Genomic DNA, 57,671 nt, shown 5'->3' with positions numbered 1-57,671 from the left:
GTACCTGAGCAGATGCTTTTGATGGATGTACCAGAAGCGGAATACCTGGTCTTTGAACACGGCCCGTTTGATTACGAACAGGAAAATCGCAGTGTGGAGGAAAAAGTGGAAGAAGCGATGGCGCACTTTGACTTCTCTGAGACAGACTATAGCTACGATACTACGCCGGGCAGGGTGATCTACTTTTACCATGATCCAGAACGCTTTTGGAAATATGTGCGACCAGTCAAAAAAATATAAGGAAAAACAGCGGCATTGATCAAACATCGATGCCGCTGTTTTTAGTTGTAAGAAATGAAAATAAATGTATCTATCGATCAAAAAACGCATCAACAATTTTTAGTGAAGTTCTGGCCATAGACCTTTATTGGCTTCATACAATTCGTCTAAAACTTTTTTCCCAACAGTATAATTAGGGATGGTTTTATTTAATAGGACTGCTTCTAATGCTGTTTGATATGAGCCAGACAAGGCAGCGTCTACCGTCAGTTTTTCATAAGCTTTTTGCATCTCCATCAACCCTTTTTGCATAGTAGGTATCTCACCGATGTTGATGGTTTCTGCCCCCATTGATCCTACGTACGCAGGTGTTTCTACAACTGCTTCTGGATCAAAGTTAGAGATGGCCCCATGATTCTTTTTGTTTACAGTAAAACGTTCTCTTGTATTATGGATGATTGCATAAGCAATATCCACGATATAATTTCCATGTACGCCTGCATGCAGAGAAGAATCTTTTGCCGAACCTGCTGCGATTACTCGGCGGCACTCATCATAGATACGTTTTTCTCTTCCTTGCATAACGAAATCTCCACGAGTGAAGGATGGGTCATCATGAGCCACCATTTCATCAGGTGTCAAATAATACTGCAGGTAGCAATTAGGGAAATATTCTGGGAAACGTTTGAATAGACTGACCATTTGTTTGTACGTATCAATCCAATATTGATCTCCCTCAGTTTCGTCATTCGACATTAACAAGGTATCTATTTTTCCACTAAGGACATCTTCTCGAAGCTGAGGCAATAGATCCTTTCCTGTTTCATCAATGACATTGGTCCACCAGCCGAAATGATTTAAACCGAAATACTTGAAAGTAAGATCCTGCAGATCTTTATTGAAATATTTTGCGATTGCACCTTCAATTGAGATAGGCATATCACAAATACACAAAACGTTTGCGTCAGGGAATTCCCGATAGATCGCTTCTGATAAGATCGCTTCCGGGTTGGTATAATTGAGTATCCAAGCATTTGGACAGATTTGCTTCACCTTACGAATAATTTCCAGTATTGCTGGAATGACTCTCATGGCAAAAGAAAATCCTCCAAGACCGCAAGTTTCTTGACCGACCACACCATTGTTTAAACAAATTTTTTCATCGATTGCTCGCTGTTTGTTCAAACCCGGACGAATCTGCATGAATAAGAAATCTGCTCCCTGTAATGCTTCATCAAGATCTGTGGTATAGGAAACAGTTACTTTAGATCCTGTTTCTGCATAATACATTTTCGTATATTGTCCTAATAAGGAAACACGTTCAGCATCGTTATCATACAAAACTAATTCCTTAAGATGAAGTTCTTCGGCACGCTTTCTCAAAACTTCTAAAATTCCAGGTGATTGAGTGGAGCCTCCGCCGATCATTACAAACTTGTTGCTCATTGATTCATTCCTCCAATAATTCTACTAATTCTTTATTATGCTTTTGTTGCTTTTAGTTGAGACATGTAAGCTTCAACTTTTTCTCGTTCTTCTTCTACCCCTACACCGATAATGATTTGGATATGTTTACCTTTATCAACGATTCCAGAGGCTTTGACCTTTTCTTTCAAAATGGACATGTTCACTTTTGTCTCATCTTTGACGTCAACACGAAGTCGGGTGTAGCAATTGATGATGTTTTCAATATTGTCAGCACCACCTAAACCTGCTACGATATTTTGTATTTGTGGCTCAAATTCCGAATTTTCATCAATAACATCTACAGTAGAATCGATAGAAGCGGCATCCATTGTTTGATCCTCTGCCGATTTCTTTTCTCTTCCTAAAGTTGGGATGTTTAAACGAATAATCAACGTTTTGAAGACGAAATATTCAAGTAATGCTGTAGCTGCGATTACAATAGGCAACAGATATTGATGCCCTAACGAGCTAGGGAATGCAAAACTATTTATAATCATATTGATCCCAGTATCAAATTGAATATTGATTCCGACAATGTTTGTGATAAATAGCGTCAAACCGTATACAACAGAATGAGCTAACCAAAGTACAGGAGATAAGAATAAGAATAGAAATTCTAACGGTTCAGTAACTCCCGCTAAAAATGCAGTAGTGACAGTAGGAATCAAAATTGCTGCGACTTTTTTACGGTTCTCTGGTCGAGACGTTTTCCAGATGGCAAACGCAATACCAATTGGTAATGAAATGGACCCTAGATTAGATAGGTAACCAATAGAAGGATGCATAGTAGTAATTTGACTAGCATTGCCTAATTCAGCTAACCAGATGTTAAATGCTCCATTGTACATTTGGCCAGCGATCTCTGCAGACCCTCCCAGTGGAGTATAAAAAATTGGCATCCATAAGAAATGATGCAAACCTAATGGCAATAACATCCGATTCAAGAATCCATAGAAGAAGAACCCAGCCGCCCCAGCGGTTGTAGTTGTTTTAACTACAGATTCTACTCCAGCATTGATGATCGGCCATACATAAGTGATCCCAATAGCGAATAAAATAGTAGCGAATACGATCAAGATGTAAACGGATTTCGTACCTGAATAAGGAGAAAGATATTTGTGCAGTTTAATTTCTCCAAATTTATTCACCATAAAACCAACAAACACACCTAAAAGAATACCTAAAAACACACCCATATCGGTTACTTGAATACCGAAAACCATTCCTTGACCAGTACCGTAAAGCCCTTGTTCTCCAGCCTTTGCTAGTCGATCAGTCAGAGTCAACCAAGCATTGTTTGCATACAAAAAGATGAGATAGGTAACAATACCAAGTATGGCAGCATCTGTTTTATATTTTGGTTTTGCTAATGCTGCAGCAATTCCGACACAAAAAATGGCGCTTAATTGACCAATCATCCCTCCAGAAAGAATATTGAAGACAAAATTTCCGACCTCTTTTGAAAAGGAAGGCATAACTTCCAGTTTTAAGATTGCACATACAGAGAGGATGATCCCGGTTACCGCCATGAACATAACTGGTTGAATAATGGCTTTAGAAAAGGTACTTGCTGATTTCATAAACTTTTCTTTCATTTGTTGTTCACCTCTATTTTTTTCTTTTTCATTTTTTAACTGACAGGAATTCGTATGTCACCGTAATGACAAGTTTCTATTTTGTTCTGAATGAAGAGCTCTTTCATTTGAGGATCACATAATAGTGCTACTTCTCTTGTTCGTTGAATATTAAAAGAGGAGTGGAAATACAAGTGCTCATCAACGAAAGCTGGATGGACCATCAATTCGGTTATTTGTTCGTCCGCCACTTGGTTCAAGACCGATTGAATCTCTTCAAAACATTGTTTACGGTTGGATTCTAATGGAGTTGTGAGATCACGAATATGCTTATGGTTCATAAGATCTAAAAAGCCAGTAATACATTTTTGATGAGGCAAAGCGACTTGTTCTTCTAACCCATAAGCATTTCTAAAACACAGTTGATACTTTTCCGCAATTTTTTTAGTAATTTCTTGATTTTCCGGAAATGTATGAACATGATGATGACTGTCAAGGTGTGTTAGTTCCAGACCCTGTTCTAATAGGTAATCAATTTGACTAGACCATTCTTCAAAAATCTCTTGTTCATCCATGTTTGATCGATTTGTTTTATATTCCTTCAATCCGAAGAAATTTCCATCTTCCTTCACTAAAGTAGAACGTTCGTACAAAGGCGCGCCGCATGTCAAAACTAAATGTCCACCAACACCGAATGAAGGATTTTCTTTGGCCAATTCAATCGCTTCATCACAGCCGGGCATATTTGCCATCAATGTTGCTGATGTTAAAACTCCTTTTTTAAAAGAGTTGATGATCCCTAGGTTCACAGCTGTTGAATACCCAAAATCATCGGCATTGATAATAACTTTTTTCATATTTAAACCTCGCTTATTAAAGAAATTACTTTCATACAATTGTATTTGCTTTCTTTATGCTCGTAGTATAGTATAAATAGAGAGCGCATACAACGCTTGTAAATAAGGTTGGTTTCGCTTTCTATAAATGAAATTACTTTCACGGAGGACCAGGAATGGTGAAGATTTATTACTTCAATCGTCTTTTTCCAAATAATCATCTTCGACAAGATGACGAAAAAATAATAGAAAGTATCATTGAAGAAATTGAAAATGGACTCACTGTAAGCATCAAAGCAGTTGCCGAAAAAAATTATACTTCGCAGTCTTCCATCAGTCGATTAGCTAAGCGAGCAGGATTTAATAATTTTAAAGAATTGATTTTCTTTTTAACCAATACATTTTCTGTGAGTTCATCGAATCAATTAGATTCGCTGCCTTTTGTTTCCGCAAATCAGGAATGGGATAGAATAGACGAATGTTTTACAAATGCTTTTTCTACAAAGAAAATCTATTTATTTGGCGAAGGATTTTGTCAATTTCTAGTAGAGTATACGTATAGAAAGTTACTTTTGAAAAAAATCTATGCGATAGATTTAGAAGGTGTAGAGATAAAATTAGTATCTGACGAAACCCCGCATACGTTGATTACCTTCTCGCAATCGGGTGAAAATAAACGTGGCCTGATTAAAATGAAAGAATGCAAAGAGTATGGGGGTACAGTGATTGCATTGACTGCAACAGAAGGCAGTAGTTATGTGAGAGAGAGTGATCTTTCTTTCATTGTCGAACGAGGCGCAACTGGAGTCGATCAGGAAAATCAGAATTTGAATTATTTTTACGGAAATTCCCTCAATTTAATTGAATACTTGATTGATCGATGTACACAAAAAAAGTAAGCTCTCATTGTAGAGCTTACTTTTTTTATAGGAGTTATTCTAACGACCATTGACTGCTCCAAGCACCTTGGTGTATTGGTCCGTATTCTAGGTAACCAAGATTATTTTCAATGTGGATCACTTGATCGGGTTTCCAACGATTGATAAAGCGGGAGTACCCATTTATGGTTTCTTTCTTCCATTGGCCACTATAAGCAGTTTCTTGCAAATGACTATGTTCGACAAAGCCTTTTTGATTTTCTACATGTAGAATCTCTCCGGTTTCAACGTTTTTGATCAAGAAGTACTCTCCTTTGGGAACAAGTTGCCATTGAGCGTTCTCTCCAGCGGAATCAGATAAGCTGACTTTTTCAGAAGTAGTATCTAAGTGAATAAACTTTCCTGTTTCATGGTTTTTTAGAGATTGCTTAGGAAGCTCATAGCCCTCATTTTTTTTGTACACTCGAACATAATCAATCGCCCATTCTTTAGGAAAAACGTCATTGTGTTTTCCTGATCCTGAGTCCGTATAGATATTTAGTATCATGCCCATGGGATAATCGGGTGCTTGATTAATGGTTCTGAATAATTTTCCATCAAAATAGAATTTTAAAGAACCAGGTTGCCAATCCAACGCATAAGTATGGTAGTCATTAGTAAGACTATCTAAACCAACTTCACCAGGAACAACAGCTTCTGATCCTCCTAAAGTAGACGTGGTACTATCTGTCCACGAAGTAGAAAAGAAGGGGTCGTTCCAGCCAAAGGTACAAGCCTGCCATAACCCTTTGAGTCTATTTTCTTCCGTTACTCCCTTGGTGCCTACAGGTCTTTCCACATTCTCACTATAGTCGAAGAATGTTTCAATGATGTCTATTTCTCCAGTTTCTTTTGAGTTTGCCCAATCATTTGTATCATTTTGCATACCCACAAGCCACCATGCTTGGTGACCGCCTCCCAGTGATTTACTTAATTTTGCTCGAATTTCAAAATAGCCGTAAGTAGTCGCGTATCCGCCAGTTTCAGCATCTCCGAGCATTTCTTCTTCTTTTGGAATAGGGGACATCAGCTTGTCCGTGTTCGCAAAATTATGAATCCAATTCTTATTGAAGGATTGAATAGCACTTGATTTCACACCATTGGTCCCGTACCCATAATTGTCTTTATCAAGAGTGGGTGCCCACGGTTTTTGATCTTCTTCAATAGATTCAATCAAGGCACCGTTCTCGAAACGATAATTTGCCTTCGCATCTGCTGGATTATCTGCCCAATGTTCTAAGTAACGATCTGTCCATTTACTTTGGTCTAGCTCAGGACCATTGAATTCGTCATAAAAATCTAAACGATACCCCTCTTTTTCAGGAATAACTTCTGCGGCATCGGCTGTCATCCCGACTCCAAGTAAAGCAGTAGAAACAACTAAACTATAAAACAACTTGTTCATTTTAGTAACCCCTTTCATAATTAGCTGTTTTCAAAGTACCATGTTCTAATAATTTAGAGGTTAAATAACGAATGTTTTGGTTCTGTTTTCAAAATAAGGAACTACTTTCAGTCAAAATAACAGCTATCACGTCGGATTCGAAAATAGGTTTCATTTTGACAAAGTACACCTAAACACCAAAATGGTTTTAGTTCCTGATCATGCAGGTTTTAACGAGTACATCAATCCAATACAGAGGATGAATCACTATTTGATCGTGTATTGGATTGTTAATAAGAAAGAAGTTGCTTTGATTTTTTATCAGGGCTGTTTCTCTATTCGCTTTTTACTTACAAGCCAAGCATTCTTCCTCCAGCTTTCCTTCGTTCCGTTGGTTATAGTCGGCCCCCCATTGATGCAGCACCTTAAGAACGGATTTCAGTGAATAGCCATAATCTGTGATTCGATAGCTGACCATCAACGGCTTTTCTTGAAGGACCTGACGCTTGATCAATTGGTCATTTTCTAAATCCTTTAATTGCAGAGAAAGCATTCTTCGGGTGATCCCCGGAATTTTCCGTTGCAGCTCACTATAGCGATGCTCGCCTTCAAAAATTAGATGATACAATATGACGCTTTTCCATCTACCGGAGATTAATTGCAGCGTGGATTCAACGGGACAGCCCGTTTCACAATTATAAATTTTTCTTTCCATAATTAATATCCTCCTACTTATAAGAGAGACTGACGTCCAATTTTACTAGTCTCTTTTTATCACAGACGGATACTGGCGTCTATCATTTCATCTTTCCTTGTTATTGAGAAGGAGGTATAAAAAAATTCCCTAATTTACATATGTAGACGATAGGCTTATGCTAGATCTGCAAATCAATTACTAATTTTGATTTCCTAAAAAAACAGATAAGGGAGAATGACCAATGGATAAAAGAAATGAAATTTTGAATGCGCACAAACGCCGCTTTGCAACAAAAGCCTTCGATCCAACGAAGAAAATCGCTGATGAGGATTGGGCAACGATTCTTGAAGCAGGCCGCCTATCACCAAGCTCTTTTGGGTACGAGCCTTGGAAGTTTTTGTTAGTGGAAAATCAGCAGGTTAAAGAGGATTTGCAGGACATCGCTTGGGGAGCACGCAATAGCTTGAATGGCGCGAGTCACTTCTTGATCGTGTTGGCTAGAAAGAATTTGACAGGCGATAGTGCCCATGTAAAGCACATGGTGGAAGACGTTTTCGGTGTGCCTTATTCCGAATCTTCTCCTCAGACAATTTTCTTTGACAACTTCCAGAAAAAAGATTTTAATTTAAGCACGGAACGTGAGCTGTTTGATTGGGCATCGAAGCAGACGTATATCGCTTTAGCGAATATGATGACGACTGCTGCCTATCTGGATATTGATAGCTGTCCGATTGAAGGGTTCAATAAAGATGCCGTTGAACACTATTTGTCTGAAAAGGGCTATGTTGATCTAGCGGAATTTGGTGTTTCTTATATGGTTGGTTTTGGCTATAAAGACCAAGTGCAGCCAGAGAAAAAACGTCAAAGCTTATCAGATATCTATCAAGTGATTCAATAGTGTCGAATCTTAGGAGGTCAATGAGTATGTCTGAAGAAAAAAAGATCCATGCAATTGGTTTTTTTGAAGGATTGCCAATCGACGATCCCAATAGTTTTATCGATACGCTGGAAGAAATGCCCAAAGCAGTTGGAAGAGATCTGCTGATTAAGGTGGAAGCTGTATCTGTTAATCCAGTAGACACGAAATTACGTCAAACGGCCCGTAAGAGCAATGCCCTTAGAGTCTTAGGCTTTGATGCAGTCGGCGAGGTTGCAGCGGTAGGAAATGAGGTCGAAAACTTCAAAGTCGGAGACCAAGTCTTTTATGCAGGAACTACGTCGCGCCGCGGAAGCAATCAAGAATATCAAATAGTCGACGAACGAATTGTTGCCCTTGCGCCTGAAAAGCTTTCTACAGAAGAAGCGGCCGCACTGCCACTAACGTCGTTGACTGCCTATGAATTGCTATTCGACAAATTCAATATTGTACCAGAAAAGGATTCCGCCAAAGGAAAGTCCATCTTAGTCATAAACGGTGCTGGCGGCGTAGGCTCTGTTCTCAATCAATTAGCGAAATGGGCTGGCTTAGAGGTGTTCGCCACCTCCAATCCGAAAAACTTTGACTGGTTGGCGAAGGTCGGTGTCGATCATCCGTTAGACTATCATCAAGATCTTAAAGCACAGCTTAGAGAAATCGGGACAGAAACCTTTGATTACATTGCTGTTTTATTCGATATTACAAAATATCTCGACACGATCAAAACAATGATCAATCCATTTGGTCATGTAGGAACGATCGTAGGGATTAAGGAACCCTTAGAGCTTGCGGAATGGAAGAACAAATCCGTTTCGTTTGATTGGGAGTATATGTTCGCCAAGACGGACTATGGCTATGACCTTGAATCCCAAGGACAAGCTTTGAAGACGATCGCAAAATTAGCCGATGACGGAATATTGATTCCCACCGTCAGCAAAATCTATGACACAGGAATCAATGCCGATAACTTAAAACGTGCCACGAAGGATGTCGAATCAGGACATATGCTAGGGAAAGTGGTTATCAGCGGAGGCTTTTAAAAAGGAAGAGTGGAGTTGTGGCAGAAGTCTTGTCGCAACTCCATTTTCATATTACGTGAGATTATTCTTTATTTTTTAGCTGGTAAGTCGCATAGTTGTTACCCCTATAATTATCGTAATTACTGTGATTACATGGTATAATAAACGAGAGAAAAGCAGGCAGGTGATTACTATGGATACAGTAAAAACACGCAAACAAGGAAATGCTGTGATGGTAACCTTAGCAAGTAAATTTGAGGTACCAGCAGGGAAGACCTACTATATTTTTCAAGAAGCTGACGGTACTATTTTATTGATCCCTAAAGTGGAGGATTATTTTGCACAAGCGAAAGCCAATGAATTTATTGATCCCGAAGATGAATTAGCTAGTAACTTTAAAGTGGAAAGCAGGCAACTCGATGAATAGTATCAAGCAAGGAACGATCATTTATATTGATTTTGATCCATCGAAGGGCAGCGAGATAAAGAAGCGAAGACCGGCTGTAGTAATCAGCAGAGATGAATACAGTCTATCGTCAAACTTAATTATCGTATGTCCGATTACTAGCACGGATAAAAAACGCCCTTACTTTGTTGAAATCGACAATGATGCTTTGAAAAAAGGGAGTATGGTCAATGCAAAACAAGTGTATACGCTTGTTTTTACTGAACGTGGAGGCAGGAATATTGAGATACTAGGTGAAGTATCCACAAGAGAATTTATCAATATTGCCCAACACGTGCAGATGAATTTTAATTTTCCAGTCTAATGCTTAGTTACGAATCATTAAAAAAGTTGTCAGCCACTCACTTAGAGTTAAAAAATCACTGAACATATTCCCACTTTAAAAGAGCCTTGAATGCTCTTTTTTTTTGCGTATTTATATCAAAAAACGCAGCCTAAAGGTAGGCTGCGTTTGAAGGATCAAAAGTTTATTTTCTACTTAATGTCCCCTTTAAAAACTCTTCATCATTGGGGTCGCCTGAACCTCGTTGGTTTTTATCCAAAGAAGCGATGAGAGTCATTTCTTCATCTGTTAAGGTGAAATCAAAGACATCGATATTTTGTGCGATCCGTTCTGCATGGACTGATTTTGGAATCACGATGATTTCTCGTTGCAAGTGCCAGCGTAGGATCACTTGCGCGACTGACTTGTTGTGGGCTTCAGCGATTTTCACTAATGCAGGATCGTCCAGAACATTGCTCTTGCCTTGTCCAAGAGGGCCCCAAGCTTCATGTGCGATATCCAAGCTCTTCAAGTAATCATTCATTTCTTTTTGCTGGAAATAAGGATGTGTTTCAATTTGGTCAACGGTTGGCTTAACTTTAGCACTTGCCAATAATTTTTCCATATGAGGTTTTTCAAAGTTTGATACCCCGATGGATTTGATTAAGCCGTCGTTGTACAAGCTTTCCATTGCCCGCCATTTTTCAGTATAGCCTTCACTTGGCCAGTGAATCAAATATAGATCCAAATACTCTGTTTGAAGCTTTTTCAAGGACTCGTGGAAGGCGGCGATCGTTTCATCATAGGTCGTATTGCTGTTCCATACTTTTGACGTAATAAATAGGTCTTCACGTTTTACATCACTTTCAGCCAATGCTTCACCAAGCCATGCTTCGTTGTGGTAAATAGTTGCCGTGTCAAAGTGACGGTAGCCGTCCTTCAAGGCCACAACTACTGAACGCTTCAAGTCATCGGCATTTTGAACCTTGAAAACACCTAGACCTAGCTGAGGAATCAGCTGACCGTTGTTTAGTTTCAATTGTTCCATTAAGAAAACCTCCTAAATAGTCTATATCTAAGTATAACGCTGTCAGAACAATACTGTAACTATTATGCTTTATTGTCTAGAAGTAATTATGTCTGATACAAGCTTTTTTGCATTAATTCAAAAAGTGAATTTTTTAATTTTTTTTAGAAATATTTATTTTTTACTATAGGTAGAATTGAAAAAGTGACGAAAGTTATAATAAATGTGTTCAGATTCTCAAAAAAGAGTGGGGTAGTGCGATGAAAAAAACTAGTAAAAATCGTATACGTGACCATGTAGAGGAAAAGTATCGCGCGAAGATGTACAGGGTGTGGAAACAGACATTTGCCAAAGGCCTGCCGTTACTTGTTTTATTGCTAGGCTGCACATTGTTTTTTTGTCCGGATAATGCACGAGGAACTGTCTGGCAAGCCAACTCGATTGAAACCATTAGGACCAAATTAAAAGCAGGACAGAATTCGTATACCTTTGAGGAAGGAGATACCTTTTATAATATCGGTCTCGCAGTGAATGTAAAATGGCAAACGTTGATGGCGTTGAACGGCTTTGAAGAAGGTAGTCAGTATACGGTCCCTGTTGGAACGACGATCACCTTTGATGGCTCTAAGATTACGGTGACAGATCAAAATGGAAGCGTTATCTCAGAAAAGGAACTCGGTGAAGAAGATAAGCTCGATCCGTCTAAGCCTTTTGCAAATCAACCATCAGATACAGATAAGCAAGCCGCTCAAGTAAGTGGGACCGAAAATAAAACGACCACAGCTAAAAGAGCTGTACAAACGACGGGGGTTAACGAGCAAGCAAAGCAAACAGAAGCACCGATCGATAAAAAACAAGCCGAAAAAGAAAAGCAAGCGGCAGAAGCAGCGAAGGAACAAGCTGAAAAAGAACGGCAGGAAGCGGAGCGATTAAAACAAGCAGCAGAACAGAAATTAACAGAGGCGTTAAACAAAGAAAATAGTCTATCCTATGCAGAATTGCAGACAAAACAAGCCGCGGCAACGGCCAAAGTGACCGAAGCACAGGCGAAATATGATGGACTTACAGCTCAACTCACGGGTGTAGAACAAAAGGTCCTTGCGGCAACGACCGCTCAACAAGCCGCTCAGGTCGCTTTAACAACCGCTCAAGGAACCATCAGTCAAGCAACGACAAATTATGGGAACGCACAGCAACGAGTGATAGAGGTTAGCGGACAAATCTCTGTTTTACAGAGCCAAGCTGGAGAAGATGCGAATATTCAGGCGCAACTCGCGCAATTGCAGCAGCAGCTTTCAACGGCACAAGGAGAGTTAGACACCTATGGTTCGCAGTTAGCGGCGGCGCAGCAGGCAGTGGCTGAAGCACAGGCAGCCTATGATGCAGCCGCAACCGCTCTAAATGCAGCAATTGCTGAAAAGGCAGCGATCGAAGCGGCTATTGGACAAGCGCAAACGACATTAGTGGCAGCCCAACAAGAATTAGCCAATTTGCCTAGTCTATCAACGGCGGCAACCAGTGACGAGGCAAAGAAAATCCAAGCAGAATTGGCACAATATTCGAAGCGTATTTCCACCCTAGATAAAAAAATTATTGAGCTGGCCAGTAAGATACAGACGCTCAACGAACGCATTGTAGAATTGGATCAGCTTATCGAAGGTATCACTACAGTGGCAAACAAAGTCGAAGCAGATGGAAAAGAAGCAAATAATTCTGCGTCAGAGGCCAATCAGAATGCAGACAAAGCAAACGACACGGCAGACGAAGTTGAAAACAATTTACCTCATATTCCAACTAACGAGGACAAATTTGTAACAGTCATGATCGATGAAGCAGGAAACGTACTTACAGATACGGAAGGCTATGTGAAAGTTTTTGAATCTGAACCCGTAAAAACAGTGGAGACTCTTGCCAATGGCGATACAATCACGACCTACACAACCACAGTGACCTATCACAAAATAGTCAATACCGATGAAGAAGTAACCATCAATATCGATGAAGCGGGGAATGTTCTGACCAGCTTAGAGGGCTACTTCAAAATCCACGAATCTGAACCAGTAAAAACAATTGAAATACTTGTCAATGGGGATACGATTACGACCTATACGACGACCGTAACGTACCACAAAATTCAGAACGAGAATAAATTTGTAATAAAAAATGTGGATGAAGCGGGGATAGAATTAACCGATCTGACAGGTTACGAAAAAGTAAGCGAATCTGAACCAGTGAAAAGCGTAGAAGAGTTAGCGAATGGAGATACGATCACCACTTATACAACGACCGTAACTTATAAGAAAGTCTCAACCAAGGACCCGATCATCGAAGCCATCAAACCAGCAAATGATCCCGTGATCAAAGCAATTAGAGAACAAGTAGAGACAGATGATACCAGAGTCACGCTTGAACAGGCAGATCAATTAGTCAATGTTGCCTTCTCTAAAGAAGTAGCGAAGCATTTTGAGAAGCTGGTTCAGGAAGAGCAAGAAAAGTATGGCGAGACCAAAATCAACAATACAAAAGATGAGGCCGCGTACCGTGAAATCGCGGAGCGCGCGGTAGAAGTCATGTATAAATTTAATCATGCGCGTCCGACCAATCTGGCGAGCGAAGAAACCTATGTAGTCGATCGCGAAGTCGGATCAGAAAAAATGGGCTTCTGGAGCGAAAACATTTCCCAGACCTCCGTCAGAAAATCTGAGGTGAATGATGATTCGGTACTCATGGCGCAATTGATTGCTCAACGAATGTTCAATCAATACATTGAAAGTGAGCGAGAAGCCGGAAGGGCCGGGGACTATGTCAACGGTGGACACTACATGAATATCATCCAATCAGGTCATTCAGACATGGTACTCGCTGTGTTTATTGTTGAGGATGAGGAGGATCCAGGCTACTATAGAATTTCGACGACTGTCAGCACAGGATTCGTTTCGATTGTAAAATAGAAAAAGTGAAGTGCCCATAAATTCGTTAGGGCACTTCACTTTTTTATTCGAAAATAAATAGGTCTGTAACGGGGGTATCGACGACCTTCGCAATATCTAACGCAAGCTTTAGGGAAGGATTGTATTGTGCTTTTTCCAGCCGCATAATTGTCTCCCTGCGAACACCCACCAAGTCCGCCAGCTGCTCCTGCGTCAACCCTTTTAACGTCCGATATTTTTTTAAGTGTGATTCGAATTTTACATTCATTTAACCAGCCTCAGTTTCAAATCGGTATAAGAAATATTTACTAAGAAATAAAACAATACCATAGATTAACGACATTGAGCTTAACATAAAAATCGCACACCATTCAAGATTCCAGGCTAACATTCCGCCGCCGATCAGCCAGATAGTCAAGAACAACAAAATGAAGCCGATTTTGTAAGCCTTCAGTTCCGCCCGCTTTTCATTTTCCTCGTAAAGCTCATCCTTCAAGGTGTCCGATAATTTGCCCTCGAAATAGAAGCCAAAAAAGCCAAAGAAAACAAACGCGAAGCAAGGATAAATGATGCCAAACCGCCAATACGTCCAAAAACCAAGAAACCCTAGAAAACCAGCAAAGCCGCAAAGTCCCAGCATCGGGTGAATATTTCTTGTTCGATTCTTTTCCACGGTCTTATTGCGCCATACGACTTTGAAAAGGACAGCTACTAAATACAACACATAAAAAATGACTAGGAACAAAGCAATCCACATAGGTAAATCCTTCATACGAAAGACATATTCAGATACGTCCGTCGGTTCTACTAAACGACTTTCATTATATACGACTGAATGAAACACAGCCAATGCTAAAACAACCATACATCCAATTCCCAACAGTATTAAATTTTTAATCTTTTTCTTTGTCATCTAAAAGCTCCTCCTATGATACATATTTATCACTTTGTGAGATAAATATATCACATAGAAAAAGAAAATCAATAGAAAAGTGATAAATAAATCACTTTTTTATCGAAACCAGTGCAAACGAAAATAGAGGATAGAAGCAGCCAGCGCTGTTTCTATCCTCTATGTATGTTGATTATCTCCAACCTAATTCAGGAGCAACATCTTTTACGATAGTATCTAATAAATGAATATTGTAGTCGACGCCTAATGTATTAGGGATCGTAACAAGTACCGTATCCGCTTCTTTGATTGCTTCATCCTCTGCCAATTCTTTAGCAATCTTATCAGGTTCGCCGGCAAAGGTCTTCCCGAAGATCGTTGGGTTTTGATGGTAAGCAAGGAAACCAACTTGATCGTAGTTTGCATCGTCGCCTTGATGCCCGAATAATTGGCGGTCAAGATCAGTCGTGATCGGTTGAATCGAACGTGTTACCAATGTACGCGGTTCAAAGTCATGACCCGCTTCTTTCCACGCTTCCTTGTATGCACGCAATTGTTTCGCCTGTTGAATATGGAAAGGCTCATTCGTTTCATAGTTTACCAAGGTAGAAGATTGCAGGTTCATTCCGTGTTGTGCTGCCCAGATCGCGGTTTGGGTTGAACCAGCACCCCACCAGATACGTTGACGTAAGCCTTCTGAGTAAGGTTCCAAGCGCAATTTTCCTGGTGCTTGTGGAAACATTGGTTGTGGATTCTGTTCAGCGAAACGTTCGCCTTCAAGCAGCTTCAAAAATTCCAACGTCCGTTCACGAGTGATGTCTTTGATTTCTTCTTCGCTATAGTCGTAGCCGAAATATTTCCAGCCATCCAGCACTTGTTCAGGTGAGCCACGGCCCACGCCTAATTCCACTCTTCCTTGGGTAATAATATCTGTTAATCCGGCATTTTCCGCCATCATATAAGGATTTTCGTAACGCATATCGATCAAGCCAGTACCGATTTCGATCTTACTTGTCTTTGCGCCAATCGCTGAAAGTAATGGAAATGGTGAGCCAATTTGATCGGCAAAATGATGCACCCGATAATAGGCACCATCAATTCCAATTTTTTCCGCTTCGACTGCTAAATCAATCGATTGTAAATAAGAATCTTGAGCCGTTTTAACTAGGGACCCTTGATCCATCCAATGACCAAAACTTAAAAATCCGATTTTTTTCATAGTAGAGAACCTCCTTCAAGCTATGTAAGTTTACTTACTTTTAATAAGTTAAATAGATTCTACTACGTTCATTGTGAAAAAGCGAGGAATTGTTCTCGGTGGAAGGAGGCATGAAAGGTATAGAAAGCATTGGTCGAAAGAGATAATAAGAAGAAATAAAAAAACACGGGTAGAATAATTCTCTTATTTTTAAATAAAATTCTCTAAAAATTCTGTCGCTACCCGTTCGAAGGATTCGTCATAATCAACGATCAATTGCTTCAAAGGCTCGATCTGACTGATTTTCTTGCCTTGACTTTGGACCTCTAGTAATAGTTCCTCGCCGTTCAAACGAAAATCGACAAACACTTCATCCTCGATGTTTGTTTCTAAATAATCGATTAATGTTTCAAAGTAACCTTCCGCTAGCGGTTCCGCGACTTCCATTAATACATGCTCCAGCAAGTTGTCCACATCTGTATTCTTATATAGAAGGAAATGCTTGCTGACAAAAGAGGAGTTATACACATTCACAAGGTGAAAATCTAGAAATTGCAGATATTCTTCGACCTCGCCGATTTTTTCTAAGCTATTAAACACCTTGCGTAAGATGCGCAGCAAGGCATCGTCCAGCACCGCATCAAAGATTTCCTTTGGATAGTAGGCTTCGATTTGTTCCTCTTCTTCAAAAAAGCTCGCTTGTACTTTTTCAAAGTAGCAGCCTTCGGGTTGATCTTTGACAAAGAAGCTTACTTGCATGTTCATTTTGTTCACCTCGTTAAAATTATCGAATACGCAACGATCTAATTATTGTTCACGATCTTCTGAATTTCTTCCGCAAGCTGGCGAATCACATTCGGCGCGCTATTGCGGAAATCTTCCACAAATGAACCAGAGAGGCTTTCGACAGTGCCGACTTCCTTGTTCATAATGTCAAAAAAAGCGAGGGTCTTGTCTGCTGGCTGCCATTTTACTTTCCAGTAAGGGCCTTCCAGGTCGCCATCGAGAATTTGCTGGCTATTATCCAAGACAGCTTGTCGAATCACGTCTTCTTCAGTGATGTTGTTGCCCTTTTCTTTCAGATAGTTCAGTTTTTGTTCGATTTCATACATATTTTCGGGTACTAATGAATACATTTTTTTGACTCCCTTTCTCGCAGATTACGAGAGCTTATTTCCTATAGTTATACTTAAATTTGCGTAAATCTGCAAAGAAAACCCCTTATATCGCGTGGATATAAGGGGTTTGAACCTATTCTCGCCAATATTCTGGCCGCATAAATTCATCGGAGCATTGAACCGTACCAGAGTAATCCTCGAATGGGAAGTCAGCAAGCAACGACTGAACCATCCAAGCCTCTTCTTTCCCTTTTTCAACAGGATAGGGCGGCTGAAAATGAAGCGGCAAAGCCGGCTTGAATCCATGTCGCGGATAATAGTCGATATGACCTAAGACAAAGACTAGGTCAACGTGCTTTTCTTTCAAAAGACGCAGCCCTTCTTTGATTAGCTGTCCGCCGATCCCTTGCTTCTGGTAATCCGGTACAACAGCTAAGGGGGCAAGAATCATGGCTGAAAGCGAATCTTCCGTAGTAACCGTTGCTTTCGTGAAAAGAATATGACCAACCGCTTCCTCTTCAACAAAGGCCAAAAGAGACAGGAGCGGTTCGGCAGTCGGATCTGCCATCAGCTTCTTGGTTAACTCTGCCTCGTCTACTTCACCAAAAGCTCGCTGTTCTACTTGATAGATCGTTTCGTTGTCTTTCTTCGTTGTTTCTCGAATCGTAATGTTCATTGTTTTGCTCTCCTTATTTGAATGATAGTTTTCATTGAGTTAAGAGCAAATCACCGATAATAAACACAAGTTAGTCAAACAAGAACCTCCTTTGTTTTATACTTCCATTTTAAAAGAAGCGACGGAGAAGAACAAGCGATGATGTATGAATCTGTGAATCCTAATCAACACCTGCGGAGTCTTCTCCACAGGTGTATATTTTCCATTCAGTCGTCACGGATCACGCCCGCTCAGCCAATGATTGACAAGGGCAATGATCAATCCAACAAAGAGTGGCGCAAGGACATATCTTATCAGCTCACTCAAGAGGCCTCACCCCCTTCCTAGTGGAGGTCGACGACATGAGTGGGGTGTACCTATGCGTAAGCTACTTGAGAAAGACAGAAGTTAGCTGCGGGAGATATCGTCAGGTGGTCTTCCGATTAGATCTTTTTTCTTTCGCTTTCTTTTTCTGAGGAACCGATCGATCAGTTTAGTTCGTACTTTTGGCTGATCATTAGGCTCTAGTGACTGTTCAACAGGTGCATCCACAGACGGATCGTTAAATGATGTAATTGGTTGTTTTCCGATTTGCGAAACATTTTTTATTAATGAAAGAGGGTTGTTTCTCGCTGTCATCGGATGTGTCAGTTGAACAGTTGATTTATCCACAGAAACAGGCGTCTGTGAATAGTTTTCCTCAGATTTATCCACATTATCCACACTTTTAGTAGGATAAGTTGTGGGAAAGCTAGTTTTTTCATGCGAAGCTGTGGATGTCTGTGTGCATTCTTCTGTGGACAGTTCGTTCTCTTTATCAAAAATGATCGTTTCTGTAGTGGTCACGATCTTTGCTGTTACAACAGAATCAAATAGTTTTACGCCATTTTGTTCAAAAATATCTAAGGTCGTCAGTAATTCGCAAGCTTCTTTGATCGTTTGTGCAGGCAGACTGTTATCCACATCTTTATAAGTCCAATCGTGTTCGCTTCCTAGACTGTTCGTAAATGTCGCGACTAAATCATGTGTCATGTGCTCGTTTCCTTTCTCTTAATATTTTACGCAAGGGACTTTTTCTCAAGGTTCATTCGTTTCAGCGGGACGGACTTTTGAGAGTAAGGAACGGACGATAGACAAGGCGGTTTCGCCAAAGTTACGGACAGGGAAGGTTTTCATTTTTAGTGCTCGCCATTCAGGAGCCATGAAGTAATCCTTAAAATAGTAGAAAAATCGCTTCATAGTGCGAGTCGCCTTCGTATGCATAAAAATCTCACGAACGAGATCCTTCAGAATGTTGGCAAACTCCTTTGCACCAAGCTGGTAACGCACACGCAATGTGAGAATGTATTTGATCGTTAAGGAACTATTTTGTGTTCTGTAGTAATACTCAGAGATTCGTTTTTCCAAAGTTTTTGGTTTTAGTTGGAACAATTGTCGGTAATTCAAGGGCTGCTCATTCATCGGATCTCATCCTTTCTTTTTAGTAGAGGAAGGCGGCGGCTGCGCCGCACTTCCTCAAGGTGTCTGCTTAGAAAATAACTGTTTCTACCGTTTCGATATATTTAGCGCCGACGACTTGGTTATAGAGCTTTTCGCCGTCCTTTTCGAATAAGTTTAGCAGCGTCATTTTTTCTAAAATGGCTTGGATATCTTCAGGGGCTTTTCCTTCACCTGGATTTTGGTAGCTCCATGTCTGAGAGCGACCACCGCTCGTCTTATAAACCGATACAAGTTTTTTCATTTATCGTTTCCTCCTAATTTTTAGTCACACGCGATTGGCTGGTGATGATGACGCCATCTAGTAACGTGCCGTCTTGGTCTAGTTCTGCCATGATCTCGCCTAGTTTAATGATTTCTGCTTCGTCAGGGTTATCCACAACATTTGAGAAAGTAACTTTTTTCAATTTTTCCACACCTGGTAAAGATAGGTGAACCTGTAATTTCGTTGCTAGTTTTTGGATCATTTTGATTCCTCCATGTTTTCATTTGTTCCGGCCGGTGACTAAAAGATAAAGGATTTCAAAAAGAAAGGCGAATCGCAAATTGACCAAATGTACCCCAAATTGACCGTTTTGTAAGCTGGAACCCGCATTCCACCGTTCAAAAACGGTTAATTCGGGGGGAGAAGTGTTAATTTGCAATTTGATAGAGAAGGTATTTTTGATTATAATAAAAGGCTTATAAAACTGATAAGAACGCAAAGAGAGCTGACCACTTCGTTAATGAAGGATCAGCTCTTTGTATATCAATAACTAAGATTAAAGCCACTGGATATCGCCAAATTCTTGCGTATCATCCATCAATGGACTGCAATGATAAAGAGAATAAGTGATTTGGTAGAGGCGATTGATCTCGCCAATTGCTGTGCGGAATTTTTTTAGACGCTCTTTTTTGCTTAATGTACGCGCAAAAGGAGTGTTGGGGAAAAATAAGTAATCTAGAGGACATTCCCCATGAATCACGTAATGAAAAACACCGCGACGAATGGTTGCTAGGACTAGACAAGCGGTCTCTGCATGGGTAACGAAGCGTCGTCGATGAACAGGAAGAATCAGGATCAGATCATTGATCATTTGTACATAGTGTTGTCCATGATGTTTAAAAACTTTTGAAATGGTAAGCGGATTGATCCAGATTGTATGGTCTTTACTTTCTAAAGGAAAAAGCGTAAAGAAGGGGCAAACCCAAGGCATTTTATAGGTTCCAAAATGACCGAGTTTTTTTAAAGAATGCGCTAAGACATGGTAGTCCGAAAAGGAATGGAACGTGGAAAAGCGATGCAACGTTTTTAACGCACTGCTGTCACTGAAAAAAACTTCATCTTCAGTAAAGACTAAGACGCCGGATCTTTCCGGCAGGGAGAGAATGCAAATAATCTCATGAATGGCGGATGAATCAAAAAGGCTTGCTTTCGCTAAATAATGTTCCCACAAGGGTGACCACAGTTTGTCATCTAAATACTCAAAATTGTCCATAAAAATCCTCCTTAATAAATAATATTTCTATACTAAAAATATAACTCAGGTAGAAAACAAAGTGAATTATAACTTTTAAAAAGTAAGTAAAAACAACAAGCAAATAAAAAAACAATCAATAACAGTAAAAGAAAAAAGAAGTTAAATATTTGGTAATAGATGATTTTCTTCTGAAATCATGAATTTTATTCAAAAAAGAAGATAAAAAAGAATTTTTTTCGTGAATTAAGGTGAGTAATTTTGATAAATTTATTAGAGGTAATAGGAGTAAATAAAATTTAAAATAACGCACTATTTTTTTGAGGGTAGGCTGTCAGCAGGGGAGTTTTCCGAAAAGATGGTTAAACAAATTAGCAATAAAGATTATGGTAAAATAATAGATAGTAAATAAACGTTTATAAATAATGAGGAGGAAAGAAATGAAATATTTAAAATTTTTGTTGATTGCATCATTTATGGGAATAGTTTTGACAGGATGCACAAGTGATTCGACAAAAACCGCAGATACTTCAAGTAAACAAGTAAGTTCTAGTACAGTGATGGAGACTTCTGCAAGCAGCACCGTGACTAATTCAACATCAGTAAGCGAACCGATTTCTACTGCCGATACCTCAAAGGCACAAGACAATGAAGCTGGACTAGTAGAAGCTGATATATTGAATAGTGATTATACTTCATTAAACGGAACTTGGAAAAATTCCAATGGGTATCAAGTAACTTTTAATAATGGTGTGGTTACTTTGTCTGGTGAAGGGATTGGGGGACGAACCGAATTCTCGTTGAGTAATCCACGAAAACAAAGCAATGTAATCTTTTTAGCTTTTGAACCGGCACCCGCTCCAAATGGAATGGAAATAATGCTTGCGTTAAAAGGGACTAGCCCATCTGAAGGGCTTAGTACAGATGGGACGGACTTAAATTACGATCGATTTATTATGGGAAACAACGGCGGAACATCATTGTTTGCTCCCAAAGAAAATGGCGGTATTCCTGATACGGCATATTACAGAGAAAAATAGGTATGTTACTTATTTTTAGAGGAACTCTTTTGAACGATCCAAGTTCTAAAACATTTTTGGAGGTATAGTTATAACTTTCAGTAAAAAAATACAACTGAAGTTTGCGGTTATAGGCTGTCAAAATGTAGTTTAACGTTTTGTAATACTTTTTTTTAATAGTACTTGTTCTTTTTTGCATGTTTATTGTTTTTCATTTCAATAGATGAGATTGTTTCATCTATCCGTTTTCTCGGGTGACATTGTCCAACTATAAAATTATCTCTAATTATGTCCAAATAAGACAATATTTAGATGTGAGTAGGAGATGAAAAACTCATTCATCTCCTACTCGCTTCGTTCATTGATTTTTTGGATAAATACTTACCATATATGCTGCGGCAATGAGTAATCCAGATAATACTGTGAAGGCACCAATACCAGTATACATACTGTAAGGAGCCCACGTGCTTAATGCGAGCCAACCGCTGCTAAATGTTATTGGAAAGACGATCAGCATAGCGATCGCTAATATCAGCAGAACTACTGGCAAAACGATAAATTTGGTGATTCGTTTCTTTTGAACTTTTTTGATTCGAATGCCCGTGCAGGATTGTTTTTTGATGCGGAAAATCATAACTAGTGTGCCGATTAATAATGGAACACAGACGAAGGTCATGATGGAAAAAATCTTGTCCATCGTTACCCAGATATCTGGCTTATAAGGCGAGATAGGGTCTCCATCCATGATGTTAATGATATTCTCAGCCATCATATTTGTATTTACCGTCGCGTTGGTATTCGTCAAAACACAGACGCCAATATTTGCATCCGGTTTGATGATAAAGTTTGTAGAATAATTTGGTGTTCCGCCCGAATGTTGAATCGTCCCATCATCTACTACGAACCAACCTGCGGCATAACGTGTCTCTTCATCCACTCGATGGGCTTTATCGGGCTGGTGTGATTTAGTGATGAGGCGTTTCATCTGTGGTTCTACTTCTATCGTGCCTAATTGGATTTGCAGCCATCGACTAATATCCTTTGTACTAGAAATAATGTAGCCAGTCGGAATCAATGCAGGCTTGATCGCTACTTCGTAAGGGTGCGTCATAAAAAAGGATAGACGACTTCCTTGTATGATCGCATCTTTTTTCGTTATCTTTTCAGGATCAGCAGAAGTACTTTGCAATCCTAATGGTTCGAAAATGACTTCCTTTGTAAATTCCGCATAGCTTTTCCCAGTAATCGTTTCAATGAGCAACCCTAAAAGCACATAGTTCGCATTGGCATAAGCGTATTGATCGGAAGGATAAGATACTAATTCCGCTCCCGCGAAGGTATGCCCGTATTCCTCAAGCGTCATTTCAGCTTTGGCTGTGGGGAATTTGCTTTCATCATTTGTGAATCCGCTGGTTTGATAGACTAGGTTCGCAATTGAAAGATCTTCATCAGGGACGTTCTTCCCATCATACTTCACTTTGAACCAAGGCAGATGCTTCGCGACTGAGTCATCAAGTGAAAGCAGGCCTTCATCTTCTAACCATAAAATACTTAAGGCTGTGAAGGCTTTTGAAGTGGAACCAATAGTGTATAGCGTATTTTGATCCGCAGTCTGGCTTCCTTTTGAAAGAAAGGATACGTTATCACCACGTATCATCCCCGTAGATACACTTGGTATTTTAGCCTTGTCGACATGCTCTTGTATCATGCTGGAAATTTCCTCTTGCTCCGTTGCCGCGGATGCCGAAATGGAAGAAATCGTCGCAGAAAAAACGACCAACAATAGTGTGAATAAACCCATTACACTTTTTAATTTTTTCATAGAACCTCCTTTTAGTCTTTCTTTCATTGTACGATTAAGAAATTCTGAGTACATCAGACGTAAGTTGTAAGATGAAAAATTATTTTTTTACGTTTTCTTTCATTGTGGCGATGTTTTCTTGAGGAGTATGATTAGAAATTGGTCTAACTTTTGAAGGATGATTTAAAATTGAAGCATTTTTATCAACCAACACCGTTAAGGGTCGCGACGAAACCAATAATAGGTATTTTTCAACCGTTAGCGATCAGTAAGAATTAATTGTTTCATTTTATATAGTGTTCTTTTATCAATAGTTTAATCTGAAAAATATGATTGTATTTTCCTTTTGTTGAAACTGTTATTGAGGAATATGCTAATTAATGTTAAATTATAAAATAAGAAACACGTGTTATAAAATGTGATAAGGGGAGTTTGTTTTGAATAAGGGATTAGTTTTTATTTTAGGTCTTACATTAGTAATTATTGTTGTATCAGTTGTACTATTTTGGAAATTCAATATAAAAGATGCGAACAAAAAAGAAAAAACTGCATCAAATGTTATAAAAGAATTTTTACCGCTTCTTGTGGCATATGTTGCTATTCTTCCAGCTGCATTACCGTACATACTGCCTGACGATAGAACGGCGGTATATTTTCCGGGATATGAGGATAAAATTGAAGAAGTAAATGAATTAAAAAAAGAAAATGATGAACTGAAAAAAACTATTGCCGATCAAACGCAGGAGCAAAGTAAGCTGTCGGAAAAAAATAAGGATTTGAGCAAGAAAAACTTTGCTGAATTAAGTAAGGTTGCTTTGGTATCAGATGGATTGCCCATTAAGGATGGAAATAACACAGTAGCAAGTGTAAATGGTTCCACCTACTACAACGAAGATATCGTTAAAAATCTAGTTGGCGAGGATGCGAATTTTGATGAGGACTCAAAAACTGTGTATATCGGCTCTGAATCTGATCAGAAAGTGACGAAGCAATTATTGTCTGATCAATACAGTATGTTATATGGTGGAGAACATTATGAATCTTTAAAAGAACCAGAAGAAGAATACCATGTGGGTGGAGAGCTTATTAAGGATGGATTTGTTTTTGAGAGTTCTTTGTTCTACGATAGCGTAGCATTATTGAATACGAATCAAAAGTTTACTAAAGTAGCATTCGATATAGGAAAAGTTGACGAGTCAAAAGGGTCGCTAGAAGATGGGAAGTTAAAAGTAAGTCTTAACGGAGAGAACAAGTATCAAGAGACCGTCAAAGCAGACGTAACGTCGACACATTATGAATATGATATTACAGACGTAAAAACACTAAAATTGGAACTTTCTGACAGTGGTTCAGCATTTGGTGTTTATAATATGGTTTTTACTAAGTGATATATACCCCGTTAGGATTTTTCTTAACGGGGTAAGCCTGTTTGAATGATTTCATTTTGTTGGGCAATAAAAAAGCATTAGGGATATATCTCGTTTGGTGCTGCATTCAAAATAGAGAAAGTTATCTTAGTAATTATAACGGAAATGCGTATTTTATTAGTAGAGTGAGCAGTTGTAGATGCGGTCATTATGTTTGTTGTTTATAGAATGGGAGGATAAGGATGGAAAAACGGGATGTTACTAGGTCAGATATCGAAAAAATTTTGGATAGGCATGAAATTAGGAATGCGTCGATATCTTCATTTCCTAAAAGTGGACAAAAAGCAGTTTTCAAAATTTACACGGACGAGTCATCTTTTATATTGAAGATTTATAATGTTACTCCGTATGATTCGATTAATCAAGCAGAATTCGATCACCATATAGATCCAGATGAATTTGAATTACAAAAAAATGAAGAGAATCAACTTTATACATTGTATATTGAACGTGAAGTAAATGCTTCTAAAGAGTGCTCTATTTTTCCTAAGATGATAATTACAGAAAAAATTGAAGATTATTCAATGGAGGATCATTTTTATAAGTATTACTTTGAAGAATTAGTAGAAGGAGAAACATTAAATACTTCAAAGTATTATAGAGAAGAAAATAGTATTGAAGAAATTGCTGTTTTTTTATATAAAGCGTTGGGACTAATTGATGAAATGTGGTCAACTACATACGTCCATAGAGATATTAAGCCAAATAATGTAATTGTTCATGGTGATGAAGTAAAGTTTATTGATCCAGGTCTAGCAAAATCTGCTAACGATGAAGCAATTACTAGAACAGGATTTGTTGTCGGGACGCCTAGGTATTGGGCTCCAGAGCAGCAAGGTATTCAATCAAATTATAATTGGACTTTTAAAACTGACTTATATCCATTGGGCTTATTGGCAATAGAAATGTTTTTACCTGAGTTTAGGAATCAAAATGGTCCTAATCTAAAGGATATGAATCTTGTTTTCAAAAAATGGAAGGAAAAAGATGATTCTAAGGAGTCTGTCGATTTCTTTCGCACTATTATTAATAGACTTTCTTCTGAACGAATATATCGGAGAGCTAATTCAATAGAAGAGTTGCAAAACAAATTACTAAAATATAAAGGAGGGATTGACAGATGTTAATGATACAACAGGGGCCAGCAGCGGGCCCCAAATTAGAAAAAATTTTAGCTAGCGGATTCTGTGAAGGAGTCATTTGGGATCCCAGAGACCTAAGACCTAAAAAAATCAATCAATATATTCAAGAAAACGAAAAATATGATTGGTTGCTCCATATGATGGAATTTAAACAATATTATCAGCAATTTGATAAATCTGATAAAAAGAAATTAAAGGATTATGTTCAGTTTCCTACAGCTCCTTTAGATCGAACTTTTTTGAAGCAACAAAAAAATCTTGATGACTTAGTATTCAATAATTTTGATTTTCAACACTTAGTGGCTCTGGATTATATCTGTACACCTACTTTTTATGTAGAGGATTTTGGACATCGTATTATTGAGAGAATAATTGAGATATGGCAGAAAAGTGTTTCTTTTATTGAGAGTGAAGGATTAACGAAACCATTATTTGCAACGATGGTTATTTCAGAAAAAGCATTTTCTAACTATGATTACATTGGTGATTTTCTTGATGATTTAGGAGATTTATCAGGATCAGTAAAGGGAGTGTACTTCACTGTAGATCGAAATGAGATGAGTCCATTAAGGCATAGGTTTGATGTCAAAAGCTTAACAAATATTCTTCAATTTATTCATGATCTTAAGTTAATGGGGTTAACGGTGATTGTTGGATTTACTAGCGTTGAGGGATTGTTATACTCTTCGGTAGGAGCTGATTTTGTGGGGACAGGTTGGTTTTATTCTTTGAGGAAGTTTAATAGAATCCAGAAAGGATTACCGCCAGAGAAGTCATTTGGAATTCAAAAAAAGAGATATACATCGATAAAAGTTTTTTCTGAAGTTCCGTTACAAGAAGCTATTTATAATGTTGGTTCTCCTAGTCATTCACTCATTTTGAATGATTGTTTCATTGATAACGAATTAATGTCTGGGCTAGAGATAGATGAAATTAATAGTAATGATTGCTATTTACAACATTTTGAAGAGATGCATAAATATATAAAATTGATTGATTCGTATCCCGATGTAGTTGAAAAAACTGACAAGATTCTGGAATTACTAGAAACAGCCAAGATTAATATAGAGAAATTTAATAATCTGCCTCACAATACGTATCCAATTAACGGGGATCATATAAAACAATATTCAAAAGCCATTAGAAATGTAAAAGAAGCTAACTTTCTATAGTTAGCTTCTTTTCTTTGTCGTCAGTTTCAAGTAGTACAAATTTTGCAATGCTGGAGATGAGTGTGGCATTTCTTTTCAAAGGAGAAACTTTCTTTTTTATATCCAAATATATTTTGAAATTTTTCTCAGAAACACCTATTAAACCGATATTATTATATTTAAAATAATCATTCTTTTTCAAAAATAGTTTCTGGGCCATTTCATCAGGAAAAACAACATACGAATAAGCAGAGAACCTTTTGTTGTTATTTGCTTGAGTGATCGCTTTTTTCCAATCAGAAAGTTTCGCTTCGTAGGAGGTGAATTCAATAAACGGAAATGAAAAATTATCATTAATTAGATATCTTCCTGAAGAAACTTCAACAATAATTTCAGCATTTATCAGTCTTTTTAGGGTGTACTTAACACTGTTAATATCATAGCCGCTGGCGTTTTTAATAAACTCTAACGTTCTAACTGCTTTTTTATGTAAAAGTGAAACAATTCGAGCGTATCTAAATTCAGATAATAAATTTGCTTGTTCTTTAGAAAGGAGTAATCTGCTGTTATTTGTAACTTTAACAATATCAACATTTCCAAAACGGGCATTAAATTCATCAACAATTTTTTCATTGTTTGTTGCTTGTTCAAGTAATTGTTTATGAAAACATTTTTGCAATTCAAGCTCAGATGAAAACATCAAGTATCCTCCAATCTTTTTAGTGTCAAAGAAATTTTATCATATAAAAGGTAACACAAACTAGAACATTCAAAAAAAATAATGACTTAAGTAAAAGAAAAATTGTCAATATTAACGATAGGTGTACTATTGCTTGAGTTAGTATGTTTAGGATCAAATTTTTATAAAACAGAAAGGTGATTATCTATTTAAGCTGTGAATCCAATTAAATACATTTCAGTTATTGAAATCAGTACTGATAGTTTTCCCTGCTTAAAACCGAATGACCCTTTCCTTTGACATCAACTACTATCTATGGTAATTTTTTTAAAACATTATATGAGTTATAAATTTTTTTGGAGGTAGAGTCATGACATTCAGCAAACAATTCGCAACTGAAGCTTGCTGTTGTTGTATGGTGCTAAAAAGCAGCATACCGTTTTGTCATGCCTATTAACTGCCCAATTTTCGATTTGTATAGATACTGATATTCCTTTTGAAGAGGGATTTTTGGTGTCAATCTAGCGGAATCTCAAGGTGCTGATTAATAGTCAGTGCCTTTTTTTGTTACCCAAAATTCTGCATTGGATTTTTTCGAGTTCCAAAATAAATACCTTAATACGAGATAGGAGCATAACAATGATCATAGATTCTATTCAGGCGGCGATCGGGGATACCCCGATGCTGCGGTTCACCCATCAGCATTTTGCAGAAATTCCTGAAGGTTCAGCGCTTTATGCGAAGCTAGAATACTTGAATCCGGGAGGCAGTATCAAGGATCGGTTAGGTATGTATTTGGTCAAGGAGGGGATAGCGCAAGGCAAGATCAGCACAGGCACAACAATTATTGAACCGACAGCTGGCAATACGGGGATTGGCGTGGCGCTTGCGGCATTGGCAGCTGGATTGCCGACAATATTTGTTGTTCCTGAGAAGTTCAGCTTGGAGAAGCAAGCGTTGATGCGGGCTTTGGGGGCGAAGCTTGTACACACGCCAACTTCTGAAGGAATCAGTGGAGCGATCGCAAAGGCGAAGCAGCTTCATGAAGAGATGGCTGACAGTTATTTGCCGCTGCAATTTGAAAATCCTGCGAATCCAGAGGCGTATTACCACACGCTAGGACCTGAACTGGTGGAAGACCTTGGTGATGAAATCACGAGTTTCGTAGCGGGAATCGGCAGTGGTGGTACGTTTAGTGGGGTGGCGCGTTATTTACTGGGACGGAATCCAGAGGTACGCTTAATTGGTGTAGAACCTGAAGGCTCGATACTTAATGGCGGAGCGAGTCACGGTCATGAGATTGAAGGGATCGGTGTGGAATTTATCCCTGCATTTCTTGAAGGGATACCCGTCAGCGATTTTTCGACGATCAGTGATGCGGAAGGTTTTGCGATGACGCGTAAATTAGCGAAGGAGCATGGAGCCTTGATCGGCAGCTCATCTGGTGCGGCGATGGTAGCGGCGTTAGCGGAGATTGCCAAGCTGCCTGCGGGGAGTCAGGTTGTGACGATTTTCCCTGATGCGGGGGATCGTTATCTGTCAAAGGAAATCTATTCTCGGACGGATTACTAAGATCATTGTTTCAATTTGCCAACTTATGGCTATTATGAGTTGGCAAAAAATAGATGCGCAGCATTTAGAATTATTGAATTTTACTATGGCGGAGGGCTCTGGAGGTGTGGCTAATTTAGCCTGAGGACTATTAAGGATATACAGCATCTAAAGAATTAGTAGAAAGAGAGGTGTCGCAGATGGGATTGGAATTCATGCCGATCTTTGAGGAGTGGGCACTGGATTATGATGAGGAAGTGAACGGCGGCAATCTTGAATACCAAGAAGTATTCGCGAATTATTGGCAGATACTTGATGAGATCGCCGCCCTTTCAGGAGATACCGTGCTAGAGTTCGGCAGCGGAACAGGAAACTTAACTGAGAAATTGGTAGCTGCTGGAAAAACGGTTTATCCAATAGAACCATCACCAGAAATGCGGCGGATCGCAGTGGAAAAGCCAGGATTACAGGAAACGGAATTTTTCCCAGGAGATATGGAAGATTTTCCCATGCCGTCAGAGCCAGTGGATACGATCGTTTCAAACTTGGTCTTTCACCATTTGACTTCGAAGGAGAAAGAGGGAGCGATCCAACGTTACAGTGAGCTGTTAGCTCCTAGGGGCAAGATCATCTTTGGCGATACGATGTTCTTGTCACAGAAGACTTACGACAAGATTTTGGCAGAGGAAAAGGCGGCGGGCAGAGACAGCTTGGCGGCAGATTTAGAACGGGAGTATTATCCCGTGATTAGTGAGCTAGAAGAATACTTTCAAGTGAACGGTTTTCAAACAAGGTATCGACAGATGAATCGCTTTGTTTGGCTAGTCGTCGCAGAAAAAATAATGGAGGCAGAATAAGATGAAAATGAACGTTGAGAGCTTTAATTTGGATCACACAAAGGTAAAGGCGCCCTATATCCGTGTGGCGGATAAGAAAACAGGAGCGAATGGCGATCTGATCGTGAAATACGATGTTCGCTTGAAACAACCGAACCAAGCTTATATGGACATGGCGGCGCTGCATTCACTGGAGCATTTGACCGCTGAATTGATCCGTAATCATGCGGACTATATCGTGGACTGGTCGCCGATGGGCTGCCAAACAGGATTTTATCTGACAGTTCTAAACCATGACAATATCGAAGAGATCATGGATGTGGTGGAACTGACGATGAAGGATGTCTTGCAGGCGACAGAAGTTCCAGCCAGCAATCCGGTGCAATGCGGCTGGGCAGCGAATCATACGTTAGAAGGTGCGCAAGAGTTGGCAAAAGAATTCTTGAGTCAACGTGACGAGTGGAGCATCATCTTTGCGGATTAATCAGTAAAAGAAATATTTTTTGGAAGCTGACTGAGATTTTGGTCGGCTTTTTTTTGAATTTAACGGGATTAATAGATAGAAAGAATCATTTGTATCATGTTATTTTCTTTCAACAATAATTTGATTTCCTTCTCGCTAAATCGTTGGTATAATAACGATGCTTGCCATTCGAGCTTGCCTTTTTGCCAGAGCTTTGGTAACTTGCTTGTAACTTATCGTTTCAATAGTTAAAGTCGATTTAGGGGGATGGATCATTGCTGGGAGAAAAATTAAAAGAACAACGAATGTCATTGGGATTGACCCAACAGGAGGTGGCGGAGCATCTTCATGTATCGCGCCAGACTATTTCAAATTGGGAGGTTGGACGGAACTTTCCAGATATTCCGATGATTATTTCCATCAGTGATTATTACCACATCTCTTTAGACGAACTGTTGAAAGGGGACGAACAATTGATGGATAAAATGAAGAAGGACGCGGAGCTTCTCAAACGCACTAAGCGGAGAAAAATCTTTGATGGGGTATTTGTGGGAGTATTGCTGCTGACGGTGGGATCGGCCTTTTTGATCAGCCGATTACCAGAAATTTCGAATCAAAAAGTCTGGGGCATGCTAGTCGTAGGTATCGTATTTATTTTTTCAATCGTGCGCTATTTTGTGGTCATTCCAAAAAGCGATGCGGTTAGCGGAATGCAGGCGCCATTGGTCATACCGAAATCTTTCGGTGTAGGCTGGGCGATCAATCCTTACCATCCGTTAGGAAAAGTTCTGCTGATTGGGATCTTTGTAGCGATCGAAGTGATGATCTTTCTTGGATAACTATGAGCTCTGTGGATCTGTTTACCAGCAGGTTCGCGGCGCTTTTTTTATTGTGTCGTATTGTTTTTCATTTTTGCGGCTGCGGAAGATCATCCCACCAGTAGCAAAAAGGGCGATCATTGGATGATTAAGGTTGTCTTCACCTATCAAACGAAAAAGGAAGATCTACCGGAATTAATGGACAAGTTTGCTCAGTCTAGGAATGATCTGGCGTTTCAGTCGGAAGCTAACAAAGGTTTCTAAGGCCAGCGAGTGACGATGTCTATATCGTTTTAGATATCTATTATGAATCTCGAGAAGCGTATGAGGAACGAACAAAATTTGAAAGAAGCCTATCTAAATGGAAGGATAGTTGGTTTTCGTCAGATAATAAGCATGAGGGATTCAACGTCGAAGTTTTTGATGTACTGTAAAACAACGAGGAAAGGACTAGCATAATTTGCTGGTCCTTTTTTTGGTGGAATGAGGTTTTCCACTTGTTTTCGTCGATAAATGTAGCAATAGAACTACTTAAGTAAATTTCGACAGTTAGATAACTTTAATTATATATTCAAAAAAGAAAGAATAAAATGTATTTTTAATATTTATTATATTTATAAGTGATTTTTAAGCAAAAATAATCTTGACAAAGCGGTAGTTTGCTAGTATATATTAATAAACTAGTGGTTGCTAGTTTATTAATTGGTTAACTTTTAATTTGAAAGTAAATCAAAAATAAGTTTGGCGAGTTACATAGTCAGTAAAAGGAAATAAGGAGGAACCAAGAGATGACAAAGATACTGTTATTGAGTAAGAATCATACGGTTGAATCCAATCTTCAAACGATTTTAGAACGTATAAATGCTGAGTTTTATTGTTCTTCCAGCTTGTTTTATCAGGCGAAAGACTATCCGCATGTGATTCAATATTTTTCACTAATTATTATTTGCGATACGATTTCGAACGTGGAGCTTGCACAATACATACAGAGGATAAAGGATTGCGGCGTTCCAGTATTCAGAATGGGAAGCAAACGAAAGATCGCAGAAACAGAATTTGCTTGGCTGGATAATGAGATTGATTATTGGATCGAATCCGGAGATAGTGATTCTGAGATTATCGACAAGATCGCGCGAGCCAGCTTTTCCGCTATAAGTAATGCACAAATGAAGCAGGAGGAGACATTCTCAGATCAGAGCTATTCGAACTTTATCAATCGCTTATCTAAACGAGAGCTTCAGCTTTTGATGTGTCTGTATGAAGCCAATGGCAAGACCGTTTCAAGAGAGCTTTTATGTAAGAAAATGTGGGAAATGGAAGTTTCGCACGCAAGGTTCTCTAATTTATCAGCGATCGCCAAACGTCTAAAGTTAAAAATGTTGGCTGCGGGAATTGATACAGAGGGACTCGGTTCTAGTTGGGGGCAGGGATACTTTCTACAAGCGCCGCTGATAACTTTTTTGAGAAATAATGACTTCGACAATTATTGTAAGGCGATGTCTAGCCGTCCGGTTGCGACTGAAGTACAAGTAGATAATTAAAAAAGAGGAGTGAACGCATGAAAAAGTTAGGGATGAAGCTGTTTGTTGGGTTGTTTTGCTGCAATATCATTCTTTGGGGAATTCTTCCAGCCACGGTCTTTGCCGAAGAAAGTGGAAGCACAGCGCGAAGTGAGTCGGTGGAGACATGGATGCCCGATCCGAATTTGCGAAAGGCTGTGGCTTATTATTTAGGTGGAATCAATCCAGAGGAGATAACCAAAGAGGCGATGGCTAATCTAGATATGCTGACATTCGATCAATATACGTTAGATATTCCAGAAGATACGGTCGTTGATTTTACAGGTCTTGAATATGCGGGGGAGCTACTGACCTTTGATAGTACCTATGTCATCGCAAAAAATGTTCCGACGATTAAGGTGGCGGATCGCTCCTTGGTATATGTGATGCCGAACGTTTTGAAAAAACTGGAAACGACAGGCAGAGTCAGTCAATTAGACATCGGTAAAAGGTATGGAGAGGGTGTGCCGACCAGTGAGCTTATTGGTCTGGGTGAAGACATCCATCGTATGAATCCCGCGGACTCCCTTCGGATTTTTTCAAAAGACATGGCAGACTTTTCTGCGATTGGGATCCAATCAGAAGCGTTGACGGATACAAATTATGCGGAATTTGTCACGCAGACTCAATTAGTCCTGCCTGATTTAAAAGTGGAAAAAGACCATACAGGAAAAGTTTTGTATACACAGGATGCTCTGAAAGACTTCCGAGGAAACTCGCTGCTTTCATCAGTGGCTACTACAATGCCGACTACGGTTCAGTATTTAGATGAGAACAAAGAATACATTGACTATCCGTTCTTCGATTATACAGATGAAGGAATGGAATTCGAGAATATACCGGAAGAGGCTGCTTATGTTTATATTGATTTTGCGCGTATTCCGACACGTCTATCAAATAATGCCAATACAAGAGCGCTCAATTATGATCTGTACAGTCTCAACGCGTTGATTCCTATTGTAAGATTCCAACCAGGAGCAGACGTGACAGTAAAGTATCAGGATGAGGAAGGTGAAACACTCGCTGATGACGAAATACTGAGCGGAAATATCGGTGAAAATTACACCTCTGAAAAAAAAACGATTACAGGCTACACCTTTAAAGAAGTACAGGGAAACCCGACTGGGCCATTTACCGACCAGCCGCAGACGGTGACCTATATCTATACAAAATCACCAGTACCAGCAGCAGATGTCACTGTCAAATACCAAGATACAAACGGGAAGACGCTCGCTAATGATGAGAAACTGAGCGGAAATATCGGTGAAAATTATACCTCTGAGCAAAAAACGATTACAGGCTACACCTTTAAAGAGGTGCAGGGAAGTCCAACCGGGCCATTTACCCCTCAGCCACAGACAGTGATCTACGTGTATACGAAAAACGCGGCCAATACATCCAGTGTGACCGTTCATTATCAAGATGAGGCCGGGAAATCACTCGCTGACACAGTAACCTTAACAGGAAAGGTTGGAGAAACCTATTCTTCTGAACAAAAGAAAATTACTGGTTATAATTTCAAAGAAGTACGAGGGAATCCAAAGGGGCAGTTCACAACCGAAGCGCAAACAGTGACCTATGTTTACACACAAGCTGCAAGCAAGAAGTCAACGGTAATTGCAAAATACCAAGATGAAAAAGGCAACAAGCTTGTCGATGAGGTCGTTCTAACGGGTACAATAGGAGATAGCTACAAAACAGAGCAAAAGAAAATTGACGGCTACACCTTCAAGGAAGTTCAGGGAACACCAGAAGGAAAATTCACAGAGACGCCACAATCAGTAGTCTACATCTATACGAAGAAAAACTCTGCTGCGACGGATGATCCAAGTTCACCAACTGGAAATACAGTGATTCATTCAGTCCACACCAGCTATAGTAATGGTACCGCAGCGAAAGCCCTACCAAATACAGGAGAAGAGACAACAGTTTCTCGTGTATTAACTTTAGCAGGGATCGTATCAATCCTTGCTTTAGGAAGCGGTGTAGTTGTTTGGAAAAGAAAGAAAGCGTAAGAATGTAAAAAAAAATGGCTCTTTGTCAAATAGGACTGATAGAGTGAGATAAGAACATCTAAGGTAGAATTCCTTTTCTACTTTAGATGTTTTTTGATTCATAGGTAATCAGATTATTTAGTAAGAAAATTCTGGTCTTCATTTTCCGAAAGCTTCGAAAGCCATAAGCGACTCGTTTCAATGCTTTGATGTGGGTATGCAGATTTTCTATTTTGGCATTTGAATAAGGCAATTCGAGGGCTAAACGAATGCCGGATTCATAGTTTATAAAAGCTTTTTTTATAGAATGCAGTTCTTTTGGAACGGAATTGGGCATCGTTCTTACAAGTTTAAAGAAAGTGTCCGCCTCTTTGTCGTGAAACGCTTGAAGAATTTCTTGATAGTAAAAATAGGCGATTCGTAATTCGTCAGAGATCGAAAGCAGACGATCCACCACTTCACTTTCGGTGAGATACGCCCAACCAAAATTGCGCCATTTGGTCCATTTGTCATAAACAAGCTTGTCCTGTCGTTTGATCAGAAGCCGAGACAACGCCTTTAATTGTCGATAATATTTGGCTTGTGTTGGATCGTTTCGATCAAAGCTTTTCATGATTCGTACGCGAATATCCTCAAATTTACGAATGAGATGTTTGACAATGTGAAAACGATCCACAACGAGTTTTGCCTTTGGAAAACATTCCTTTATCAGAGAGGCATAAGAAACATTCATGTCCGTCACGATGACCTTTACCTTCAATCGTGCGCGTCGTTCAAATTGCATAAAATAAGAAACGAGAGCCTTTTTCTTCCGTGAAGGAAGAATATCCAGTAATTTTCCAGTATCGCCATCCATACAAGAAAAGGAGTAGGGACCGACTTGATTTTTCAGTGAACGAAATTCATCCATTAATAAACAACGCGGTAACCAATTTCTTTTTACTTTTGTCATGGGGATCAGAGAAGCGAGTGTCCGAGAAACGGTCGACCAAGAAACTCCGCAATGCTTAGCGATTGTCGTCATTGCTTGTTTTTCCGTTAGCTCTTCTAAAATTTTATAGCGCACTTGTTTAGCGATAAAGCAGTTTCTATCGACAATGTAGGTATTCGCCGTAAAATAGGTGTGGCAGCCACGACAGTGGTAGCGTTGTTTCGCTAAAGCAAGATAAGTCAGTTGGTTCGCACATTTATTAAGTTGAATGAGCGATTTTTTCTTTCCGTTCTTAACGATCATGCCTTCATGATTCATCTGTTTACACAAAGGACAGCGACGAATTTCTTTACTTAACGTCGCAGAAACAACAAGACTCTTGATATTCTTAATGCTCTTCGATTCCACATTTGTGATGAAAATGTTTTTATCTTTGATTCCAAGTAGTAGTTTGATATGATGAAGATCAGGCATACAGAACGCTCCTTTGCTTGTGTTGTGGTGATTCAATTCTAACGGAGCTTCTGTATGTTTTGTTTTTTCATGCTCAAAAAGGACCGATAGAATGATTTTCTATCAGTCCTAGAAATTATAGAGCCAAAAAAATCAGGAGAAGTTCCGACGAACGGGTCGAAGCTTCCTCTGATTTTTTATTTTGGTTTCACACGATAAATCTGGTCGAACTGTTTGATATGATTTTTTAAGTGTGCGATGTTTTGCTGCTCCAACTCAGGCTGAATGTCGCAGCGACGAATGAGAAAATTCAGCGGAGCGTAAAAGTGCATCGCGGTCGTATAGGGATCCGTTTGAATAAAAACACCTTGTTGAATCAAATCGGTAAAAAGAGCTGTCAGATGCTTCATAGGTGTTTCGAAGAATAATTCATTGTACAGGTCGCCAGCGTATTGATTGGTATGCTGCTCTGTGATCAGCAGTTTCCTGAATTTAGAGGCGGTATCATCCTTTAAGTAGTATTTGAAGGCATCTACATACATTTCTGTCAGCTCTTCGATTGGTGTATCGACGTACATGTCTGCTGCATCTACTGTTAATGGCAAAGCGTAAGTATTGTTTGCTGCCTTTAGAATCTTTGCTACCTCAACGAGAATCGTATCGAAAATCTCCTGTTTGCTTCTATAATGGTTATACAGTGAGCTGTCCTTGATCCCCACCGCATGAGCGATTTCTTTTACAGATACGCCATCAAAACCATGTTCAGAAAAGAGCGTTAAGGCCTCGTGCCATATTCGTTCTTTTGTATTATTTATGGTTAGTTCCTCCTTCAAGAGCGTTGTGAAAAATATTATAATTAAAATTAATTTGGTCAATCGGTATTTGTAATTTCAATGATGAGTTAACATTGATGTCGTGAATACAAAGAAGCGGATGCGTTTAATATCATATATACTAATAATTTTTTGGCTTGTCAATGGGGAGTGAAGGAGGGGAATTATGGAATTATTTGATTTTATCAGCTATTTATAAGGAATTCCTTCACAAATAAGAACGTAAAAACGCGCAGGAAATCCGAGCATTCCCACGCGTTTATTTGTTATCTATCTGGATAAAGATTAGCTTCAATTTCTGCACGTTGATCCGCCAAAAACGGCGGCAGTACAAAGTTCTCTCCTAAAGTTTCCAAGGGTTCATCAATCGTAAAGCCAGGGGACACAGTAGCGAACTCCATCCGATTTCCCCCAGGTTCCCGAATATATAGACTTTTGAAGTAGCCGCGGGAGATCATCTTTTCGATCTGCCAGCCTTGCTTTTCAGCTCTGCGATAAAGTTCATCTAATGCTGCTTCATCATCAACCGCAAAGGCAATGTGATCCACACTGCCTCGTCCCATCCGACTCGCCTCATCTGTGGTCGTAGGCAAAATCTCAAGAAAGTCCGTGTCATTCAACTGGATGCGCTGGTCAAACGTCTGCCAGCTCAGAAAAGCTTCGAAAAATTCACTCGTCGCTTTTGGTTCACGAACATGGAGCTGACTAGAATTTAAACCCAAAATCTGTTTATCAACTGGAACCTCATTTTTAACCTGATGGTCCACCTCTAATGGCGGCAAATCCGTTTGTGTCAAAACAATCGATACATCATCGGCATCCACGAAGCGCAGCTGGCGATCACTGACGGTATAAGCCACATGATAACGGGCCAAGCGCTCTTGCCAAAAAGCCAGACTATTCTTCGGAAGCTTCAACCCAATCGTTGAGATAAATTGTTGGTTGTCATAGCGGTGCCCCAGATGCGGCACCACAAAAAAGGTCACGACACTGCCAGGCGAACCTTGATAATCTCCATAATAATAATGCAGCATGCGATGATTCTCCTGATTGACGGTATTCTTAACAAAGCGCAGTCCTAGAACTTCTGTATAAAAGCGGACATTCTCGCTTCGATCTTTGGTTAGTAATGAGATGTGGTGAAAAGCGGACATTGCGGCACCTTCTTTTTGCTTACTTTTGATAAGTATATTTGGTAAAGGACTATTCCGCAAGTGAAGCGACTCCAATGACTAACCAATCAATCTAAAGCTAGGCATGAAACTTCACTTACTAATAGTAAGGTGTTAAGGTGAGCGTAAGAAGTTGATAAGGAGATACTTATTCAGGAGGTTTTTATTATGACAGTTATTATCCCGACCTTTCAATTAAGCGCAGCCGCTCACATTGGACGTGTCGCTTTAAAAGTAGTAAATTTAGAAAAAATGACTAATTTTTATCAAGAGGTGATCGGGTTGCAGGTGATCGAACAAAGTGCTAGTCAAAGTACCTTAGGTGTTGGAGCGACTCTATTATTAGAGCTACATAAGGTGGAGGCGCCACTGCCTTTGACCCCTAAAACAGGCTTGTATCATGTAGCCTTTTTACTGCCAAATCGAAAAGCTTTAGGAAATGCCTTGCTGCACTATTTGAAGGAGAAGGCTCCTTTGATCGGTGCTGGTGATCACGGCTATAGCGAAGCGCTCTATCTAAACGACCCAGAAGGAAATGGGATCGAAGTGTATTATGACAAACCGCAAAGTGACTGGGACATTCGTGCGGATGGTGAGATCGTCGGTGTGACTCTCGAAATGGATGCAGAAGCAGTGATTGCGGCTGGCGACGGCACATGGACAGGATTTCCCATTGGAACAACGGTTGGACACGTTCATCTAAAAGTGGCGGATCTGATACAAACAGAAAAATTCTTCACCGAAGCTTTAGGTTTGTCCCTAAAAAACAATTTCGGCAATCAAGCCAAATTTTTCGCTACCGGTGATTACCATCACCATATCGGCTCCAATGTCTGGTTAGGAAAAAATATTCCAGCGATGACAGAGCAAGACTTGGGCTTAGAGTATTTCAGCTTCTCCGTACCCAATCAAGCTGAGCTGGATCGCTTGGAAGAGCATTGGAAAAACAAGCTAGAATATACAAAGAACGAAGACGGCAGTTTGGTAGTCGTTGATCCAAATGGAATCACGATAAAGTTTGAGAAATAGACGCTCTATCTTTTAGTGGAAAGTTAATACACACAAATAAAACCATAGGTACTGGAGAATCAGTGTCTAGGGTTTTATTTGTATTATTCTATTTTGTGCCAATTATTTCGATAATGGGCGGCCTCGTCTGTTTTGTGTATGAGGGATACTTTTCTTTCCCGTCACTTTATTTTTTGAGTGTTGTTTGGAATGTTCAAAGGCCCTCTTTTTCTTTTCATGAAGAAGGTCCTCCAGCTTCACTTTTTGATTAGTCATGAGCGCTCCTCCTTTCAGCAAAAATCGCAGCTAGCAGTCAGCCATTCATTTCATCTGAATCAAATCCTCTCATTGTACTATCTTTAGTATAAAGGAGAGAAGCGCAGACGGAGGAACACCCTTTTCTATAAAAAAAGAAAGAGCCTGCAAAAAGCTCTTTCTCAACATTGTTTTCTGATTGTACGAATGATCCGTTGGATACTTTTGATATCCAGATAATAGCTATCAGCAAGCTCGCGCGTACTTTTTCCCATCAGATGTTCCTGATAGATTTGCTGGTTTCTTTGCCGCAGCATGTCTTTACTCGCGGTTTTGCTGCCCCAAGGTAAGCGCTCCTGTGGCTTCTTTGGGATATAAAGGATCGTACCATTAACATATTTTTGGATCTCTTTTACGATTTCCTCTGGTAGAAGTTCGAATGCGTTTTGATAAGCCATCTTTTGTCCTCCTAAGAATAATAAAATTTAGGATTCAGCAAAAGCTCTTCAAGCATTCCTGCCAAGCTTTTGCTAGGCTTTAATAATAATTACTCCCATCATAATGCTCCTTTCTGGTACTAGGTTTATTTTAGCATATTGGGGTTTATAAAATAGGCTATCATTTAATAAACGGGAGATTATTCATCAAAATCAATCTGTGTTTTATAATTTTTTTGATGTTTCCTATACTTCTACTTCATTCCATATCTTTATTGAGTTGTTTTTCTTAAGTAAGTATAATTGAATAAAAATGGCGGTGAAAAATGTGCAAACAACTGATTATATAAATTGGTGGGAAGAGAATAAAGAAAATAGTTTAGAAGATGTAAAAACGACTTTTTTATATAAGGAGGTAATAGTTTGATAGATAGCGTAAGAGTTCACAATGTTGCGACGTATTTAAATCCTGTTGAGTTTAAACCCAAGAAGTTAAATTTTATTTATGGAAGTAATGGAAGTGGTAAGACAACTATTTCCAAATTGCTTGGTAATCAATTAGTATCGGATGATTGCTTAATAAAAAAAAATAGCGATAGAGGTGTAAGCGTTTTATGTTATAACAAAAAATTTGTTGAAGAAAACTTTCAACAATCTGAAAATTTAAAGGGGATTTTCAAAAGGGGATTTTCACTTTAGGACAAGATTCTATTGAAGCACAAGAAAAGTTGGAACTGCTAAGAAATGATAATCAAAATAAACAAAATTCGATTGATACTAAAAACGATACAATAAAGAAATTTGACAATGAGATCGAGGATCAAAAAAATGTTGTTTTGGAAAAAAGTTGGAAATTACAACAATCAATTGGAGAGAGTTTTAGTAATGCTTTGGTAGGATATAGAAATAGTAAAAAAAAGTTTTTTGAAAAATGTATTTCAACTTATATGGATTGGGACAAAAAAGCAGTTGTGAAGTTGGATGAATTAAAATCTAAGTATGACATGGCTTATTCTGACGATAGTGCTATTCACTCAACTTTTCCTACCATTAATATATCTGAAAGTCTGAAATTTGAACAATCCGATTTACTTCAGAAGGTTATCACAGGGAGTAAGGATTCACCAGTAGGTCTGGTAATAGACGTATTAAAAAACAGTGATTGGGTGAGACAAGGAATTGATTATATAGATACTGATGCAAATCAATGTCCATTTTGCCAACAAGAAATGACGGAGGAATTGCAACAAGAAATAAGAAACTATTTTGATGAAACCTATGAATTAGATTGTCAATCATTGAATAGCTTTATTAATAAATATGTCGAACATTATAATGAAATTTTAGGTGATTTAAAGAATATTTTGGAAACAGATATTTCTTTTATAGACGTTTCAAGACTGGAACCAGAATATCAATTATTTAATAGTTTGTTTAAGTTAAATGCGGAGGAATTAGAGAGAAAAAAAGACTCACCTTCTAGTAAAATTTCTTTAGAAAGCTTTGAGTATCGGCTGGAAAAAATTGCGACTATAATTGATTCGTTTAATGAATCAATTATAACTAATAATGAAATTGTAAAGAATAAAAATCGAGAGCAAAAAAATTGTAGTGAGTTACTTTGGTTTTATATCGTTTCTGAGTTGGAAGAAGATCTGAAAGCTTATTCTGTTTTTTTTAATGGTAAGAAAAAAGCTATAGATTCTGTTAGTAATAAAATAGTGACTTTAAATATAGAGATTACTGAAAATAAGAAACAGATGGAAGATATAGAAGAACTGTTAACTAGCGTAGCTCCGACTGTTACCGAAATAAACAAAATACTTGAAAGGTTTGATTTTAAAGGGTTTTATCTTGAAGAAAACAAGCAACAAAAAGGAACTTATCTAATATTGAGAGAGGATGGTACAAATGCTAAAGGTACTTTAAGTGAAGGAGAGTATAATTTTATTACCTTTCTTTATTTTTATTACTTAATATATGGTAGTCAAGAAAAAACGGGAATTACTTCAGATAAAATAATTGTTATTGATGATCCCATATCCAGTTTGGATAGCAATGTTTTATTTATTGTAAGTACCCTAGTGAAAAATTTATTGAAAGATTGCCGTAACAATATAAACGGAATTATCCAAACCTTTATACTCACACATAATGTTTATTTTCATAAAGAAGTTACATTTTTGGGAAGTGGAAAAGAATTCTCATCGAAAGAAGTTTTATTTGGAATAGTGAGAAAAAAAGATAATGTTACTACTTTTTTAGAATATGATAAAAATCCGATTGAATCAACTTATCAGTTACTATGGAGAGAATTAGCAGAGGGTAAAACGTCAACAATGACCGCATTCAATACCATGAGGAGAATTTTAGAATACTATTTTAAGATTATTGGTGATATGGATTATGAGAAATGCATAGACGAATTTGATGGTAACGATAAAATTGTGTGTAAAGCTTTAGTATCTTGTATTAATGATGGTTCACATTTCATAAGTGATGATTTTGTTATTACTTTTGATGAGGAGAATATTGATAATTATAAGAGAATATTCAAATTAATATTTGAAAGATTAGGACATAAAACACATTATGAAATGATGATGAAGACTAAAATTTAGAAAACTTAATATAGTATTTTTCTAAACACCCCCCTGCTAAGAAAAAGCTTTGCAGGGGGGTGTATTCAATCCTTTTTATCGAAAAATTATGTTTTGCTATAAGAAAGGTATTTCAGAGGGATACTAGAAACAGCATTAAAAAACAAATATTATTCTTTTGTTTCAGTTATTACGGGACCTGATACAGTGGGTCTCAATCGAGCAAGATTCTCATTATAATTAGGAAAAGTTTCTGCTACTATTTTATAGTCTATTCCCTTTTTTTGGCAGAAATTTATTGCTGCTTGGCAAACCTTGACAGGAGTAGTTTGATTTTTATATATAATTCTAGGATTTGAAAAAGTCGTATCTTTTTTGTGATCAGCTACAAATTTTCTCAACCATTGTTGTAATTCATTTTCATCATCACTTTTAGTTGAATTATGATTGGCATGTATAATTCCCATTTTTCCAACTGTAACGCTCTTCTTAGAATGAATAGTAATTATGGGAAGGTCTAATTTTTTCTTATCATAGGCGATTGAGTTAATATTTTTTTTAGTTCGTATTGTAGTATCAGAAAATTTCTTTACTTCTGAAATATCAGATGTGATCTTATAGCCTAAATGTTCAATAAAAGTTTTTACTTCTGGTTTTGAATGTACTCTAGAATCAAAGATTGTGATGATTCCAAAATCATTTTTACTTCTAATTAGTCTACCAAGACCTTGCTCAAGTTTCATTAGCATCATAGGCTGATAAAAAACTTTGTATAATTCTTTTTTTTCATAACCTTGAGAAATGAGCTCTATATATGGGTCTTCCGGAACAGGATAGGGAAGTTTAGGTAAAAATAACTTATTCAATGATTTCCCTTCAATAGAAAATCCAGCAAAGAAACTTCCAGAACCTATTAATATGCTGTTGATATCTTTTCTGAAACTATTACTTAAGTACTGGGTGCTTTTTTCTCCTTGAACATAGATGTTTTCTTTAATCTGACCAGAGTCCCTTAACTGGTCAGATAGGCGATTAACATATTTGTTAGATGTACAGAGAACTAAAGTCCCACCTTAAAAAAAACTGATCATTTCAGGTAGTTCGTTTTGAACTTTAATAAGATGTTGAGGATCATTAGGATTAGGATAGTCTTTGGGAATGTAAACTATAGTTTGCTTATCTAATGAAAAGATGCTGGGATAGTTTTTGTATACATACTTTCCAGTTCTTAAATTCCAGTCCACATTTATATCAGATTCATGATCTTGCGTTGTTAATGTACCAGACATAAAAATAATTTTTGAGTAAGATGCCAAGTATGAAATATATTCTTGAAATTGTCTATTAAAATTGAAGTCTACAATATGTAAGGATAAATCTCCATTGTCAAATTGTATCCAATTCTTGTGCCTATTACTTTTTAAAAAAATTGATAGAAAATCCGAAGCCGTACTCATCGACTCAACGACATCCACTGGATAATTCGTTTTAAGTGTGAAGGCAATCAAATTATCATTTAATATGTCCAATAATTGTTGTAGCAAAAATTTATCATCGCTTTTTATTTTGTATCGCAATGAAGAACTGTCGACATTTTCATCAATATAGTTTGAATATATTTTTGATAGTTTTTTCAGAATATTGAAATATTGTTTTTTCTTTTTATGAATTTTCAATTTATACAATTTTTTTAGAGAATATGTCTCTTCGATACTTGAAAGAAAATTTTCTTTGAATGAGTGGGCTTCGTCGATTATCAAAACATTCTCTTTGAAATTAACAATAGGAGAAAATCCTTTTCTTTCATTAGCATATGACTGATTTAATTGGTTATGGTTGGTGATGACAAGTTGATAGTTTTTTTTATATTCACTTCTGTGGTTATGGCTAGGACATTGTAAGTCGAAGCATCTTTCACTAAGTCTATCCATTGACAAATATTTATGTTTTTTCTGGTCTATTTCAGGATACAGTTCTTCTAATTCAGAAAGTAGACCAAATTTACTTTTTTTAAAAAATCTGAGGATTTGATCTTGTTCTTTCCTACTAAACTTATGTAAATTCTCAAAAAAACAACTCCTACAGGTATAGTTGGATTTACCTTGTGCTAATAATTTTTTTTTAGGATCAATTAGTTTCAATTTTTCTAATGTAGTAGAGTCAACATCAAATATTTGATTTTGAAGATTAATTGTAGAAGTCGCATATAATATACTGTTCTTTTTTTCTCTAGAGTAGATAGAACATGGAACCAGTACTCCTAATGATTTTCCTGTTCCCACAGGAGCTTCTAAAAACATAATTTGTTTTTTTGAGTTAAATAGGAAATCAGCTACATCCAAAGCCATTTGGACTTGATGTTGCCGAACGCTAGCTCCATTTTTAAAAATAAGCGGTATTTCATCTTCAAAGCAGGTAAGAACTTCTGACGTGATATCTTTCAAAAAAATGAATCCTCCTTAACAAAAAAAGTTATAATACAAGTCTATTATATCATAAAAAGAACTGACGTTCATATTTTGAGTATGAATGATAATTGAATGGATATCTTAAATGATAAAGATGAGTTAGGTTTCTTTTACTAAAAGATTATTCTTACAAAAATACCCCCGCTAAGAAAATTCTTGGCGGGGTTTTTGGTGGGAAACTATTTAATTTTTAATCAATTTTATCCCTTTTATAATAATAGAAAAGCCGTCAAATCCGCATAAACAAACCAATTTGCGTTTGTAGGCTATCCCCACTCAATTTTTGGAGTTGGGGTTATGATAGAGAATGGCGTAATATCAACAACTATTAGGGACCATGGAATCAGAAAAATGAGTTTGGAAATTATAAAAAGTGCAATTCAAGTGGAATATACTAATCTTAAAATGAGCTTATAAAACTTCATTATCCATTTAAAAAGCTGATCTCTAGTTTCTTTTGTAGAATAGATTAGAGAGTAGCTAATCTATATAATTTTAAAAGGACAATTTAATTCAAAAGTAATAGTAGTTCAGAAAAATAAGTGCCCCGAAGATAGTTTTGTATATCGGGGTCATTTTTTATAAATTGTTGTGCTTTTTTCTTGTAGCCTTTGTCAATTACTTGATCAGCTATTCCTTTAAGTATCTCGTCATGCTCTAGAGTACAAATCTCTAACCATTTATTGTAATCTCGAGTTTGTAAAATGTTATCAACATAATCCGAAAAAAATTGCTCCATATTTTTCAAGTTAGAGAGTCCGATTGTTAAGTTTTGGATATTACTATCTAAGTTTTCTTTAGTGTTGAAATGAGTGTCATGAAGTTGTCGTTCGAAAACTTTTTTTAAACGCCTTTGTACAAGTTGTTCTTTTCTTTCTGTGAGTTTTTGAAAAAATTTATCTTTGAAAAGTTCTATTTTTTTAGTGATTTCTTCATCGAATTGAGCTTTTAGAGTACCACTAATTACGTTCTCATCACATAGTAACATCTCTATTTCTAAAAATTTAGTTGTAAATATCTTCTCCTTTTTTAGTTCTTTAATTTCTTCATCTGTTCGCATATCATTATCAATGATACCTAATGCAGTATTTTGAAAGATACTCTTCTGATTGTTATAAGCTTTAACATATCTTTTAACTTGATCACAGTTTTCAACAGGGATTACTGCGAAATTTGAGAAAAGAACGGAGTATAAGGAATAGTCGATGCTAGAATTTGTTTTCCCCTCGCAAAAGATTACGTTTTTCTTTGCACCTATTAGTTCCAATAGCATCTCTTTAGGAAAGCTATCATATTGTGTATCTTTCAAAAACTCAATTTCCCATTTATTAGGGTAGCTATATCTTTTGCACCAAATAAAATCTGAGTTAACTCTACTCTCAATAAAGTCAATTCGATGGGAAACATAGATGAAACGGCAATCAGCTCTAAGCGATTCAAGTTCATTCCATAAGCGGTTATAGATAGAAGTATTTAAATAAAGCTCGGGTTCATCAATGATAATCGTTGAATTTTCAACTGCTAGTAAAACTTGAATAATGTAGTAAATAATAATTCTTTCTCCATCACTCATTTCATTTATTGAGTATACGCTTCCGTTTTTTATAGGCGCTATAGTCTTATTTGTATTATCTGGATTTTCAAAATCGATATCTGGAATTAATTTTTGATACAGTCGCTTGAATTGGTAAAAAATATTGTCAGTGTTGGGATCTTTTCCTCGACCATCGTTCCATTCAAAGTTAATTTGGCTAAAGTATTCATTAACTAAAGCCACAATCATTTTGGAGAAGTCATTCTCATAGATTTCATGGATATTTTGTTGTTTTACATCCTTGGTTAGAAGAGTTTGCTGTATATTCTCCTTACTGGTATTGTAAAATCCTCCACTATCACTATTTACAAATAAATTTTTTCTGGCTGGAATAACTGCAATATTAGTGGCAATTATGTTTTTGAAAAAACTAACAAGGGAGCTCTTTCCTGAACCGTTTCCTCCGATTATAACAGCGTTCTTTTCACCATCAATAATAGTTAAGTAATATAGTTGATTTAAAGAAGTTTGTTTTTGCTTTAAAGATTCTGGAGAATTGGAAAAATAAGTATCTTGAAAACTATCAGAATCTTTATTGAAACCCAGATTTTTAATAAATAAGTCATAAAGTCGATCAGAGAAAGAATCCCTATTTTCAATCAGTGCTAATAAAGAATCGTAATTTTTTTCAAAAATGCCCAATCCAACTTCAATATCCTTTGTCCATTCAGGTTTGTTAGTGAGAGAATCTTGAAAATATTCACTATAATGCGCATAGAACTTTTTTAAGAGATTGATAATTTTATCTTTATTCAAAATGTACCTCCTTTAAATCATTGCTTAGATAATAATTATAGACTATTCTGTTATCTAGTTATAGAAGAATTTCAAGTCAGGAAATATGTTTCATAGTTGAAGAAACTAAATTTCAACCAACCTCCAGTATCTAACTAAGGAGTAGTAAATACAAACTTTATAACAAAGAAACAGCTATAAACACTGTCTACTCAATGTTTATAGCTGTTTCTCTCCACTACTACACACTTTGATTTTTAGTTTATTAATCATTAAATACAAAACAAGGATTTATTCCCGATGTAACATAAATATCATCTTCTGAAAATAATGTGAATTGAATAGTTCCAATATATTCCATCAAATAAGTCGTGCGTAGTATGATTGGCAAAGTAAAAAAAGCCAGCCGATTTCTCGACTGACCTGTGGACACATTTACGGTCACATGCTAGAAATTTTCAAGCTTACATTCGGTGAAATCTCAATGTAGCCTTGGAATTAAATGCTATTAGATCAACAATCCTAGAATTGATTCACCTGTATATTATTCCCACTCCACAGTAGCAGGTGGCTTACTCGTAATATCATACACGATCCGGTTCACATGAGAAACTTCATTTACGATCCGGACTGAGATCTTTTGCAAGACATCCCATGGGATACGAGCGAAGTCTGCGGTCATGCCGTCGATTGACGTAACGGCACGGATACCGACTGTGTAGTCGTAGGTGCGGCCGTCGCCCATGACACCGACTGAGCGGATGCCTGGTAGGACAGTGAAGTATTGCCAGATGTCGCGGTCAAGGCCGGCATTGGCGATTTCTTCACGTAGGATCGCGTCTGATTCGCGGACGATTTCTAGTTTTTCTTCGGTGATTTCACCGATGACACGAATGCCTAGGCCTGGTCCTGGGAATGGCTGGCGCCAAACGATGGAGTCGGGCATGCCAAGCTGTGTTCCTAATTCGCGGACTTCGTCTTTGAATAGGGTATTTAATGGTTCGATCAATTCGAACTGCATGTCTTCTGGTAATCCACCAACGTTATGGTGTGATTTGATGGTTTGGGCTGTTTCTGTACCAGATTCGATCACATCGGTATAAAGCGTGCCTTGGGCTAAGAAAGAGATACCTTCTTTACCTGCAAGTTTGGTCGCTTCATCGTCGAATACATAAACGAATTCATTTCCGATGATTTTACGTTTTTTCTCTGGATCTGAAACGCCGGCTAATTTATTTAAGAAACGGTCTTTGGCATCAACTTTGATGATGTTTAAGCCGAATTTTCCGCCAAGTGCTTCCATGACTTGTTCGCCTTCGTCTTTACGTAATAAACCGTGGTCTACGAAGATCGATGTTAATTGGTCACCGATGGCTTTTTGTAAAAGCACCCCTACGACAGAAGAGTCTACGCCGCCTGATAGGCCAAGCAAGACTTTTTTGTCGCCGACTTGTTCGCGGATTTTTGCGACTTGCATATCGATGAAGTTATCCATCGTCCAGTCGCCTTTACATTGACAGACATCTAGGGCAAAGTGACGTAACAATTCGTTACCGTATTCTGAATGGCGCACTTCTGCGTGGAATTGGATGCCGTAGAAGTTGCGGTTGGTATCTTGGATCGCTGCGATCGGGCAATCTTTGCTGGTGCCGACTCTTTCGAAGCCTTCTGGTACTTGAGTCACTAGGTCACCGTGGCTCATCCAAACGGTTTGCTCTTTTGGTGTGCCGGCAAATAGGACCGCATCGTCAGAGGTAACTTCTAATGTTGCTTGACCGTATTCACGGTTTTTCGCAGGTTCGACTTTACCACCTAAGTTATAGGTGATCAGCTGCATGCCGTAACAGATACCTAGGACAGGAATGCCTAACTCAAAGATTTTTGGATCGATGGAGAAGGCTCCTTCGTCATAAACACTGTTTGGGCCACCGGATAGGATGATCCCTTTTGGATTCATGGCTTTGACTTCTTCAGCAGTGATGCGGTGGCTCATAAGTTCTGAGAAGACACCGAATTCACGGATACGACGAGTGATTAATTGGTTATACTGACTACCATAATCAAGTACAATGATTTTTTCTACGTTTGTCATTTCGGTAGAAATGTTTGTCACAATTATTACCCCTTTTCAAGTTTTATTATAAAAGAAAGCAAGCTTTCTTTATAAGCTAGTATTTACGCAAATAGATTTCATCAATAATATGATGCTTTGCCTTGTGCAAGATAATATCAGCTCGACCTCTTGTTGGCAAGATATACTCTTCCAAATTCTTCAAGTTGACATTTTTCCAGACATCTTCCGCCATAGCTAGCGCTTCTTTGCGGTCGCCGATAGCATAGTCATAATAGTAGTTATCAGGATCTTTGAAGGCGGTGTCCAGTAGGGATTCGAAACGCTCGATATACCAGCGCTCCACCATCTTCGGATCAGCATCGACATAAATCGACAGGTCGAAAAAGTCGCTGACGTAGATTTGCTGATTGGCTGGCAGCTGCAAGGTGTTAATTCCCTCCACAATCAAAATATCCGGTGAATCGATCATCTCGTATTCACCCTCCACGATATCATACACATCATGAGAATATTTTGGGATGGGGATATTTTCCTTGCCTGATTTCACTTCGTTCAAGACATCGATCAAATTCTCCATGTCATAGCTCTCAGGAAATCCTTTGCGATCCATGATTCCCCGTTCTTCTAAAACAGCGTTTGGATAGAGGAACCCATCTGTAGTGATCAGTTGAACGGTTTGGTGTTTGAACAGGCGGTCCAACAAGGTCTGTAATAAACGAGCGGTGGTACTTTTTCCGACAGCCACACTACCGGCGATCCCGATAATAAAAGGCGGCATCTTCACATAGCGATGCAAAAACAATCCTTTGCTTAAAGTTAGCGACTCAAAATCTTTCATATAAAGATGGATCAAATGACATAAAGGTACATAGACATCGGCCACATCCTTCATTGAGATTTGGTCGTTCAAACTTTTGATATTATCAAGCTCTGCTTGGGTCAACGGTGTGTTTCCCGGTGTGTAGAAATCCTGCCACTGGTCACGGGCGATCCGGAAATAGTTCCCTCTTTCGTTCATAATAACCTCCTTATTCATTTTTATAGCGTCTAGTCTACGAGGATAGCTCCCAGCAAGCTCGGTAATCCCCATGAATTTATCTAACGTGAACAGTCAAAAGGTTCTCGTAAGTTCACTCTCCTGATGATCTTGCCATCGCAAGAAATCAGACGGCAACTGCGCTTATTCTACCATAAAAAACGGTGTTGGAACGTGCTCTGCTTTCAAGAAATCCGAATAATTTCCTAACATAAAACGTTATATGCCATTTTAGCCGAAAAAAACCCTAAAAAGCTATTGTAATGATAGGAGTTTCATTGTTTTTTTAGATGGGGATGTGAAAATTCGCGAGAAGTTAAGAATCAGTGGTGAAAAGTGTATTATAGAAGTAGCAGATTTATGAGAACGGGTGCTGAGATGAAAAAGCTAGAGGATATGACTTTGGAAGAGCTGTGGGAATTGTTTCCGATTGTTTTGAAAGAACATAGTCCGAAGTACGCTGAATGGTACGAGGAAGAAAAGCAGAATTTAACGGAATTACTCGCTGACTTTGGACTTCAACGGATCAATCATATTGGCAGTACCTCGGTGGAGGGGCTGATCGCAAAACCAATTGTAGATATTTTATTGGAATTGCCAGAGGGCTATGATTTGGATCGTGTATCAGAGTTGTTGAAAAATGCTGACTGGATTTTGATGATTAGAGATGACGCAAAGCAGACGTTGGATTTGAATAAGGGCTACACACCAGCAGGCTTTGCGGAAAAAGTCTATCATCTGCATGTGCGAGCGCTCGGGGATTGGGACGAGCTGTATTTCAGAGATTATTTGCGGAAGTATCCGAAAGCTGCTCGACAATATGAAGAATTGAAGCGGTCATTAAAAGAAAAATACGAACACAACCGTGACGCGTATACAGAGGCAAAAACAGCATTTGTTCAGCAGTATAGTCAAGCGGCTCGTGAGGAATTTGGTACGCGCTATTTGGCTAAATAAATTTCGCGTTTCATGCTATGATAGAACCGATAGAATTGTGAGGAGGATGAAGGTATGAAAGAGATCGTTTTATTTGGCGACAGCTTATTGACTGGTGTGATGAATGGAGAAACCAGCGATATTTTAGATACGTATATTCTTGATGAATTAACGGAGATGGGCTTTCCCGGCTATCAATTAGTCAAGCTGGGCAAACGCGGCGAGACTTCTTCTGATGGATTGGCACGAGTGAGTGAAGCCGTGGATGCAGAAGGTGATTTTGTGGTCATTTCCTTTGGGACGAATGATTCATTGAAGCACGAGACATCACTAGAAGCCTTTGGTGAAAATCTAAAGGAAATTATCGAATCTTTTGATGCGTCCAAAGTCATCCTATTGACTACGGGGTATATCAATACAGAGGTTTATCCAAAAGGGGACAACGAACGGCAACAGCTCTTCGCGCAGAAGGCGAAAATGGTGGCGGCAGAATCTGGAGTCAACGTGATCGATCTGTATCATCACATGACGGTTTATCCAAAACCAAATGAGTTCGTGCAAACATTTGACGGCATCCATCCGTCTGACGAAGGCTATCATTTCTTAGGGGCCTTGATTGCACGAGATATCAAAGAAATATTATTAGCAGAAGGGTAAGTATATGGCAAATCATTATTATTCCGAAAATCCCGAGACCGCTCACGACCTGCATCAATGGTCGTTTGAATTGGCTGGGAAAAATTTTCAGTTTGTGACCGACAGCGGTGTTTTTTCCCGTGACACGGTGGACTTTGGCTCACGTGTTTTAATTGAGCATTTTGACGCATCAGACTTACCAGAGGGAACCTTGCTGGATGTTGGCTGCGGGTATGGACCAATTGGCATGGCGTTAGCCTATCAAACGCAGCGTCCTGTTGAAATGATCGATGTGAACAATCGTGCGGTCGAGCTGGCTCAAGGCAATGCCAAGCGCAATGGGATCGAAGCGGATATTCACCAATCCAATATTTATGAGACCCTGCATCAGACAGAGTATGCGGCGATCATCAGTAATCCGCCAATTCGTGCGGGAAAAAAGGTCGTCCATCAGATTTTGAGCGAGGCGGCGCCCTTATTAAAAACTGGCGGCACCTTGACGATCGTGATCCAAAAGAAGCAAGGAGCACCTAGCGCGAAAAGTAAAATGGAAGAAGTCTTCGGCAACGCGGAGATCGTAGCGAAGGACAAAGGCTACTATATCATCCGCAGTGTGAAGGAATAGAAAAATGCCACAAACCGATTGGGTCTGTGGCATTTTTTTTACGTGTTATCGCCGTACCCCTTCATATCAGGTTCGGTTCTATCGCTGCGGAAGCTTTCTTTTGGCAGTGTTAGAGGAAGAGTCATAGAGTCTAGCACGCCAGCTTCTGCTTCAACGACATAGGGAATGGCGTTGACGGCCCGCATACAGGTGATCACCATGCCTTCATAGCCAGCGGTTATTTCATTTTTCCCGGGGAAGAATTCACAGGACATATTAGGATCGCCTTCAACAACCAAACGGTAGGTCCCATCTCGCGGCCCTTTTGGCCAATGTGGCGCTATGTCTTTATCCATCCGGTTGACGTGCTCGATAATGATCTTGTCTTCACCATTGACGATGCCGATGGTTTCAAAGCGAACCGCGCCAACAGTTCCAGCAGGAATCGTGCCGCTAGCGACATGCAATTCTTTTTCAGTAATCACTTTTTCATAGGTCTGGCGATATCCGTCCAGTTCGTAACCTAGAGCATTAGCGATGTAAGCGATCGGCGGTCCCCACGAAACGAGCTGTGTTCCTTCACCGCTCATCACTGGCTCGTAGTCCATCGGCATTCCGAAGCCAAAGGCATATTTTATTGTCATTTCATCAGGATAGGTATCATACATAAAGATTTCTTGGGTACGAACTTGTTTGATCGTATTAGAGCAGGTCAAGACGAGGGCTAACAGATGGTCAGCAGCAAAACCAGGTTCAATACCAGAAATATATAGGGAGGCATTTCCTTTACGTGCGGCTTCAGAAAGCTGAGGCGTTATCTCTTGATTGGTAGGAGATGATGGATAGACAAGGTTTGCGAGTGATGTACCAACAACGTTGATACCAGCTAATAATAGTTTTTCAATGAGAGGCAACAGAATTTCATTGGCTTTGTTTGCAGGGGGATTTAATCCAATAACGGCGCAATCGGGTTTCAGCTGGATTAAGTGATCGATATTATTGCTGATGGTAAGCCCGATCGGCTTGTCACCATACAGCAGACCAGCATCTGTTCCAACCTTATTTCCAGCGGTTTCCTCATGTGCCCACACACCAATAACCTCAAAATCAGAACGATCGAACATGCAGCGGACGGCAATTGAACTGATGCTTCCGGTACCTAAGACAATGACCTTTACCATAGCGATCCCTCCATTGTTCTATTCTTACACATCTATAGTACCTTCTAAGCCGAGTCTAAAGCAATGTCTATTTCGCTTATTCTCCCTATATATAGTTAGAAAAGAGCTATTTCAGCGGATCTTCTGTAATCCCTTGCAGAAGAGGAACAAGTAAAGGTATAATCACATTGACTCATGTTTTTCACAAATGTGATAAAAGGAGAGGGAGTTTATGCAAAAAGAAGAAGACAAGTTACTGGTTCGCATTGCCGAAATGTACTACCAAGAAGATAAAAATCAAAGCCAGATTTCTAAAGAATTAAATATTCACCGCAGTACGATCAGTCGGTTACTGAAGCGTTCGCGAAATGAAGGTATCGTGAATATTTCCATTAATTACGACAAGGCGGGAACCTACAGCATCGAAAAGGAGCTGCAAGAAAAGTTCGACCTGGAAAAAGCGATCATTGTGCAGGCAGGTGCTGATCTCAGTCGAACGCAAAAGGACAAATTATTGGCGCAAGGTGTGGGGGAATACCTGACGGAAATTATCAAGGATGATATGATCTTTGGCTTTTCGTGGGGAGAGACGATGTCCGCGATTCCAGAAGGGCTAAGCAACTATGACGTGAATAATATCCTTTGTGTTCCCATGATCGGCGGACCGTCTGGACGTCTCATCAGCGATTATCATGTGAATACGATTACCTATGAAGCATCGAAAAAACTTAATGGCAGGGCTTTATTGATTGATTCACCGGCATTTCCTGAAACGGTCGCATTGAAGAAGGCCTTGATGGAAAATGAGTTCAATCAAGAGCTGATTGATTATTGGCGGAAGATCGATATCGCCATCTTAGGGATTGGTTCGCCTACCTTGAAGGCTAGTGAGAGCTGGAAGCAGTTCTATGGCGAAGATGTTTTAGCTTATTTAGAAGGAAAAAAAGTTGTCGGAGACGTCGTGTCCCGCTTTTATAATATCGAGGGTGAACACATCGACAATACTTTGGATGATCGCTTAATCGGGATCGACATTTCTGATTTAAAGCGTACTCCTTACCGAATCGGTGTGGCGGAAGCCGTGGATAAGGCCGATGCGATCGCCAGCGCCTTAAAGGGACGCTACATCAATGTATTGGTCACGACAGAAGAGACGGCACAAGAGGTATTGAAACGATAGGTCGGGATGAATATAAACTTTTCAATCGCAGCTGTAAATTGAAGTTCAGCTTCGCAAATGAGCTTTGTCGGTAATATGCTGAGCCAGTTTGCGAAGCCTTTCTTATCATCGAGTCATTCCAAGAGGAGGTACCATGCAAGTTATTCGTTTGCTTCAAACGACCTTAATTTTATTGAGCCGCAAACAGGTGACCGCTAAGGAATTAGCGGAGCGATTTCAGGTTTCTGTTCGAACAATCTACCGCGATGTTGACGCTTTGAGCTTAGCAGGTGTACCCGTTTATGCGAATAAGGGACGAAATGGTGGGATTTTCTTAGATGATTCCTATCATGTCAGTCATGCGTTGATTGACAAAGAAGAACAAGATGACCTTTTTTTAGCGCTGCATTTATTGCAATCGGTCGGCTTAGCGGACACAGATGAGCTGATGAAAAAAATGGGTACTGTTTACGATTGGAGCGAGTGGCTGGACGTTGATTTGAGTCAGACGGAGATCTCCAGTGAAACCTTTGAGCAAATCAAAAAAGCGTTATTCAATCATTGTGAGATCACCTGCATTTATCATACGGAATATGGACAGACCCGTCTGTTGTCACTGGCGCCAAAGCGAGTGGTATACAAGTATCAGACTTGGTATTTACTTGCATGGGAATTGCCTAAAGAAGCGTGGGGCTTATTTCCGCTTAAGCAAATTCGAAATGTTGTTTTAAAAGAACCGATCCACTATCCATTTCCTGAAGAGGTAGTAGTATTTCCGCAATTAATGGTGCACTTACGCTTCAGTAAACGAATTGCCTATAAAAAATATGCGGAGTTCGCCGATTTTGACTGGACTGATAATGCGGACAGCAGTTTTGATGCCTCATTGACCTTTGCGGAATTCGACGATCTGTACCGTTTCTTGATTCCGCTGGGGAAAAATGTCGAAATACTTGGACCTAGCTGGATTCGTGAGAAGGTGCTGAATTATGTCGCGGCTTTTTACGAAAATCATTTTTAATATGACAGGTTCTGGCACCTTTCTTCGGTAGAGTAGAGAAAAGAGGAGGAGATAGCTATGCAATTTGAACCAATCATTAAACCGGATCAGTGGATTCTTTCCCAAAGCTTTACTGTGAAAGTCGAAGAAATTCCACAAGTCATTGGACCAACCTTTATGAAATTGGGCGGCTTCGTTCAAGAGCAAGGAATCGCAATTTTGAGTACCCCTTTTGTGTCCTATAAAAATATGGATGAGAATGGCGGGTTAGATGAGTCTGCTATCGAGATGGAGGTGGGCTTTCCAGTAGCGGAGGAAGTGAAGAATGCTGCGGAAATTGACAGCGACAGCTATTTTCTGCCTTCCTATAAAGCGTTATCTGGTCTTTATGTAGGCAAATATGAAGAGATGACCGAACCCTATTTCGCGATGATGGATGAGATTAAACGGATTGGCGGAACCTTCAGCGGGATTTCTTATGAATATTATCTTAGTGATGAGGAGATCCCAGAGGAACAGCAGGAAACGATCATGGAATTGGTTTACGAATAGTGAGCAGCAGGACAAGTTGAAAAGCTTGTCCTGTTTTTGTTTTAACGACCCTAGGCAATTTTGCTAGGGTTTTTCTTTGTGCACTTTTGTGATTTTGTTTTAAATAAATTGCAAAAAGTTGTTGACAACGTTTTCTTGTGCGGTTACTATAAAGGTGCAACAAATGTTAAAAAGAAATCACAAATGTTAAAAGGGGCGTTTGCAATGGATTGGTTAGATGTAAAAGGAAAAACGGTCATTGTCACAGGAGGATCATCAGGAATTGGAGCGGCCATTGTCGAAGAGTTATGTGAATTAGGGATCAATGTCGTGAACGCGGATCTTAGAGAAGGAAGCTTCACACATGAAAATCTACTTTTTAGTCAAACAGATGTGACGTCACCTGAATCTGTGGAGCAGACAGTTGCCACAGCTGTAGAAAAATTTCAAACGATTGATGCGGTTGTGAACAACGCAGGGATCAACATCCCTGCTTTACTAGTCGATGAAGAACTGACTGAAGGCGGGAAATTCCAAATCAACGAGCAAATTTTTAATAAGATGATCGCCATTAATCAAAAGGGTGTTTACCTGATGGGGCAAGCTGTCGGTCGTGTGATGGTCAAGCAGGGCTACGGCGTCATTATCAACATGTCCTCAGAATGTGGGCTAGAAGGTTCGGAAGGTCAAAGTGTTTATGCAGCGACAAAAGCGGCGGTGAATAGTTTTACGCGTTCATGGGCAAAAGAGTTAGGAAAAAAAGGCGTTCGGGTAGTAGGGATCGCACCTGGAATCATGGAGGAAACAGGCTTACGCACAATCGAATATGAAACAGCGTTGGCTTATACACGCGGTATCACTGTGGAGCAATTACGCGCAGGCTACAGCAATACAAAAACAATTCCACTGGGACGCGATGGAAAATTAAGTGAAGTAGCAGATTTGGTTGCTTACTTTGTTTCGGGACGCTCAAGCTATGTGGATGGTGTGACGGTGAATGTTGCCGGTGGGAAAACGAGAGGATAAATCGTCTGTTTCCTTTTTTGAAGGACATGGACATAAATAGGAACGAGGAGGG

At 38.9% G+C, this 57,671-nt stretch carries 57 protein-coding genes and 1 pseudogene (1 of these 58 cut by a window edge); 27 read left to right on the top strand and 31 right to left on the bottom strand.

Annotation, left to right across the window (positions count from 1 at the left end; all coding sequences use genetic code 11):
* Positions 1-240 carry the final stretch of a helix-turn-helix transcriptional regulator gene (locus tag J9537_RS13885; RefSeq protein ID WP_010745161.1) on the top strand. The gene continues 729 nt to the left of window position 1, outside the view, so only the last 240 of its 969 coding nucleotides appear in the window; the start codon falls outside the window, past its left edge; it ends in the stop codon at positions 238-240.
* A gap of 99 nt (positions 241-339) precedes the next feature.
* Here J9537_RS13885 and J9537_RS13880 read toward each other — a convergent pair whose 3' ends face one another.
* Genes J9537_RS13880 through J9537_RS13870 form a run of 3 tightly spaced genes read right to left on the bottom strand, consistent with a single transcriptional unit; the run spans position 340 to position 4,117 of the window.
* Entirely contained in the window at positions 340-1,665 is a 1,326-nt protein-coding gene (locus tag J9537_RS13880) for a family 4 glycosyl hydrolase (RefSeq protein WP_010745162.1), read from the bottom strand.
* Positions 1,666-1,700: 35 nt separating this feature from the next.
* Positions 1,701-3,281, bottom strand: coding sequence for a PTS transporter subunit EIIC (locus J9537_RS13875; RefSeq protein ID WP_028020038.1), 1,581 nt, complete (start codon positions 3,279-3,281; stop codon positions 1,701-1,703).
* 35 nt (positions 3,282-3,316) lie between these two features.
* Entirely contained in the window at positions 3,317-4,117 is an 801-nt protein-coding gene (locus J9537_RS13870) for a carbohydrate deacetylase (protein WP_010745164.1), read from the bottom strand.
* A gap of 155 nt (positions 4,118-4,272) precedes the next feature.
* Between J9537_RS13870 and J9537_RS13865 the strand changes: the two genes are divergently transcribed.
* Complete coding sequence (locus tag J9537_RS13865) at positions 4,273-4,995, top strand: MurR/RpiR family transcriptional regulator (RefSeq protein WP_010745165.1); 723 nt, start codon at positions 4,273-4,275, stop codon at positions 4,993-4,995.
* 34 nt (positions 4,996-5,029) lie between these two features.
* Here the strand turns inward: J9537_RS13865 and J9537_RS13860 are convergent, their stop codons facing one another.
* Both J9537_RS13860 and J9537_RS13855 read right to left on the bottom strand, forming a co-directional pair.
* Entirely contained in the window at positions 5,030-6,418 is a 1,389-nt protein-coding gene (locus J9537_RS13860) for a glycoside hydrolase family 16 protein (protein ID WP_010745166.1), read from the bottom strand.
* Between the two features lie 325 nt (positions 6,419-6,743).
* Complete coding sequence (locus tag J9537_RS13855; protein ID WP_010745167.1) at positions 6,744-7,112, bottom strand: winged helix-turn-helix transcriptional regulator; 369 nt, start codon at positions 7,110-7,112, stop codon at positions 6,744-6,746.
* A gap of 223 nt (positions 7,113-7,335) precedes the next feature.
* On the opposite strand from J9537_RS13855, the gene J9537_RS13850 reads away from it, so the two are divergent.
* From J9537_RS13850 to J9537_RS13835, 4 genes are all read left to right on the top strand, one after another.
* Positions 7,336-7,992 carry an NAD(P)H-dependent oxidoreductase gene (locus tag J9537_RS13850; protein ID WP_010745168.1) on the top strand — a complete coding sequence of 219 codons (657 nt, stop codon included), beginning with the start codon at positions 7,336-7,338 and terminating at the stop codon, positions 7,990-7,992.
* Positions 7,993-8,018: 26 nt separating this feature from the next.
* Positions 8,019-9,050, top strand: a complete 1,032-nt coding sequence (locus J9537_RS13845; RefSeq protein WP_010745169.1) for a zinc-binding alcohol dehydrogenase family protein — start codon at positions 8,019-8,021, stop codon at positions 9,048-9,050.
* 172 nt (positions 9,051-9,222) lie between these two features.
* Positions 9,223-9,456: a type II toxin-antitoxin system PemI/MazE family antitoxin gene (gene mazE, locus J9537_RS13840; protein WP_010745170.1), complete on the top strand. Its 234-nt coding sequence runs from the start codon at positions 9,223-9,225 to the stop codon at positions 9,454-9,456.
* Complete coding sequence (locus J9537_RS13835; protein ID WP_010745171.1) at positions 9,449-9,799, top strand: type II toxin-antitoxin system PemK/MazF family toxin; 351 nt, start codon at positions 9,449-9,451, stop codon at positions 9,797-9,799. Before mazE ends, J9537_RS13835 begins: the two co-directional genes overlap by 8 nt.
* A 163-nt stretch (positions 9,800-9,962) precedes the next feature.
* Here the strand turns inward: J9537_RS13835 and J9537_RS13830 are convergent, their stop codons facing one another.
* Positions 9,963-10,805 (bottom strand): aldo/keto reductase, encoded by an 843-nt coding sequence (locus J9537_RS13830; RefSeq protein ID WP_010745172.1) that lies wholly within the window; start codon positions 10,803-10,805, stop codon positions 9,963-9,965.
* A gap of 239 nt (positions 10,806-11,044) precedes the next feature.
* On the opposite strand from J9537_RS13830, the gene J9537_RS13825 reads away from it, so the two are divergent.
* Positions 11,045-13,735, top strand: coding sequence for a LysM peptidoglycan-binding domain-containing protein (locus tag J9537_RS13825; RefSeq protein ID WP_010745173.1), 2,691 nt, complete (start codon positions 11,045-11,047; stop codon positions 13,733-13,735).
* A 43-nt stretch (positions 13,736-13,778) separates the two neighbouring features.
* On the opposite strand, the gene J9537_RS13820 is transcribed toward J9537_RS13825, so the two are convergent.
* The 12 genes from J9537_RS13820 to J9537_RS13765 form a co-directional block, all read right to left on the bottom strand.
* The gene (locus J9537_RS13820; RefSeq protein WP_010745174.1) at positions 13,779-13,982 is read right to left on the bottom strand and encodes a helix-turn-helix transcriptional regulator; all 204 of its coding nucleotides are present in this window, start codon (positions 13,980-13,982) and stop codon (positions 13,779-13,781) included.
* Complete coding sequence (locus J9537_RS13815; RefSeq protein WP_010745175.1) at positions 13,983-14,627, bottom strand: DUF2178 domain-containing protein; 645 nt, start codon at positions 14,625-14,627, stop codon at positions 13,983-13,985.
* A 172-nt stretch (positions 14,628-14,799) separates the two neighbouring features.
* Positions 14,800-15,825, bottom strand: coding sequence for an LLM class flavin-dependent oxidoreductase (locus tag J9537_RS13810; RefSeq protein WP_010745176.1), 1,026 nt, complete (start codon positions 15,823-15,825; stop codon positions 14,800-14,802).
* Between the two features lie 189 nt (positions 15,826-16,014).
* Positions 16,015-16,569, bottom strand: coding sequence for a hypothetical protein (locus J9537_RS13805; RefSeq protein ID WP_010745178.1), 555 nt, complete (start codon positions 16,567-16,569; stop codon positions 16,015-16,017).
* Between the two features lie 38 nt (positions 16,570-16,607).
* The gene (locus J9537_RS13800; protein WP_010745179.1) at positions 16,608-16,940 is read right to left on the bottom strand and encodes a hypothetical protein; all 333 of its coding nucleotides are present in this window, start codon (positions 16,938-16,940) and stop codon (positions 16,608-16,610) included.
* A gap of 115 nt (positions 16,941-17,055) precedes the next feature.
* A complete protein-coding gene (locus tag J9537_RS13795) occupies positions 17,056-17,598 on the bottom strand; it encodes a GNAT family N-acetyltransferase (protein WP_010745180.1) in 543 nt (180 codons plus the stop codon).
* A 213-nt stretch (positions 17,599-17,811) separates the two neighbouring features.
* On the bottom strand, positions 17,812-17,904 hold the full coding sequence (locus J9537_RS13790; RefSeq protein WP_111945260.1) for a type I toxin-antitoxin system Fst family toxin: 93 nt from the start codon (positions 17,902-17,904) through the stop codon (positions 17,812-17,814).
* An 81-nt stretch (positions 17,905-17,985) separates the two neighbouring features.
* Positions 17,986-18,609: a DUF2922 family protein gene (locus J9537_RS13785; protein ID WP_010745181.1), complete on the bottom strand. Its 624-nt coding sequence runs from the start codon at positions 18,607-18,609 to the stop codon at positions 17,986-17,988.
* A gap of 45 nt (positions 18,610-18,654) precedes the next feature.
* A complete protein-coding gene (locus tag J9537_RS13780) occupies positions 18,655-19,038 on the bottom strand; it encodes a hypothetical protein (RefSeq protein ID WP_010745182.1) in 384 nt (127 codons plus the stop codon).
* A gap of 67 nt (positions 19,039-19,105) precedes the next feature.
* Complete coding sequence (locus J9537_RS13775; RefSeq protein ID WP_010745183.1) at positions 19,106-19,318, bottom strand: DUF2922 domain-containing protein; 213 nt, start codon at positions 19,316-19,318, stop codon at positions 19,106-19,108.
* A 13-nt stretch (positions 19,319-19,331) separates the two neighbouring features.
* Positions 19,332-19,541: a hypothetical protein gene (locus J9537_RS13770; protein WP_010745184.1), complete on the bottom strand. Its 210-nt coding sequence runs from the start codon at positions 19,539-19,541 to the stop codon at positions 19,332-19,334.
* A 294-nt stretch (positions 19,542-19,835) separates the two neighbouring features.
* Positions 19,836-20,552 (bottom strand): hypothetical protein, encoded by a 717-nt coding sequence (locus J9537_RS13765; protein ID WP_010745185.1) that lies wholly within the window; start codon positions 20,550-20,552, stop codon positions 19,836-19,838.
* A gap of 419 nt (positions 20,553-20,971) precedes the next feature.
* Here J9537_RS13765 and J9537_RS13760 point away from each other — a divergent pair, with 419 nt between their 5' ends.
* The gene (locus J9537_RS13760; protein ID WP_010745186.1) at positions 20,972-21,571 is read left to right on the top strand and encodes a DUF6287 domain-containing protein; all 600 of its coding nucleotides are present in this window, start codon (positions 20,972-20,974) and stop codon (positions 21,569-21,571) included.
* Positions 21,572-21,908: 337 nt separating this feature from the next.
* Here the strand turns inward: J9537_RS13760 and J9537_RS13755 are convergent, their stop codons facing one another.
* Entirely contained in the window at positions 21,909-23,372 is a 1,464-nt protein-coding gene (locus tag J9537_RS13755) for a serine hydrolase domain-containing protein (protein ID WP_010745187.1), read from the bottom strand.
* Positions 23,373-23,788: 416 nt separating this feature from the next.
* Between J9537_RS13755 and J9537_RS13750 the strand changes: the two genes are divergently transcribed.
* The 3 genes from J9537_RS13750 to J9537_RS13740 all read left to right on the top strand — a co-directional run bounded on the left by J9537_RS13750 (position 23,789) and on the right by J9537_RS13740 (position 27,092).
* Complete coding sequence (locus tag J9537_RS13750; protein WP_010745188.1) at positions 23,789-24,739, top strand: bZIP transcription factor; 951 nt, start codon at positions 23,789-23,791, stop codon at positions 24,737-24,739.
* Positions 24,740-24,960: 221 nt separating this feature from the next.
* A complete protein-coding gene (locus J9537_RS13745; RefSeq protein WP_010745189.1) occupies positions 24,961-25,905 on the top strand; it encodes a protein kinase domain-containing protein in 945 nt (314 codons plus the stop codon).
* On the top strand, positions 25,899-27,092 hold the full coding sequence (locus J9537_RS13740; protein WP_010745190.1) for a hypothetical protein: 1,194 nt from the start codon (positions 25,899-25,901) through the stop codon (positions 27,090-27,092). Before J9537_RS13745 ends, J9537_RS13740 begins: the two co-directional genes overlap by 7 nt.
* Here J9537_RS13740 and J9537_RS13735 read toward each other — a convergent pair.
* On the bottom strand, positions 27,079-27,771 hold the full coding sequence (locus tag J9537_RS13735; protein ID WP_010745191.1) for a helix-turn-helix transcriptional regulator: 693 nt from the start codon (positions 27,769-27,771) through the stop codon (positions 27,079-27,081). The two genes, J9537_RS13740 and J9537_RS13735, sit on opposite strands and share 14 nt — an antisense overlap.
* Before the next feature lie 618 nt (positions 27,772-28,389).
* Between J9537_RS13735 and J9537_RS13730 the strand changes: the two genes are divergently transcribed.
* The 6 genes from J9537_RS13730 (at position 28,390) to J9537_RS13705 (ending at position 34,992) form a co-directional block, all read left to right on the top strand.
* Positions 28,390-29,322: a PLP-dependent cysteine synthase family protein gene (locus tag J9537_RS13730; RefSeq protein WP_010745192.1), complete on the top strand. Its 933-nt coding sequence runs from the start codon at positions 28,390-28,392 to the stop codon at positions 29,320-29,322.
* A gap of 179 nt (positions 29,323-29,501) precedes the next feature.
* Positions 29,502-30,158, top strand: coding sequence for a class I SAM-dependent methyltransferase (locus J9537_RS13725; RefSeq protein ID WP_010745193.1), 657 nt, complete (start codon positions 29,502-29,504; stop codon positions 30,156-30,158).
* A gap of 1 nt (position 30,159) precedes the next feature.
* On the top strand, positions 30,160-30,621 hold the full coding sequence (locus J9537_RS13720; RefSeq protein ID WP_010745194.1) for an S-ribosylhomocysteine lyase: 462 nt from the start codon (positions 30,160-30,162) through the stop codon (positions 30,619-30,621).
* A gap of 254 nt (positions 30,622-30,875) precedes the next feature.
* On the top strand, positions 30,876-31,439 hold the full coding sequence (locus tag J9537_RS13715) for a helix-turn-helix domain-containing protein (protein WP_010745195.1): 564 nt from the start codon (positions 30,876-30,878) through the stop codon (positions 31,437-31,439).
* Between the two features lie 767 nt (positions 31,440-32,206).
* The gene (locus J9537_RS13710) at positions 32,207-32,959 is read left to right on the top strand and encodes a winged helix-turn-helix domain-containing protein (protein WP_010745196.1); all 753 of its coding nucleotides are present in this window, start codon (positions 32,207-32,209) and stop codon (positions 32,957-32,959) included.
* Between the two features lie 17 nt (positions 32,960-32,976).
* Complete coding sequence (locus tag J9537_RS13705) at positions 32,977-34,992, top strand: MucBP domain-containing protein (RefSeq protein ID WP_060789502.1); 2,016 nt, start codon at positions 32,977-32,979, stop codon at positions 34,990-34,992.
* A gap of 82 nt (positions 34,993-35,074) precedes the next feature.
* On the opposite strand, the gene J9537_RS13700 is transcribed toward J9537_RS13705, so the two are convergent.
* The 3 genes from J9537_RS13700 to J9537_RS13690 all read right to left on the bottom strand — a co-directional run bounded on the left by J9537_RS13700 (position 35,075) and on the right by J9537_RS13690 (position 38,342).
* Positions 35,075-36,376 (bottom strand): ISL3 family transposase, encoded by a 1,302-nt coding sequence (locus J9537_RS13700; RefSeq protein ID WP_002302440.1) that lies wholly within the window; start codon positions 36,374-36,376, stop codon positions 35,075-35,077.
* Positions 36,377-36,552: 176 nt separating this feature from the next.
* Positions 36,553-37,188, bottom strand: a complete 636-nt coding sequence (locus J9537_RS13695; RefSeq protein WP_010745199.1) for a TetR/AcrR family transcriptional regulator — start codon at positions 37,186-37,188, stop codon at positions 36,553-36,555.
* 266 nt (positions 37,189-37,454) lie between these two features.
* On the bottom strand, positions 37,455-38,342 hold the full coding sequence (locus J9537_RS13690) for a VOC family protein (RefSeq protein ID WP_010745200.1): 888 nt from the start codon (positions 38,340-38,342) through the stop codon (positions 37,455-37,457).
* 186 nt (positions 38,343-38,528) lie between these two features.
* Here J9537_RS13690 and J9537_RS13685 point away from each other — a divergent pair, with 186 nt between their 5' ends.
* Complete coding sequence (locus J9537_RS13685) at positions 38,529-39,389, top strand: VOC family protein (RefSeq protein ID WP_010745201.1); 861 nt, start codon at positions 38,529-38,531, stop codon at positions 39,387-39,389.
* A 102-nt stretch (positions 39,390-39,491) separates the two neighbouring features.
* Here the strand turns inward: J9537_RS13685 and J9537_RS13680 are convergent, their stop codons facing one another.
* Positions 39,492-39,644: a hypothetical protein gene (locus tag J9537_RS13680; protein ID WP_167325162.1), complete on the bottom strand. Its 153-nt coding sequence runs from the start codon at positions 39,642-39,644 to the stop codon at positions 39,492-39,494.
* 161 nt (positions 39,645-39,805) lie between these two features.
* Positions 39,806-40,081, bottom strand: coding sequence for a CD3324 family protein (locus tag J9537_RS13675; RefSeq protein WP_010745202.1), 276 nt, complete (start codon positions 40,079-40,081; stop codon positions 39,806-39,808).
* Between the two features lie 402 nt (positions 40,082-40,483).
* Between J9537_RS13675 and J9537_RS13670 the strand changes: the two genes are divergently transcribed.
* On the top strand, positions 40,484-40,759 hold the full coding sequence (locus J9537_RS13670) for an AAA family ATPase (protein ID WP_010745203.1): 276 nt from the start codon (positions 40,484-40,486) through the stop codon (positions 40,757-40,759).
* 29 nt (positions 40,760-40,788) lie between these two features.
* Positions 40,789-42,681 (top strand): AAA family ATPase, encoded by a 1,893-nt coding sequence (locus J9537_RS13665; protein WP_010745204.1) that lies wholly within the window; start codon positions 40,789-40,791, stop codon positions 42,679-42,681.
* A 149-nt stretch (positions 42,682-42,830) separates the two neighbouring features.
* On the opposite strand, the pseudogene J9537_RS13660 reads toward J9537_RS13665, so the two are convergent.
* From J9537_RS13660 to coaA, 5 genes and pseudogenes are all read right to left on the bottom strand, one after another.
* A pseudogene (locus J9537_RS13660) lies at positions 42,831-43,721 on the bottom strand (helicase C-terminal domain-containing protein); the annotation flags it as partial.
* 12 nt (positions 43,722-43,733) lie between these two features.
* The gene (locus J9537_RS13655; protein WP_010745206.1) at positions 43,734-45,104 is read right to left on the bottom strand and encodes an ATP-dependent DNA helicase; all 1,371 of its coding nucleotides are present in this window, start codon (positions 45,102-45,104) and stop codon (positions 43,734-43,736) included.
* 532 nt (positions 45,105-45,636) lie between these two features.
* Positions 45,637-47,478 (bottom strand): AAA family ATPase, encoded by a 1,842-nt coding sequence (locus tag J9537_RS13650; protein ID WP_010745207.1) that lies wholly within the window; start codon positions 47,476-47,478, stop codon positions 45,637-45,639.
* A gap of 523 nt (positions 47,479-48,001) precedes the next feature.
* Positions 48,002-49,549, bottom strand: a complete 1,548-nt coding sequence (gene guaA / locus J9537_RS13645; RefSeq protein ID WP_192926095.1) for a glutamine-hydrolyzing GMP synthase — start codon at positions 49,547-49,549, stop codon at positions 48,002-48,004.
* A gap of 76 nt (positions 49,550-49,625) precedes the next feature.
* Positions 49,626-50,549 carry a type I pantothenate kinase gene (coaA, locus tag J9537_RS13640; protein WP_010745216.1) on the bottom strand — a complete coding sequence of 308 codons (924 nt, stop codon included), beginning with the start codon at positions 50,547-50,549 and terminating at the stop codon, positions 49,626-49,628.
* A gap of 378 nt (positions 50,550-50,927) precedes the next feature.
* On the opposite strand from coaA, the gene J9537_RS13635 reads away from it, so the two are divergent.
* The 3 genes from J9537_RS13635 to J9537_RS13625 are packed head-to-tail and all read left to right on the top strand — an operon-like array spanning position 50,928 to position 52,764.
* On the top strand, positions 50,928-51,524 hold the full coding sequence (locus J9537_RS13635; RefSeq protein ID WP_010745217.1) for a GrpB family protein: 597 nt from the start codon (positions 50,928-50,930) through the stop codon (positions 51,522-51,524).
* Between the two features lie 54 nt (positions 51,525-51,578).
* Positions 51,579-52,160 (top strand): SGNH/GDSL hydrolase family protein, encoded by a 582-nt coding sequence (locus J9537_RS13630; RefSeq protein ID WP_010745218.1) that lies wholly within the window; start codon positions 51,579-51,581, stop codon positions 52,158-52,160.
* Positions 52,161-52,164: 4 nt separating this feature from the next.
* Positions 52,165-52,764, top strand: coding sequence for a class I SAM-dependent methyltransferase (locus tag J9537_RS13625; RefSeq protein ID WP_010745219.1), 600 nt, complete (start codon positions 52,165-52,167; stop codon positions 52,762-52,764).
* Between the two features lie 38 nt (positions 52,765-52,802).
* Here the strand turns inward: J9537_RS13625 and J9537_RS13620 are convergent, their stop codons facing one another.
* Entirely contained in the window at positions 52,803-53,867 is a 1,065-nt protein-coding gene (locus J9537_RS13620) for an NAD(P)H-dependent amine dehydrogenase family protein (RefSeq protein WP_155857592.1), read from the bottom strand.
* A gap of 268 nt (positions 53,868-54,135) precedes the next feature.
* On the opposite strand from J9537_RS13620, the gene J9537_RS13615 reads away from it, so the two are divergent.
* The 4 genes from J9537_RS13615 to J9537_RS13600 all read left to right on the top strand — a co-directional run bounded on the left by J9537_RS13615 (position 54,136) and on the right by J9537_RS13600 (position 57,619).
* Entirely contained in the window at positions 54,136-55,083 is a 948-nt protein-coding gene (locus J9537_RS13615; RefSeq protein WP_010745221.1) for a sugar-binding transcriptional regulator, read from the top strand.
* A gap of 133 nt (positions 55,084-55,216) precedes the next feature.
* Complete coding sequence (locus J9537_RS13610) at positions 55,217-56,083, top strand: helix-turn-helix transcriptional regulator (protein ID WP_010745222.1); 867 nt, start codon at positions 55,217-55,219, stop codon at positions 56,081-56,083.
* A 57-nt stretch (positions 56,084-56,140) separates the two neighbouring features.
* Entirely contained in the window at positions 56,141-56,614 is a 474-nt protein-coding gene (locus J9537_RS13605) for a GyrI-like domain-containing protein (RefSeq protein WP_010745223.1), read from the top strand.
* Positions 56,615-56,818: 204 nt separating this feature from the next.
* Positions 56,819-57,619 (top strand): SDR family oxidoreductase, encoded by an 801-nt coding sequence (locus tag J9537_RS13600; RefSeq protein WP_028020034.1) that lies wholly within the window; start codon positions 56,819-56,821, stop codon positions 57,617-57,619.
* Positions 57,620-57,671 lie beyond the last annotated feature (52 nt).

Source organism: Enterococcus raffinosus (genome assembly GCF_019175485.1).
GTDB lineage: Bacteria > Bacillota > Bacilli > Lactobacillales > Enterococcaceae > Enterococcus_A > Enterococcus_A raffinosus.
Note: the sequence above shows the minus strand (reverse complement) of the source record. Positions and strands in the feature narration are given on the sequence as shown.

Excerpts from the sequence above, each read along its gene's own strand:
- J9537_RS13835 (WP_010745171.1), top strand. The coding sequence starts at position 9,449 with ATGAATAGTATCAAGCAAGGAACGATCATTTATATTGATTTTGATCCA.
- J9537_RS13815 (WP_010745175.1), bottom strand. The coding sequence starts at position 14,627 with ATGACAAAGAAAAAGATTAAAAATTTAATACTGTTGGGAATTGGATGT.
- J9537_RS13600 (WP_028020034.1), top strand. The coding sequence starts at position 56,819 with ATGGATTGGTTAGATGTAAAAGGAAAAACGGTCATTGTCACAGGAGGA.
- J9537_RS13740 (WP_010745190.1), top strand. The coding sequence starts at position 25,899 with ATGTTAATGATACAACAGGGGCCAGCAGCGGGCCCCAAATTAGAAAAA.
- J9537_RS13800 (WP_010745179.1), bottom strand. The coding sequence starts at position 16,940 with ATGTATTCATTAGTACCCGAAAATATGTATGAAATCGAACAAAAACTG.
- J9537_RS13730 (WP_010745192.1), top strand. The coding sequence starts at position 28,390 with ATGATCATAGATTCTATTCAGGCGGCGATCGGGGATACCCCGATGCTG.
- mazE (WP_010745170.1), top strand. The coding sequence starts at position 9,223 with ATGGATACAGTAAAAACACGCAAACAAGGAAATGCTGTGATGGTAACC.
- J9537_RS13780 (WP_010745182.1), bottom strand. The coding sequence starts at position 19,038 with ATGAATGAGCAGCCCTTGAATTACCGACAATTGTTCCAACTAAAACCA.
- coaA (WP_010745216.1), bottom strand. The coding sequence starts at position 50,549 with ATGAACGAAAGAGGGAACTATTTCCGGATCGCCCGTGACCAGTGGCAG.
- J9537_RS13795 (WP_010745180.1), bottom strand. The coding sequence starts at position 17,598 with ATGAACATTACGATTCGAGAAACAACGAAGAAAGACAACGAAACGATC.
- J9537_RS13625 (WP_010745219.1), top strand. The coding sequence starts at position 52,165 with ATGGCAAATCATTATTATTCCGAAAATCCCGAGACCGCTCACGACCTG.
- J9537_RS13785 (WP_010745181.1), bottom strand. The coding sequence starts at position 18,609 with ATGACACATGATTTAGTCGCGACATTTACGAACAGTCTAGGAAGCGAA.
- J9537_RS13820 (WP_010745174.1), bottom strand. The coding sequence starts at position 13,982 with ATGAATGTAAAATTCGAATCACACTTAAAAAAATATCGGACGTTAAAA.
- J9537_RS13760 (WP_010745186.1), top strand. The coding sequence starts at position 20,972 with ATGAAATATTTAAAATTTTTGTTGATTGCATCATTTATGGGAATAGTT.
- J9537_RS13805 (WP_010745178.1), bottom strand. The coding sequence starts at position 16,569 with ATGAACATGCAAGTAAGCTTCTTTGTCAAAGATCAACCCGAAGGCTGC.
- J9537_RS13830 (WP_010745172.1), bottom strand. The coding sequence starts at position 10,805 with ATGGAACAATTGAAACTAAACAACGGTCAGCTGATTCCTCAGCTAGGT.
- J9537_RS13705 (WP_060789502.1), top strand. The coding sequence starts at position 32,977 with ATGAAAAAGTTAGGGATGAAGCTGTTTGTTGGGTTGTTTTGCTGCAAT.
- J9537_RS13855 (WP_010745167.1), bottom strand. The coding sequence starts at position 7,112 with ATGGAAAGAAAAATTTATAATTGTGAAACGGGCTGTCCCGTTGAATCC.
- J9537_RS13720 (WP_010745194.1), top strand. The coding sequence starts at position 30,160 with ATGAAAATGAACGTTGAGAGCTTTAATTTGGATCACACAAAGGTAAAG.
- J9537_RS13860 (WP_010745166.1), bottom strand. The coding sequence starts at position 6,418 with ATGAACAAGTTGTTTTATAGTTTAGTTGTTTCTACTGCTTTACTTGGA.
- J9537_RS13635 (WP_010745217.1), top strand. The coding sequence starts at position 50,928 with ATGAGAACGGGTGCTGAGATGAAAAAGCTAGAGGATATGACTTTGGAA.
- J9537_RS13675 (WP_010745202.1), bottom strand. The coding sequence starts at position 40,081 with ATGGCTTATCAAAACGCATTCGAACTTCTACCAGAGGAAATCGTAAAA.
- J9537_RS13775 (WP_010745183.1), bottom strand. The coding sequence starts at position 19,318 with ATGAAAAAACTTGTATCGGTTTATAAGACGAGCGGTGGTCGCTCTCAG.
- J9537_RS13690 (WP_010745200.1), bottom strand. The coding sequence starts at position 38,342 with ATGTCCGCTTTTCACCACATCTCATTACTAACCAAAGATCGAAGCGAG.
- J9537_RS13845 (WP_010745169.1), top strand. The coding sequence starts at position 8,019 with ATGTCTGAAGAAAAAAAGATCCATGCAATTGGTTTTTTTGAAGGATTG.
- J9537_RS13620 (WP_155857592.1), bottom strand. The coding sequence starts at position 53,867 with ATGTTCGATCGTTCTGATTTTGAGGTTATTGGTGTGTGGGCACATGAG.
- J9537_RS13680 (WP_167325162.1), bottom strand. The coding sequence starts at position 39,644 with ATGACTAATCAAAAAGTGAAGCTGGAGGACCTTCTTCATGAAAAGAAA.
- J9537_RS13880 (WP_010745162.1), bottom strand. The coding sequence starts at position 1,665 with ATGAGCAACAAGTTTGTAATGATCGGCGGAGGCTCCACTCAATCACCT.
- J9537_RS13700 (WP_002302440.1), bottom strand. The coding sequence starts at position 36,376 with ATGCCTGATCTTCATCATATCAAACTACTACTTGGAATCAAAGATAAA.
- J9537_RS13770 (WP_010745184.1), bottom strand. The coding sequence starts at position 19,541 with ATGATCCAAAAACTAGCAACGAAATTACAGGTTCACCTATCTTTACCA.
- J9537_RS13875 (WP_028020038.1), bottom strand. The coding sequence starts at position 3,281 with ATGAAAGAAAAGTTTATGAAATCAGCAAGTACCTTTTCTAAAGCCATT.
- J9537_RS13615 (WP_010745221.1), top strand. The coding sequence starts at position 54,136 with ATGCAAAAAGAAGAAGACAAGTTACTGGTTCGCATTGCCGAAATGTAC.
- J9537_RS13870 (WP_010745164.1), bottom strand. The coding sequence starts at position 4,117 with ATGAAAAAAGTTATTATCAATGCCGATGATTTTGGGTATTCAACAGCT.
- J9537_RS13605 (WP_010745223.1), top strand. The coding sequence starts at position 56,141 with ATGCAATTTGAACCAATCATTAAACCGGATCAGTGGATTCTTTCCCAA.
- J9537_RS13685 (WP_010745201.1), top strand. The coding sequence starts at position 38,529 with ATGACAGTTATTATCCCGACCTTTCAATTAAGCGCAGCCGCTCACATT.
- J9537_RS13765 (WP_010745185.1), bottom strand. The coding sequence starts at position 20,552 with ATGGACAATTTTGAGTATTTAGATGACAAACTGTGGTCACCCTTGTGG.
- J9537_RS13850 (WP_010745168.1), top strand. The coding sequence starts at position 7,336 with ATGGATAAAAGAAATGAAATTTTGAATGCGCACAAACGCCGCTTTGCA.
- J9537_RS13725 (WP_010745193.1), top strand. The coding sequence starts at position 29,502 with ATGGGATTGGAATTCATGCCGATCTTTGAGGAGTGGGCACTGGATTAT.
- guaA (WP_192926095.1), bottom strand. The coding sequence starts at position 49,549 with ATGACAAACGTAGAAAAAATCATTGTACTTGATTATGGTAGTCAGTAT.
- J9537_RS13865 (WP_010745165.1), top strand. The coding sequence starts at position 4,273 with ATGGTGAAGATTTATTACTTCAATCGTCTTTTTCCAAATAATCATCTT.
- J9537_RS13630 (WP_010745218.1), top strand. The coding sequence starts at position 51,579 with ATGAAAGAGATCGTTTTATTTGGCGACAGCTTATTGACTGGTGTGATG.
- J9537_RS13810 (WP_010745176.1), bottom strand. The coding sequence starts at position 15,825 with ATGAAAAAAATCGGATTTTTAAGTTTTGGTCATTGGATGGATCAAGGG.
- J9537_RS13735 (WP_010745191.1), bottom strand. The coding sequence starts at position 27,771 with ATGTTTTCATCTGAGCTTGAATTGCAAAAATGTTTTCATAAACAATTA.
- J9537_RS13710 (WP_010745196.1), top strand. The coding sequence starts at position 32,207 with ATGACAAAGATACTGTTATTGAGTAAGAATCATACGGTTGAATCCAAT.
- J9537_RS13745 (WP_010745189.1), top strand. The coding sequence starts at position 24,961 with ATGGAAAAACGGGATGTTACTAGGTCAGATATCGAAAAAATTTTGGAT.
- J9537_RS13755 (WP_010745187.1), bottom strand. The coding sequence starts at position 23,372 with ATGAAAAAATTAAAAAGTGTAATGGGTTTATTCACACTATTGTTGGTC.
- J9537_RS13610 (WP_010745222.1), top strand. The coding sequence starts at position 55,217 with ATGCAAGTTATTCGTTTGCTTCAAACGACCTTAATTTTATTGAGCCGC.
- J9537_RS13825 (WP_010745173.1), top strand. The coding sequence starts at position 11,045 with ATGAAAAAAACTAGTAAAAATCGTATACGTGACCATGTAGAGGAAAAG.